We start from the raw sequence: 55,705 nt of genomic DNA on the forward strand, positions 1-55,705 counted from the left end.
GCGGGCCGGAGCGGGCCGGAGCGGGCCGGGCGGGCGGGCCGGAGCGGGCCGGGCGGGCCGGGGCGGGGCGCCCGTTAGCCCAGGACCAGGCCGGGGTCGGGTTCCGGGTCGGGGGTCGGGCCGGGGATCTTGTACTCCTCGGTGAGGGTGGTCATCGGGCCCGGCCAGGTCGCCTGGGACACCTCGATCGGCTTGCGGTGCGCGTCGTACGCGACGTGCAGCAGGTGCAGCACCGGGGTGTCCGGCCGGATCTGGAGCGTCTCGGCCTCCTCCCGGCTGGGCTGGCGGGCGCTGATCGTGTCGGTGGCCGAGACGTACCGCCGCCCGGTGGCTTCCTCGGCCTCCTGGTAGAGGGGGCGGCCGAAGGCCTCGGTGCGCTCCAGCGAGGTGCCGTCCGTGTCGCGGGGCAGGAACCAGGACGCGCCCACCTCGACGGGGGAGTCGTCGGTGCGGACGAGGTGCCGGCGGCAGAGCAGGTGGGTGCCGTCGGCCACGCCGAAGGCGTCGGCCACCTCGGCGGGGGCGGGGGCGTGCCCCACGGAGACGAGCTGTTGACGGTATCGGGCGGCCAGGTCGGTGTGGTAGCCGCGAAAGCCGCCGTACCGGCCTCGGGAGAGGCGGTTGAGTCGGCGGCGGGTGCCCCGGACGTACGTACCGGAGCCGGGCTTGGTGATCAGGATGCCCTCGACCCGCAGCTGGTCGACGGCGCGTTGCACTGTCTGCTTGGCGACGCCGAACATCTCGGCGATGGCCGGGATGGACGGTAGCCGTTCGCCCGGCCCCCAGTCGCCGCGACGGACCTGGGCCTTGAGCTGCGCGGCGATCTGTCGATGCGGGAACTCGGCGGCCCCGGGATTGATCTGCACACCCGCCTCCTTGATCACATCTAGGTTCCTAGGATGCCCCAGCGGGTGTGGCGGCGCTACCCCGGACACGCGAAAACGGGCCCCCGGACCACAAAAGGTCCGAAGGCCCGCAGCGAGACAGTGCTACCAGGAACCGGCGGTGGGGCCGGCCGAACCGCCCCGGCGGCGCAGGTACTTCTCGAACTCCTGGGCGATCTCGTCACCGGTCAACGGGGTGATCCCCTCGTCGCCGACCCGTTCTTCCAGCTCGCGGACGTACTCGCCCAGCTCGGCGTCCTGCTCGGCGGCGCTGCGCACCCGCTGCTCCCACTCGGCGGACTCCTCGGCCAGGTCGGCCATCGGCACCGGCAGGTCGACGACCTCTTCCACCCGGTGCAGCAGGGCGAGGGTCGCCTTCGGGCAGGGCGGGTTGTTGGCGTAGTGCGGCACGTGCACCCAGAACGAGACGGCGTCCACCTCGGCGCGGGTGCAGGCGTCGTGCAGCACGCCGACGATGCCGGTCGGACCGTCGTACCGGGTGGGGGTGAGCTGGTAGCGCTCTGCGGCCTGCGCGTCGGAGGCGCTGCCGCTGATCGGCAGCGGCCGGGTGTACGGCACGTCGGCCAGCAACGCGCCGAGCAGCACCACCCGTTCCACCTCCAGGCTGTGGCAGATCTCCAGCACCTGCTCGCAGAACGTCCGCCAGCGCATGCTCGGCTCGATGCCGCGGATCAGCACCACGTCACGGTCGGTGCCCTCCGGGCTGGCCACCATGAACCGGGTCGTCGGCCACTCCACCCGCCGGGTCTCCCCGTCGGCCATCGTGATGGTGGGCCGGCTGACCTGGAAGTCGTAGAAGTCCTCCGGATCCAGCTCGGCGATCTGCCGGGCGTTCCAGACCTGCTCCAGGTGCTCGACCGCGGCGGTGGACGCGTCGGCGGCGTCATTCCAGCCCTCGAACGCGGCGATCGCCACCGGGGACCGCAGCACCGGCAGTCCGTCGAACTCGGTCACGCCGTCACCTCACCCTGCTCGTCGCGGCTGGCGCCGGGACCGCGCCCGGTCGTCATACCGTGGGGCACGGCGGCGTCCCTGTTGTCCTTCACGTCCGTCAGCCTACGTGCAGGGCGAGGGTGCGGCCCGTCGGCCGCGCCGGTCGGCCGCTCCGGCAGCAGGTCATACCCGAACGAACCAGACAGGGTGATCCCCGTGACACAATAGGGGATCGCTCGAGGATGGTCGTGGAGTCCGGCCGAATCGCACTAACCTGAACGGGTGCGGACTTCATTGATGGATGTGCTGGCTGATCGCATTCTCATCGCCGACGGCGCGATGGGCACGATGCTTCAGGCCGCGGACCTCACGCTCGACGACTTCGACGGGCTTGAGGGGTGCAACGAGATCCTCAACGTCACCCGCCCGGACGTGGTGCGTGGCGTGCACGATGCCTACCTGGCCGTCGGTGCCGACTGCGTGGAAACCAACACCTTCGGCGCCAACCTAGCCAACCTCGCCGAGTACGACATCCCGCACCGCATCCGCGAGTTGTCCGAGGCGGGCGCCCGGATCGCCAGGGAGGCCGCCGACGCGGCCAGCACCCCGCAGCGGCCCCGGTTCGTGCTCGGCTCGATCGGGCCGGGCACCAAGCTGCCCACCCTCGGGCACGCCGCCTACGCGACCCTGCGCGACGCCTACCAGGAGAACGCCGCGGGTCTGATCGTCGGCGGCGCGGACGCGCTGATCATCGAGACCTGCCAGGACCTGCTCCAGGTCAAGGCGGCAGTGGTCGGGTCGAAGCGGGCGATGGCCGAGCTGGGCCAGTCGGTGCCGATCATCTGTCACGTGGCGGTGGAGACCACCGGCACCATGCTGGTCGGCAGCGAGATCGGTGCGGCCCTCGCCGCGATCGAGCCGCTCGGCGTGGACCTGATCGGGCTCAACTGCTCGACCGGCCCGGCCGAGATGAGCGAGCACCTGCGATACCTGTCGCAGCACTCCCGCATCCCGCTGTCGGTGATGCCGAACGCCGGCCTGCCGGTGCTGACCGCCGACGGGGCGTACTTCCCGCTGACTCCCGTGGAGCTGGGCGAGGCCCTGGACCGGTTCATCACCGAGTACGGCGTGGGTCTGATCGGCGGGTGCTGCGGCACCACCCCGGAGCACATCCGGGTGCTGTCCGAGCGGCTGCACGGCGTCACCGCCCCGGCCCGCGAGCCCCAGCACGAGGCGGGCGTCTCCTCGGTCTACCACCCGGTGCCCTTCGCCCAGGACGCGTCGGTGCTGATGGTGGGGGAGCGGACCAACGCCAACGGCTCGAAGGCGTTCCGGGACGCGATGCTCGCCGGCGACTGGCGGGCCTGTGTGGAGATCGCCCGCAGTCAGGCGCGCGACGGCTCGCACCTGCTCGACCTGTGCGTGGACTACGTCGGCCGCGACGGCACGCAGGACATGCGGGAGCTGGCCGGCCGGTTCGCCACAGCGTCCACCCTGCCGATCATGTTGGACTCCACCGAGCCGAACGTGGTGGAGGCCGGCTTGGAGATGCTGGGCGGCCGCTGTGTGGTCAACTCGGTCAACTTCGAGGACGGCGACGGCCCCGAATCCCGGTACGCGCGGGTGATGCCGATCGTTCGTGAGCACGGCGCGGCCGTGGTGGCGCTGCTCATCGACGAGGAGGGCCAGGCCCGTACCCAGGAGTGGAAGGTCCGGGTCGCGGCACGGCTGATCGACGACCTGACCAGCCGGTGGGGCGTGGACCGCTCCGACATCCTGATCGACGCGCTGACCTTCCCGATCGCCACCGGCCAGGAGGAGACCCGCCGCGACGGCATCGAGACGATCGAGGCGATTCGGGAGATCTCCCGCCGCTACCCGGGTGTCAACTTCACACTGGGCATCTCGAACATCTCTTTCGGGCTCAACCCGGCGGCCCGGCAGGTGCTCAACTCGGTGTTCCTGCACGAGTGTGTGGAGGCCGGCCTGACGTCGGCGATCGTGCACGCCAGCAAGATCCTGCCGATGTCGAAGATCCCCGCCGAGCAGCGCGAAGTCGCCCTGGACCTGGTCTACGACCGGCGTCGCGAGGGGTACGACCCGGTGCAGCGTTTCCTGGAGCTCTTCGAGGGCGTCGACGTGACCAGCGCCCGGGCCAGCCGTGCCCAGGAGTTGGCGGCGCTGCCGCTGGACGAACGGCTCAAGCGGCGGATCATCGACGGTGAGCGCAACGGCCTGGAGGCCGACCTGGACGAGGCGATGGCCGGCGGTCGATCCCCGCTGTCGATCATCAACGACATCCTGCTGGACGGCATGAAGGTGGTCGGTGAGCTGTTCGGCTCCGGCCAGATGCAGCTGCCGTTCGTGCTTCAGTCCGCTGAGGTGATGAAGACCGCGGTGGCCTACCTGGAACCGCACATGGAGACCATCGAGGACGGCGGCAAGGGCCGCATCGTGCTCGCCACCGTGCGCGGCGACGTGCACGACATCGGCAAGAACCTGGTCGACATCATCCTGTCCAACAACGGCTACGAGGTGGTGAACATCGGCATCAAGCAGCCGATCAGCGCCATCCTGGACGCCGCCGAGCAGCACCGCGCCGACGCGATCGGCATGTCCGGGCTGCTGGTCAAGAGCACTGTCATCATGAAGGAGAACCTGGCCGAGATGGCCACGCGCGGGGTCGCGGAGCGCTGGCCGGTCCTGCTGGGTGGGGCGGCGCTGACCCGCGCGTACGTCGAGGACGACCTGCGGTCGACGTTCCCCGGGCAGGTGCACTACGCCCGGGACGCGTTCGAGGGTCTGTCCCTGATGGACAAGGTGATGACCGCCAAGCGTGGCGGCGCCCCGGTGATCGACCCAGAGCGGGAGGCGGCTCTCGCGGCCCGGCGGGCGCGCCGGGAACGGCAGCGCTCGATGGTCACCACGTCGCTGCCGGAGCTGCACGACTCCTCGGTCCGCTCCGACGTGGCCGCCGACGTGGCGGTGCCCACCCCGCCGTTCTTCGGCACCCGCGTCATCAAGGGCGTGCCGATGGCCGACTACGCGGCGCTGCTCGACGAGCGGGCCACCTTCTCCGGGCAGTGGGGGCTGCGCGGCGCCCGGGGCGGCAGCGGACCCTCCTACGAGGAACTGGTCGAGACCGAGGGCCGACCGCGGCTGCGGTACTGGCTGGACCGGCTGATCGCCGACCAGGTCCTTGAGGCAGCCGTGGTGTACGGCTACTTCCCCGCGTACTCCGAAGGCAATGACCTTGTGGTGCTCGACGAGAACGGGCACGCGGAGCGCGCCCGGTTCTCCTTCCCCCGGCAGCGGCAGGAGCGGCGGCTCTGCCTGGCGGACTTCTTCAGGCCCCAGGGCGACCAGCTCGATGTGGTCGCGTTGCAACTGGTCACCGTCGGCCAGCCGGTCAGTGAGTACGCGGCGAAGCTGTTCGCCCGCAACGAGTACCGCGACTACCTGGAGGTGCACGGCCTCTCCGTGCAGCTCACCGAGGCCCTGGCCGAATACTGGCACCAGCGCATCCGCTCCGAGATGACCCTGCCCGACGGGCGTCCGCTGGGGCACGACGACCCGGCGGACCTGGCCGGCATCCTGCACAACGACTACCGGGGCTGCCGGTACGCGTTCGGCTACCCGGCCTGCCCCGACCTGGAGGACCGAGCGAAGATCATGGATCTGCTCGGCGCGGACCGGATCGGGGTCGAGCTGTCCGAGGAGTTCCAGCTGATGCCGGAGCAGGCCACCGACGCGATTGTGGTCCACCACCCGGAGGCCAACTACTTCAACGCCAAGTAACTGGCGCAGGTGCCCTGACCTGCGTCTTAGGTCACCTGGAAGACCGCTGAGCCATGATCATGCCGCCTGCAGGCCGTCAGTGGGTTCCGGGCCGTCGTTGGCGGCCTGGTCCTCACCGAACGCGGTGTCGATGGCTCGGCGCGTCCGGTCCTCGCTGGTCGGCAGGAGATGCGTGTAGGTCCGCAGGGTGAATCCCGGGTCGGCGTGGCCGAGGTACGTCGACAGAGCCTTGATGCTCTACCCGGTGTCCAGGAGGGCCGAGGCGTAGGTGTGCCGCAGGACGTGCATGCCGTTGTGGCGGTCGTCGGGGATGCCGGTGGCCCGGAGCGGGCTTCCAAACTCCGGGGTTGAACTTCGAGCTCGTAGGGTCGCCGGTCAGGGTTCCCCAGGGCAGGGCGACCTCTATGGACGGGTACTGCTCGACGTGGTTGCTCAGGCGGTGAGCTACCGAGGCGGGAAGGGGAACCTCCCGGGTCTTGCCGCCTTTGGGTGGGGCGAAGATGAGCGCGCCGCGCACGAGTTTGACCTGACGGACGACTCGGAGGGTCGGCCGGATCGAGTCGAGAGATGATCTGGGGCCTAGCGGCAGGTCGGCGGAGCGTGAGCGCCGGATCTGCCGATTCGAGTGCGCGTCACCGTCGATCGCTCTCGGCCGGCCTTGTGGCGGCGGGACGGCCAGACGCGCCGGCGCCCAGGCTCATGCCATCAATCGAGGCAGTGAACGTGGACGGCAATGTGCTGTGCCTTAGCGCCGGTGTCTCGGTGTAGGACCTCAAGCTCGACACGGTGCCGGTCCACTGAGACGGGCTTGTTCTCCTCGCCGACCAGGCAGGTTGGATACGTGCCGTCGTGGTGCAGTGTCCCGCCCGCGTCCTGCCAGCTTTCGGCGATCACCGAGTAGATCGTGTCGCCATCGGAAGGGCCCCGCAGTGCCCCGTCTTCCTCAAACGCGATGGACCTGGTCTCGTCGTTCGACCAGGTGACCGTCCCAACGAGCAGCTCCGGCTTGGCAGTGTGCGGATCGTCGGCAAGCTTGACCGCCCCGAAGCCGCCGATCAGCCCTACGGCGACCAGCGCTAGAGAGAACGCAACCGTGGGGAGGCGGCGATTTGGTGGGGTAGGGGCCGCACCTTGCATCGTGTCGGGGGATGGCACTGGCATGGGTGCAAGGTACGCGATCGGCGCTTAGAGGGCTGGCCCAGAAGTCCCTCTCCTGCCGCCATCCGCGCTGACGTCGCGGATCAGTTGGCGGACGACTGTCGCACGTCAGCCGACGGAGGACACCGGGCTGCCGGCGATGTGGTTCAAGTTTCTGTACGTCTCCAAGGCGGCCCTGAACGGGCCGCACGCGCCGCCGCCAGGGCGCGCGCCCGTTGCTCCGCTGGCGCTCCGACTCCGGCCACGCAACACGCCTGGCGGCTGGCGCCGAGGGCTGGTAGCCCGGTGGGCCGCCGGATGACGACAGGCCGTTTCCCGGTGGTGTGGTGGGCACCGCGCAGCGTCACGGAGCGGACGCCGGATTACTGCCAACGTGGGGCATCGAATCTGGCAGGTAGACGAATCCTGTTGGTTGCCTGGGGGTCAAGGGGTCGGCGTCGGCCGACGACGTTGGGGCACGGTTGCCGGGCCACGATCGAGCACACTGAGATGCATGAGGACCATGGCGACGTTCCGCCTTCGTGGTGGCGGGGAGCGTACCGCTGCGCATGTGACGGAGCTCCTGGGCATTCAACCGAGCGACGTGTTCGAGGCGGGCACACCGGTCGGCTCCCGAAGTGCGACTCGGCATGAGGAGTGCGGATGGTTGCTCAGCAGTGCCGGGAGTCCCGAGAGCGACGCCGAGCTTGCCGAGCAGTTGGGGAGCTTGCTCGACATTCTGGAGCCGGTGGCCGACCGGCTATGGCAGCTCGTCGATGGGGGCTACTGGGCGAATTGGTTCTGTCTCCTCGGCTCCCACGCCGCAGAACATGCCGTGGAGCTTGACCGTGACCTTCTCCATCGGTTGCTCAAGTTGCCGGGTGGTCTATGGCTGGACGTCTATGGGGACGACGAGGGTGCTGAGGGCGACGGCTGACCATGCACGCCTGCGACGCGAACACCTCACCCGGTGGTGAATGACGAAATGAGTGACGACCAAGGCATGCAGCCACGGACGTCGGTGGACTGTTGGCGCCGGCCACGGCGGTTATTCAGGCAGGTCGGAACACCATGATGGTTCCTTCGGGACGAAGGAGTCACCTCCGCCAGCCCGTTCCACGAAGTATGGGTCGACGGTAGACGAGGCCGACGGAACAAGATCCGGAACATGCGTGGAATGATCAGGCGCTTTGCTGAGCAGTCGTCGGGCGTACGCCCTGTTAGGACGAGGGGGTGCCCAACAGCCGCTACACCCTTCCTGAACCGTGTGCGTCTGATGCCGCCTGGGCAAGTCTGAGGTCCGGCATCGGCAGGACCAAGATCATGTCGCTCCCAGGCCGTCTTAGGTGGACCACCAATGACTGTCGATGACCGGCTATGACCCCTTCAAGCCCAGGTCACGGGGTGTCTCGTCCGGTTTGATCGACTGTGCCCGTCGACGAGATCAATACAACGCCAGGTAACTGGCGCAGGTGCCCTGACATGGTCGGCAGGAGATGCGTGTACGTCCCCAGGGTGAGCCCGGGGTCGTCTTTCGCGCACTGATAACTGTGGAGGACGGGGTCTGCGTCGATCAGTAGAGCCACCGGTCGAGCACCCCGGGCCAGAAGTGGGTTCTGTGGTCGCCGTCCCCGAACGCGGGTGGGTCAAGCTCCCTGATGCGTTCCAACAGATCGGCGAGTTCCGCGAGCGCTTGCTCTTCGGCCTGTCCGTCCTCGTCCCAGCGGTCGATGACGGTTGAGCTGGTCAGCCAGGTACCAACCAGGTGCAGCGAACACAGCCAGTGGACGATCGTGGAGTTGACGAACCCGGCGCTGCCGTCCGGCGACCATATTTGCACCTCACCGGTCCCCGGCGCGGCACCGTACACCGAGCGCGGGTCGTCGGAGTTCGCCAGCCGGTACATCGTTGGCTCTGCGTCGAATGACACCGCACCGACGAGGTCTTCGATCAGCGGTACACCACAGGAGACCAGCGCGGCCTTCTGCTGCTCGGGAAGCCACCACCTCGCCACATCCGGCTCGGTAGCCCGCACCACCCGCCCGGTACCGGCCCAGGCCGTGACCGCTTCGAAGGCGGGAGGCAGCGGAAGGTCGTCAACCGGCACGCCGATGACGGTAGTCCGGGCAGGAGGCTTTGTCGTGGGTAACCTGCCGCCCCTGTACGTCTTCAAGGCGGCCCTGAACGGGCCGCACGCGCCGCCGCCTGGGCGCGCGTCCGTCGCTCCGCTGTCGCTACACGCCGGCCACGCGAAACGCCCGGCGACTGGCGCGAGAAGCGGGAAGCCCGAGGGGCCGCCGCGGACGATAGCGGCGAGAGTGGTGAAGGTTCGGGGGCCGGCAGCCGGCCGGGCCGCGCCCGAGCGGCGCGGGGTAGGGAGGCCCGCGCCGGTCCGCGCGGCAGGTCGCGGCCGTTGGGGTCGGGGTTGGCGGCGCGAGTGTGCCGGGCCGGCCATGCCTACTATTGACCATCAATGCTAGGCGCAACAGCAGGTCACGCAGCAACTCGTCCGATTCGATCGACTACGCCCTAGCTGTTGATCAATACAACGCCACGTAACGGGCGCAGATGCCCTGACCTGCGCCCGAGGTCGGGGCATGACCATGGATCAGCGGCCTTCCGGACTCCGGCGACCAAGCCGAGCGCACGAACGGCGGCATGAGGATGCATCAGGCCAGGATCGTGGGGTTGACTCGAAAACCGATTGCGTCTCCGGCCCCTGCTAATGCAACGTACGGACATGATCAAGTCGGCTCGACTGCTTGCGGCCTACGACGAACAGCTCAGGACTGACGCCGAGACGCCGAGCGCGGTCTCGGTCACCCGACTCGGGCCACTGCGTCTCGTGACCTTCGCGGATGGTAGTGGGTTTGTCACCTACCGCGATCTCGGCGGGGCGGACGCCGACACAATTCGCTGGCTCGTCCCAGAGGCGCTCGCTCACTACCAGACAGACCCCGGGATCGGCCGGGTCAAGTGGAAGGCGCGGGGGCACGACCATGCGCCGGGGTTGCACGAGGCGTTGCTGGACAATGGGTTCACCACGGATGAGCCTGAGTCGATCATGATTGGCGAGGCACGGCTACTAGCCGTTGACGTTCCGCTGCCCGAAGGCGTGACACTGCGTCGGGTCAGCGAGGAGGCGGACGTCCGCGCGATGAGTGCGATGCAGGACGAAGCCTTCGAAAATCCGGTGAGCGATGACATGGCGAACGCCCTCCTCCGCCGCCTGGCCCGCGATGACGGAATGGAGTTGTGGGTTGCGGAGGCGGAGGGACGGATTGTCAGTGCTGGCCGGCTGGAACCGGTGCGTGGAACCGACTTCGCCGGGATCTGGGGCGGCGCGACCCGTGCGGAGTGGCGCGGCCGCGGGATCTACCGCGCGTTGACCGCGGCGCGGGCCCGCTCAGCACTCCGAATGGGCAAGACGCTCATCAACAGCGACTCGACCGAGTACTCGCGCCCGATCCTTGAACGCTACGGTCTGATCAAGGTGTCGACGACGACGCCCTACAACTGGCGGCGGTGAGCGCCCCTTTTCGCGGCCCCGTCCGGATTTAAGGCGAGAGAAGACTGCGTAATGGGTGTCGATCCTGTACTAAGGGCCGCCCTGCGCCAGCTCCGCAGCGTGCGGTCCCAGCGCCCGGCTGATTCTGCTGATCCCTGCGAATTTGCTGTGTGGCGCGAAGCGATGGCTGCGGTCCTGGATGAACTGGCCCAAGTCATGCCCTTCCCGGAAGACCGAGCCCTTGCTTGCATGGAAGCAGAGGCTGCCCATGCTGAGGCGGCAGTGCTGCGTGCGGCGGCCAGAACGTGGCATCACAGTTGATCTAGAAATTGGACGAGGCCTTGCGAGCGCGGTATCGGGATCCGAGGTTAAGACATGGCGGACTGGGCGGACTGGAGCGAGGACGAGTATGTGCAGTACCTGCACGACGAGCGCCGACGCTTTGCGTGGGTGATGCAGCGTTACGGGGGTCTCAACGCAACCCAAGCCAAGGCGGCGGCCGTGCAGCACTACCCCTTCGAGGCCAGCAATGCGCCGTACCGAGGGCTCGTCTTCCATGACGATGCATGGCACTGGGCGATGCTGAAGATCTACGGGGAGAGGTACTGGATCCAGCACCCGGAACTTGCCGAACCGCGGGCTGAGTACGGAGCGCTTGACTGAACCTTCACCGCACAAACCCCCGTCGGCTCCTGGGTGGGCGGCACTTCGGTTGAGCTGCCATCGGAGCAGCCAAGCCGCCGAACAGCAGCGGGCACCGGCAACCTGAGGCGCAGGTGATTGACCGACCGGGAGATCGGCCCGGACCTGGACGGCTTCGTGTGGGCAGTGCGCTGGCAGCCGCTCTACCCAGGTGCCAAGGTGGTGGCGGACTCCGAGTGTGCGCGGTCGTGGGCTGACAAGATCGGCATTCCCTTTCACGAGGTGCACTTGGAGATGAACGCTCACGCCATCGCTCTCGTCTTCAGCGACCTTGAGGTGACGGAGGCGGGGGAGGGCTACGCGCCCTTCACGGTCACCGAAGACGTCGACGGTCAGCCCGGTGCGCTCGCCCTGATGGAGACACGCTTCTGCCTGGCAGCGAGCTCCCACCTGTTGGCGTTCACCTCGATGCGGTTGTCATCGACCACGTTGCTCACAACTGGCAGGTGAGGCTTCGGCCGGCCGGATCTCGAACCCAGGGCCTGAGTGACTAGCGAGGTTGCACGAGGCCGGAGACGCCTGCCACGCCATTCGGCTCAGCCCGGCCAGGTGAGACGCTGTATCGATGCGACAGGTCACAGTGCTCGGCAGCTCCGGTGCCTACCCCGAGCCAGGCCGTGCCTGTAGCGGCTTCGCTGTGGACTGGGACGGCTACCGCCTGGTACTTGATCTGGGCTACGCCACGCTGCCGCGGTTGCTCGGGCACTGGCCTGATGGTGCTGTGGACGCCGTCGTCATCACCCATGAGCACCCGGATCACTGCGTCGACCTGCACGGTCTGTTCAGGATGCGCTTCTACGGTCGGCCGGGCGGACCACGGCTGCCGTTGTACTGTCCGCCCGGCGTGCTCGACCGCCTCGGCGGCTTGGAGCCCGATGTCGACCTGCACGCGGTATTCGACCTGCACCCATTACCCGGCAGCTACCGGGTCGGGCCGTTCGACCTCACCGGGTTGTCTCTGCCGCACTTCGTGCCCAACGCCGGCATCCGGATTGAGGCGGACGGAATTGCCGTGGCCTACTCCGGGGACACGGGGCCGGCTCCCGCGCTGGCCGAGTTGGGCCGTGGCGCCGACCTGTTCATCGTCGAGGCGACGGACCACGACGGCGAGACAAGCCGTCCCACCCGAAACCTCATGACCTCCACCGAAGCCGGTCTGTGGGCTCGCCGGGCGGGTGCCCGCCGCCTGATGCTCACCCACTTCTGGCCGGGCAATGACCGGGCAGCTGCGGTGGCGGCAGCGCAGGTGGAGTTCGAGGGCACCGTGCTGGCGGCTCAGGAAGGGCTCACCCTGATGCTTGGGACCTGACCGCCTCAGACCTTTGTGTTCGCCACGACCCGATCAAGGACGAGGCGGCCCATGTCGTACATGACGGGGTTGGTCTCGACGTAGTACCAGATGGCACCGAGAGCTTGTTCGAAGCTCCATGCCTTACTGCGCTCCCATTCCAGGTCGTCGCAACCCAGCTCGTCACGGAACACCGCTCGGGAGGCATCGTCGAAGAAATACCAGCCACACATGGCATCGAGGGCGGGATCGGCCGGCGCGAAGTCGCCGGTGTCGAGCACACCCACCAGCCGGCCGTCGGCCACCAACACGTTCAGCGGCTGCAGGTCGCCGTGGGACATGACGTCGGCCGACGTGTGCGGAAGCTCTCGGAAATGACTCCACAGACGCCGAAGCATCGGGACGTCGAGCAGACCCACGCTCTTCTCGAAACACTCCTCGACCCACTCGTCGTGGTCGGGTAGCTCGCCGCCACGATTGTCGCCCTGAAACCGGCGACCCTCGGTATCGGTGGCCCGAAGCGCGCTGATCAGGGAGGCCAGGTCATGGGCGAGTCCCACGGACCCGTCGATGTCAACGGGGGCGATGCTCCCCGGAACCCACGACTGCACCGGCCACGGCAGCGGGTAGTCCTTTCCCGGGGCTCCGATCGCAATCGGCAGGGGAGCCGGGAAGGGGCTGTGTTCGGCGAAGCGCCGGGAGGCCTCGGCCTCGCGCGCGAGGAGTTCGGCGGCCACACTGACATTGCGCGACCGCAGCAGGAATCGGGCCGCCACACCGTCGCCGATGCGGAAGATGGCGTTCACGGTGCCGTTCGACTCGACGCGCCGGACCGGCGCCGTCTCCCATTGGGGAAACTGGCTGGCGATCAGCTCTCGGACGACGTCGTCGCTGATGGCGATCTCATCGTCATGCATGGCCATGCGGAAGATCTCCGATCCTGGTCGGCGAGACGGCACACGGTAGTCGATCACACTATCGGGCAGGCCTGGCCAGCCCTCAACGACGGAGCAGAATGACGGTGCCACGCCTAGCCTCCAGTCGTCCTGGCGAGCTGCCGCGCGGCAGACAGCCCGCCGTGGATGTCGAGAACGGCCGGGTGGCTCCGTCCTCGGGGAGGATGCGGTCACTGTGACCGCACCAGAGCAGGGAGATCCAGCATGGCGATCCAGCGGATGGACAACGTTCTCATCGTTGTCGAGGACCTCGACGCGGTCATCGCGTTCTTTGTCGAACTCGGCATGGAGTTGGAGGGGCGAGGGCCGGTGGAGGGGCGGTGGGTGGAGCGTGTCATCGGGATCGACGACGTCCGGCAGGAGGTCGCGATGCTGCGGACCCCGGACGGCCACGGCAAGGTCGAGTTGGCGATGTTCCACCGTCCGACGGCGATCAGCGCGGAACCGAAGGACGCGCCGGCGAACACGCTGGGCATTCGGCGGATCATGTTCGCCGTCGACGACATCGAGGACGTGATCACCCGGCTGCGTGGCCACGGCGCCGACCTCGTGGGGGAGTTGGAGCGGTACGAGGACGTCTACCGGCTCTGCTACGTCCGCGGCCCCGAGGGCATCATCGTCGGCCTGGCCGAACAGCTCCGCTGACGGCCGCCGCAGCTCGAGCCCACCCGCAACGTCAGGGATGTAGGGCCTCGCGGGCGGCGGAGACCACTACATCCCTGACGTGATGCGGGACTTGAAGGAGCAGCAGCGGGCAGGCGGCGGGCTCAGGAGATCAGGGTGCCGCCGTCCACGGTCACCACCGTGCCGGTGGCGTAGGTCGCCCGCAGGAGGTAGACGAACGCCTCGGCAACCTCCTCGGGCTCGCCCACCCGACCGAGCGGAAGCGACCCACTGAGCTGCGCGTACATCTGCTCTCGGGTGTCGTTCGGTAGTGAGTTCCAGAGCGGTGAGCGGATCACGCCGGCCGAGACGGCGTTGACCCGGATCGGGGCGAGTTCGACGGCGAGCGCGCGGACCAGCGCGTCGATCGCCCCGGTGATGCTGGCCGCGACGGACCAGCCGGCGCTGGGCCGGTGGTTGGCGGTGCCGGTGGTGAGGGTGATCGACCCACCGGGGCGCAGGTACGGCAGCGCCGCGTTGACCGCCGACAGCGAGCCGAAGTAGCGCAGGTCGAAGGCGGCCCGGGCGGCGGCGAGGTCGAGGGCGTCGACGGACATCAGCGCAAGGGGTTCACCGGCGGTGAAGACGAGATGGTCGAACGTCCCGAGATCGTGGAACAGCCGGGACACGGCGTCGGGGTCGGTGAGGTTGGCGACGTACCCCTGGGTGGTGGTCGGCAGGGTCGTGAGGGCGCGGTCCACGCTGCGCTGGTTGCTGGAGGCGACCACGACCTGGGCGCCCTCGCGGGCGGCGCGGGCGGCGGTGGCGAGGCCGATCCCCGAGGTTCCGCCGAGTACGACGACGCGCTGGTCGATGAGGGTCATGATCGTGTCCTTCCGGATCGGGTGGTGGGAACGGTTACCACCGTGCTCCGCCGGGAACGCCGGCGTCCAAGACCTCTTTCACCGCCTGTGATGCCAGTTGAGCATCACTCCCGTCATACCTTGCGGGTATCGTGGAACCGCCCGGAGCGGAAACCGGACGGGGGCAGGGTGGACGTTGATCTGCGCAAGCTCCGCTACTTCGTGGCGGTCGCGGAGGAGCTGCACTTCGGCCGGGCCGCCGCGCGGCTGCACATCGCCCAGCCGGTCCTGTCGCGCCAGATCCGGGCCTTCGAGCACGAACTGCGCGCCGAGCTCTTCGTCCGGGACCGCCGCTCCACCGTGCTGACCGACGCCGGCCGCCAGCTGTTGACCGATGCCGGTCCGCTGCTCGCCTCGGCCGAGGCCCTGCGGCGGCGGGTGCAACGGGTCGCACACGGTAGGCCGACGTTCACCATCGCGTTCATGCCGGGGGTTCTCGTCACCGCCGAGGCCCGTGCCATCGGTCAGCGGCACCCGGACCTGGCCGTCAACGTTGTCCGTACGTCCTGGGACGACCAGGCCGAGATCGTCCGCGAGGGGCGCGCGGACGTCAGCTACGTGCGACTCCCGGTGGACCAGCGTGGCCTGCGCCTGCGCCCACTGTTCACCGAACCCCGCGTCGTCGTCCTACCCACCGATCACCGCCTGGCCGGCAAGGAGTCGGTCGACCTCGCCGAGTTGGTCGAGGAACGGCTCTTGCAGGACCCGGACGCGGTGCCGGAGTGGCGGGACCTACCGAACCGCCCGACGGAGCCCGACCCCCGCCCCCGGCCCGAGCTGAACTCCGTGGAGGAGAAGCTGGAGCATGTCGCCGCGTACGCGGGGATGGTGATCCTGCCGTTGTCGACGGCGACGTTCTACACGAGACCCGACGTCAGCCACGTGCCCGTCGCCGACCTCGGCCACAACCAGGTGTGCCTGGCCTGGGCCGAGGACAACCGGTCACCTCTGGTGCACGAGTTCGTCGAGATCGCCGCCCGGCAGGCCCCACAACCCGACGATCGACGCCACGGGGAGTCAGGCGGTGCCGATCGGGAAGGTCTCGCGTAGGGCCGGGTCCAGCGGTCGACCGCTCGTCGGTTCGATGAACAGGTCGGCGAGCAGGAGGTCGGCGAGGTAGCTGGGGTTCACACCCGACTCCTTGCGGCCGAGGGTCTGTAGCGCGCCGCCCAGTCGTAGGGCGGCCTTCGCTGCGCCGGACGGCATCCGCGCGACCCGGCGGGGTCGGCCGACAGCCTCGGCGATGCGCCCGATCATGTCGGTCCAGGTGAGGTTCTCGTCGGCGACCGGGATGTCCGCTCCGCTGGCCTGCTCCAGGGCGTCGACCGCGACCTCGGCCACGCTGCGGGCGGAGGCCGCGGCGCTGCCGCCGGTCGGGGCGACCAGCGGGGTACGCGAGCGGGCCCACCGGTCCAGCGGACCGGCCCAGTTGGGCAGTCGGTCGCCGGCCCGACCGAAGACGAAGGGCAGTTCGAGTACGGCGACCGGCAGGCCCTCGCCGGCAGCCGCCCGCCCCTCCCGGGCCTGCTCCAGGCGGCACCGGATGTACGTGTGCCGTTCGGCGAGGCGCCACTGCGGGTGGAGCCGGTCGAAGTAGGTGTAGTAGGAGCCCATCACGACGCCCCGGGCGAGACCTTCGAGGCGGGCGGCGGTGAACAGGCGTACCACCGGGTCGACGTTGTCTCGGCGGAACTCGGGATAGATCGGTTTGGGCAGCGGCCGTTGCTCCTCGGTGCGGGTGGCGTACACGACGCCATCGTGACCGGCGAGCAACGGGCGCAGTTCCTCGATCGAGGCCGCCCCGACATCGAGCAGATGGTCGATGCCCGGCTGGGCGGTACGCGCCACAGTGGTCGCGGCATGGCCACGCTCCCGAAGCACGTTCACGACGTGAGCGCCGATCAGGCCACTGCCACCCACCACAAGAATTCGCACGGTGCATCGTCCACTCTGGAACCGGCCCTTTGTCAAGCGCCGCGGCTGCGGCAACGGGTCGGCTCCACCAGAATGGCACCCGGAGGTGATCGAGCATGGTCGACCAGGAGAGCGTGCCCAAGCTGTGTTCGGTGGTGCTCGACTGCACCGATGCGAGGGCGCTGGCGGAGTTCTATCGGCAGCTTCTGGGCTTCGTCTACCGGCCGGGTGACGAACCGCCAGCGGCCGGCGAGGCCGACGAACGCGGCAGTGACTGGCTGGTGCTGCGGTCGCCCGGTGGCGGACCCCAGATCGCGTTTCAGCAGGTGGAGGATCTGCCGGAGGCGACGTGGCCGACGAACACCGTGCCCCAGCAGCTGCACCTGGACCTGACGGTGGAGTCCGTCGAGGAGTTGCTGGTCCAGCATGAGCGCGTGCTGCGCCTCGGCGGCCGGCTGTTGTACGACCGCATCGACGACCCGGACGAGCCTCTGCGCGTGTACGCCGACCTGGCCGGGCATCCCTTCTGCGTCTTCGTCGGCTGAGCGGGTCGCGGCCACCTCGCCGCGGCGCAGGTTGACAACGGGCGAGGATGGCGTTCGCAACCCCGACGTTGGCCTAGGTTCGAGGTACGGAACACCTTCGCTGTGAAACGGGGTTGAGGATGCCGGAACCGCGCGCCTTCTGGCTGGACGAGCAGTTCGACCGCGAGCACGGCACCGACGGGCGCGGCCGGTACGAGGCCGAGGTGTTTCGTCGGATCGACGAGTTCGCCGACACCTGGGGTGACTTCGCGCCCGTGGCGTTCGCGGTGACCTCCTGGCGGCTGGCCACCGAGCTGTCGCCGGGCTTCGTCCGGTGGCATCGGCGGATCATCTCGGCGACGTGCGCGCGCAGCCCGTGGGACGGCAGCCTGGTCTGCGCGGTGACAGTGGCCTCCCGCTGGCCGGCCGAGCTGACCTGGACCAAGCAGTGGCAGCGCGACCGTGGTTGGCAGAACTGGCCCCAGATGTTCGGCCAGTTCACCACGCCCACCGAGCAGGACCAGACGCGCCGGCCGCATCTGCGCGCGTTGCTCCAGGTGGAGGCGCCGGTCCCGCTCGACGACCTGCCGCCGACGCCGGACGGTCCGGACGACGAGGTCGCCGTGGCGGCGCGCCGGGCCGCGGCGGTGCTGGCCCGGGAGCTCAACGATCTTCTCGCGCCGATGATCGGGCAGCTCGACGCCGGGGTGCCGGCGGACTCCTGAGAAGCCCGCCGGCCGGTAGGGTCGTCGGCGTGGATCTGGACGACATCGCCGCCCGGCTCGGGGTGCCCGTCGAGGAGGTCGACCGGGTGCACCGGCTCGCCGGTGACGCGCCGTCAGCCCCGTTGCCAGCCAAGGCCGACGCGCCCGCGCTCCTCGACCGGCTCGCCGTGCCGCCGGACGACGCCGCCGAGATCATGGCGGGCTGGCCCGACCCGGACTCTCCGCTCTGGACCCCGGAGCTGCGCTGGCTGCTCGACCGCTCGATCGCCCTGGTCCGCGCCGATCTCGCGGGCCACGAGTGGCTCTCGCCCGGCCCGGAGTTGCCGCGAGAGCGCGGGCCCGCGTGGCGGCACCTCTACGTGTACGCGTACCTGGCCCTGGTCGACGTGGTGCGCGGTTATCACCGCGACCACGGCGTCCCCGATGACCTGACCTGGGTGACCCTGGGCGACCTGGGCCGCAACCTCGCCATCGACCGACGGATGCGCGGCGAGGGCTGGCCGATCATGCAGAGCTGGCTGACGCTGCACTCGCGCGGCAGCGTCTACGAGCTGGGCCGGTTACAGCACCAGCGTGGCGACGGCGCCATCGGCCTGCACGTCCCCGATTCGGGGCCGTTGACCCCGGAGGTGGTCGCGGCGTCCCTCGACGAGGCCCGCGCGTTCTTCCCCCGGCATTTCCCCGACGAGCGCTACACCGCGTTTTCCTGCGCCTCGTGGCTGCTCGACCCGCAGCTGCGGGAATACCTTCCCGAGGATTCCAACATCGTGCGGTTCCAGCGCCGGTTCGAGCTGGAGCCCTACGACGAGTCGGCGGGGCCGGACGCCGACATCGAGGTGCTGCGGTTCGGCTTCCGGACCCTGACCACGCCGCTCGACGAGCTGCCGCGCCACACGGCGCTCCAGCGCGCGATCATCGACCACCTGCGGGCCGGCGGCCACTGGCACTGGCGCCACGGCCGCTTCCCGATCTAGGGATGCGCGTCCCACCACGCGCCGTTGACGGGCGCCTGGGCTGCCGGCTCGATGACCTCCCACACCTCCGCGATGAATCCGTGGGCGATCCGCAGGACGTCGACGACCACAATCTCCGGCCCCGCGTCGGGGAGGCGGCGTCGCGAGTGCACCACGACGTGGTCACCGTCGGCCAGCAGGTGCAGGATGTCGACCCGCATGCCGGCGGTCGGGCCCAGCGCGGCGCGGACCGCGGCGAGCCACTGCGCCTTGGTCGAGGTCGTCGAGTCCGACCGGTGATGGGTGAAGTCCTCGCTCAGGTATGAGGCGAGCGTGTCGACGTCGCCGGTGTCGACCAGCCCCGCCAACGCACGTCCGACGATGCTCTTGTTCTCGGTGGTCATGGCCGCAAGTGTTTCCCCGGCCCGGGTGCCTGTCGATGACATCGCACTTCATGGCGTTCCGGGCGACGATGAGTAGGCTCATGATCGTGTATGCGGTCGGGGAACTCCTGCGGCAGTGGCGCAAGCGCCGGGGGCTCAGCCAACTCGACCTGGCGATCGCCGCGGACGTGTCGGCCCGGCACGTCAGCCTGGTGGAGACCGGCAAGTCCACGCCGAGCGCCGACATGATCCTCCGCCTCGCCGACCAACTCCACGTGCCGCTGCGTGATCGCAACCAGCTGTTGCTCGCCGCCGGCTTCGCGCCCCGGTACGCGCAGCGCCCGCTCGACGACGCCGCCCTGTCGGGTGCGCTCGACGCGGTCCGCAGGGTGCTCCAGGCGCACGAGCCGTATCCGGCGCTGGTCTTCGACCGCCGGTGGAACATCGTGCTGACCAACCGCGCGGTCGACCCTTTCTTCGCGTACGCGGCGCCCGAGCTGTTGCGGCCGCCGGTGAACCTGGTCCGGCTGGGCCTGCACCCGCGCGGGCTCGCCCCTCTGGTCGTCAACCTGGCGGACGTGCGGGCGGTGTTCCGCAGTCGGATCTCGCGCCAGCTCGCCGCCGCTCCCGACGCGGAACTCGCGGCGCTCTACGAGGAACTGCTGAACCCGCTGCCCGAGGAGCCGCCGGCCCAACCTGTCGACGCCGACGTGGTGATCCCGATGATCCTGCGGATCGGTGGACGCGAGCTGCGGCTGTTCTCGACCATCACCACGTTCGGCACCCCGATGGACATCAGCATCGAGGAGATCGCTGTGGAGTCCTACTACCCGGCGGACCAGCAGAGCGCCGCCTACTTCACACGGTAGGGCCCGGCCTGGTCACCGCCCAGGCCGGGCCCTACCGTGTGCGCGTCAGCCGGTGGTCAGGACGAACCTCTCCCAGGACCCGACCGACGTCCGGTTGGCGATCAGTGTTCCGGCCCCGGCGTTCTCGGCGGCCACGATCTGGTTGTTGGCCAGAGCCCGCAGACCGACGGTCCCGTCGGAGTTGTTGATGATCTGGAACGTCTCCCACGGTCCGATCGTCGTGCGGTTCGCGATCAACGGATTGGCGCCGGCGTTGTCGGCGCAGACGTACAGCCCGTTGGCGCGGGACCGCAGGGCGATGTTGCCGTTGCCGGCGTCCACCCGGTCGAACTGCTCAGTCGTCGAGACGCTGGCCTTGTTGGCGATCAGCGGGCTGGTGCCGATGGCCGACACATACTGGTTGTTGACCTGTGCCCGCAGCGTGATCCCTCCGCTGGGGGTGGTGGTGCCGGTGGTGAAGGTGAACGCGTCGACGTCGAACAGGTTGCCCGAGCCGCCCTTGAAGACCAGGTACAGCGTGGTCGTCGAGGCGGGCGGGTTGCTGATGGCGGTGGAGACGTCGACGAAGGTCTCCCAGTTACCGGTCACCGGCACTGTGGCGGTGCCCAGCAGGGTGCCGGTGGCGGACCCGGCGCGTACCTCGATGGTGCCGCCGGCGCCGGCCGAGGAGACCCGCGCGGTGAACCGGTTCGCGTTGGAAAGGTTGTACGGCTGGTAGGAGATCCAGTCGTTGTTCTCGATGAACCCGGCCGTGCGGCCGCCCTCGGCGTTGGTGTGGTCGGTGGCCTGGACACCGGACTGGGCGCTGAAGTGCTCACCCTGGCGGTGTTTCGGTTGCAGCGTCTTGATGCTGTGCGTGGTGAGCCCACCGTTGTCGGTGTAGGCGGCGTCGAAGACCCCGTAGATGTTGGCTGCCGCGTCGTGCTCACCGTCCGTCGGGACGGTGATCGTGCCGCTGCACCCGGTCTTCGAGGTGATCTGGTGGGCGTGACTGTCGTGGCCCAGCGCGTACGTCAGGCTCACCTTGGAGCAGTCGATCGTGCCGTCCTGCGGGTCGCTCACCGAGATCTGGTACGGCACCGTGTCACCGAAGGTGAACAGCTGTCCGTCGGTGGGCGAGGTGAGCGACACCGTCGGTGCGGTGTTGCCCACTGTGACGATCAGGCTCGCCGTGCCGGACAGGCCGGTCGGGTCGGTGACCTTCAGGGTGGGGCTGTAGCTGCCGTTCGTGGTGTACGTCTTGGTGGGGTTGGCCGCCGTCGACGTGGTGCCGTCGCCGAAGGTCCACAGGTAGCTGAGCGCGCCGCCCTCGGGGTCGGAGCTGCCGGCCGACGAGAAGTTGACAGTCAACGGGTTGGCCCCCGACGTGGGGTTGGCCGAGGCGACAGCGATCGGGCTGCGGTTGCCACCGCCGATGTACTCGATCCGGAAGAGCGCCTGGTTGTTCGAGCCGGTGCCGTAGTCCAGCACGTACAGGGCGCCGTCCGGGCCGAAGGCCATGTCCATGACCTGGGTGCCGGTCCACGGGAAGTTGGAGATCTCCCCGCGCGAGCCGTCCGAGTTGACAGCGATGGCCTTGATCCAGCGGCGGCCGTACTCACCGGCGAAGAACTGACCGTTCAGCGAGGACGGGAACTTGATGCTGGAGTTGAGCGAGGCGTCGTACCGGTAGACCGGCCCGCCCATCGGCGACTCCGAGCCGCTGCCGAACTCCGACGGCGAACCGGAGTCGCCCGCGTACTTGATCCAGGCCGGCTTTGCCGCGGGCAACGTGCCGAGCCCGGTGTTGCGGAACGAGTTGTTGGTCGGCCCGCCCGTGCAGTTGTACTTGGACTGCGACGGCCCGGACGGGAAGGTGTATTCATTGTATGTTTCCGTGCTGGTGTTGCTGCCGGTGCAGTACGGCCAGCCGTAGTTGCCGGGCGCTGCGATGCGGTTGAACTCGACCTGACCGGAGGGGCCACGGCTGGAGTTCGTGGACCCGGAGTCGGGGCCGTAGTCGCCGAGGTAGACGACACCGGTCGCCTTGTCGACGCTCATCCGGAACGGGTTGCGCAGACCCATGGCGTAGATCTCCGGACGGGTGCCCGACGTGCCGGGCGAGAACAGGTTGCCCGACGGGATCGTGTACGTGCCGTCCGCCTGCGGCTTGATCCGCAGCACCTTGCCCCGCAGGTCGTTCGTGTTGCCCGCCGAGCGCTGGGCGTCGAACTGCGGGTTGCGGTTGGTCCGTTCGTCAAGTGGCGCGTAGCCGGACGACTCGAACGGGTTGGTGTCGTCGCCGGTGGTCAGGTACAGGTTGCCGGCGGCGTCGAAGTCCAGGTCACCGCCGACGTGGCAGCACTGCCCACGGTCGTTGGCGACCTGGAGCACGATCTTCTCGCTGCCCAGGTTGAGCGTGTCGTCGCTGTTGAGGGTGAATCGCGACAACCGCAGGTGCCCCTTCCACCGGTCCCAGTCAGACTGCGAGCCGGTGGTCGGGGCGTCCCCGGACGGGGTGCTCAGCGTGGGGGAGTAGTACAGGTAGATCCACCGGTTGCTGGCGAAGTTGGGGTCGACGGCGACGCCCTGCAACCCCTCCTCGTCGTGGGTGTAGACCGACAGGGTGCCGGAAACCTTGGTGTTGCCGGCCACGTCGGTCACCCGCAGGACGCCGTTGCGGGCGGTGTGCAGCACCGAGCGGTTGGGCAGGACGGCCAGGGACATGGCCTCACCGAGCTCGCCCGAGCCGGTGGCGAGCTTGACCTGCTGATAGTCCGAGGCGGGGATGACCGCCGCCTGCGCGGTGGACGGTGCGGCCACAGCCAGGGCCACGCTCGCGACGGTGGTGACCGCCGCAAGGAGAGCCCGGGGCAAGCGCCGGGGGTACGAGAGCATGATCGTCCTTTCTCGACGACCTGTGGACGGGCGCGCGGGGGCGCGCCACGACCAGGTGGGGGTGGTGGAGAACGAGCGGGGGGCCAGGTCAGTTGGTGGTGACCAGGTCGAACTTCTCCCACTGGCCGATGGAGGTCCGGTTGGCGATCAGCGGTGACGCGCCCCCGTTGTCGGCGGCGACGTAGCGGTTGTTCACAGTGGCCCGCAGGCTCACAGTGCCGTCGGAGTTACGGACCAGCTGGAACGTCTCCCAGGCGCCGGCGGTGGCCCGGTTGGCGATCAGCGCGGCGGCCCCGGCGTTCTCGGCCGCGACGAACTGCCCGTTGCTCTTGGCGCGCACCGCCACGTTGCCGTTGGCGAGGTTGACCAGGTCAAACCGCTCGCTGGTGCCGACGGAGGTCTTGTTGGCGATCAGCGCGGTGGTGGCGTTGGGCGCGCTGACGTACTGGTTGTTGGCGCGGGCCCGCAGGGTGGAGCCGCTGGCGGTGGGCGGCGGGGTGGTCGTGCGCGGCGAGCAGTCGGCAGTCACGGAGCCCGCAGCGACCTGGAGGCCGCCGAGCAGCATCCGGGTGAAGTTCGGGTCGGTGTACGACGCCTCGGTGTGCCCGAGGCCCGTGTACCAGGCACGCCCGCCGCCGTACGACTTGCACCAGGTGATCGGGTGGTCGCCGCTCATGTTGCCGCCGCTGTAGGACGACTCGTCGAGGCTGGCCAGCACCCGCGCGCTGGACCGGGGGTTGGTGCGGTAGTTGTACCACTCGTCGGAGCGGACCCAGGTGGTGCCGAGGTGGGCGGTCGAGGGGTTGGTCTGGTCCTCGATCTTCACGGTCGCCGTCTGGATCGCCGGGTGCGAGTCGAACCATGCTCCGACCAGCGAGCCGTACCACGGCCAGCTGTACTCGGTGTCGGCGGCGGCGTGCACGCCGACGTAGCCACCACCCGCGGCGATGTACGACTCGAACGCGGTCTGCTGACTGGCGTTGAGGACGTCGCCGGTCGTCGACATGAAGACCACCGCCTGGTACTGGGCCAGGTTGGAGGTGGTGAACTGTGCGGCGTCCTCGGTCGAGGTCACTGTGAAGCCGTTGGCCGAGCCGAGCTGCTGGATCGCGGCGATCCCGTTGGGGATGGACGAGTGCCGGAAGCCGGCGGTCTTACTGAACACCAGGACCTTGGTCAGGGGTGCCGCCGAGGCGGGGGTCGGCAGGGCGACCAGGCCGGCCAACATGACGGCCAGGCCGGTGACGAGTGCCAACAGGCGGGGACGGGAACGCATGGTCTTGCTCCTCTGCTGAGCGTCGACCTCAGGCTGTGCACACGGGCAGGCCGGAGGCCGCGATGGCGGTGGTGCGGAAGCCGGGCCGCCGATGCTCGGCTGAGGTGGTGCGGAGTGGTGGGGGTGCGGGGGTGGGTCGGTGAAACCAGCCGAAGATGCAGACCACCCACAATGGACGATCAAAATTCATCGACTGGCATCGTTGACGCAGTAAACCTCCGATGTCTACGCCCCGTCAAGCCCACGTGCTCCGGCCCGAGTGCGCCCGTGCACGGCCGGCGGTGATGTGGAGGTGAGACGTATGACGTATGGTCGATGGTATGCCACCGACGAAGATCGACTACTACGACAGGGGCCTTGGGATGAACCAGGGCCGGTGGAGGAACGGCCCCTACGCGGGGCTGCGGGTGCCCCGGGTCGCCATCAGAATGAGGTCGGCGATCGCGTCCGGGTGAGTGACCATGGCGAGGTGCGATGATTCGACCTCGATGGTCGTCGCCTTCATCCGATCGGCCAGAAACCGCTCCAACTCCGGGGCGGTCGTGCGGTCCTGGGTGGAGATCGAGTAATAGCACTGCCGGTCCCGCCAGGCAGCCGTCGTCGTGCGGCCCTGGAAGAGGTCCTTGGCTATCGGGCCCTGCACCGCGTACAGGGCGCGGGCGCGGGTCTCCTCGATTCCCCCGGCGAAGTCGGCCAGGAAAGCGCTCTCGCTGAGCTGCGCGTACCCGTCGTGATGCACGAGCCCGGCGTTCGCCGGCGGCGTGGGGTATTTCGCCGCGAGCGCGTTGTAGTCCTCACCGGCGTCCGGCGCGCGGGCCGCCACGTACACCAGGGCGGTGACCCTCGGGTGGTTGCCGGCCTCGCTGATGATCGTGCCGGCCCAGGAATGGCCCACCAGCACCGTCGGGCCGTCCTGGCGGTCGAGAGCGCGGTTGGTGGCCGCGACGTCGTCGGCCAGGGAGGTCAGCGGGTTCTGGACCGCGGTGACCGTCAGCCCGGCCCGCTGTAGCAGCGGGATGACGTCGGACCAGGACGAGCCGTCGGCGTACGCGCCGTGGACCAGGACCACGTTGCGGGCCGGCTTGGCCGAAGACGTGTCGCTCATCCGAAAACCTCCGCACGACGCCGTGCCGTCGCTCGCTCGTCGACGACAGCTCTCGCCCGCCACTCTTCCCCACACCGGTCGGGCCGGTGGGCCAAACGCCCAGGCTCAGCCGGTCCGGCGCACCGGGTCCGGTGCCGGAGCGCGCCAGTTCAGACGGTCCCGGTAGCGGTGTCGCAGGACGAGCCAGCTGACCGAGAACGGAATGGCCCCCATGGCCACCACGCCCAGGACGTCCGCGCCGACCACGTCGAAGACCGCCCCGACGTCGCCGAACAACTGAGCGACCGTCTGGAAGGCGACGTGCAGGCCGATGCCGGCCCAGATGTCGCCGGTGGCGGCACGGAAGGCGCCCAGCAGCAGCGCGAAGACGAGGAAGAGCGCCAGTCGGTCGACGGATCTGGCCGCCCCGATGAGGAACCCGAACCCTGTGAACAGCACTGCCTGCCCCATGACCGCCTGCCAGGCGGGCAGCCGGGTGGCGAGGTTGTGTTGCAGGTACCCGCGGAAGAGCAACTCCTCCGGCAGCGCCTCCTTCAGGAAGACCAGTACGACCAGCAGCGCCGCCACCCGCAGCACGTCCCCGACGGACGTCCGGACGCTGATCTCGACCCAGCCGAGACCGAGACAGAGCGCGAACCCCGCCGCGGCGGGGACGAGCCAGCAGGCCGCGCCGAACAGCAGACGCCGCCAGCCGTCGCGCAGCGACGGCAACCCGAGGCCGGCCCAGGGCCGCCGGTCCAGGACGCGACGGGCGACGACCACCAGGGGTACGACGACAGCTGTGGTGAGGACCGCCCCGACCGCATGGGTGGGCCTGTCGTAGTCGGTGTCGAGCAGGGCGCCCAGGAACAGCCAGACCAGCACGGCGGCGGTGGTCACGACGAGGATCCGCCAGGGCAGGGCGAGACGAGGTCCGGCGCTCACCACGCGCAGCGTAGCCAGCGGCGTCAACCGCGGACGGTCAGCGGCCGAGGACGAGGTAGCCGAGGCCGAGGACACCCCGGTAACCGCCGACGTACTCGCGCAACCGGTCGTCGAGTTCCGCGCGGACCTCGGCCGCACGGGGGTCCTCCGGGTACGCCAGCAGCCACTCCTGCCGGCCGGCGAGCCAGGTGGACTCGAAGTCGTCCCATTCGCGCTGGTCGGCGGTGCTCAGGTGCAGCAACCGCCAGCCCCGCTCGCGGGCGGCCTCGATCAGCCCGGGAAGGGTCGGGACGTCCGGGCCGAAGACTTCGGCGATCTCCGCGGTGGGGGGCCGTTCCCAGTACGCGTCGCCGAACAGCAACCGCCCACCGGGCCGGACCACTGCGGCGAGGGCGTCGAGGGCGCCCTCGGTGCCGCCGAAGGCGTGCGCCGAGCCGATGCAGAGGACCCGGTCGGCGGGCTCCTGCCAGGCCGCCGCTTCCCCCGTCACGAAAGCGACGTGCCGGTTCAGCGACCGCCCCGCGGCCAGCCGCCGCCCTCGGGCGAGCGCGGCCTCGTCGGTGTCGACGCCGACGCCCCGCGTCGCGACCGGGCCGGACACGCCGCCGGCGGCTACCGCCCGCAGCAACAGCTCGCCCCAGCCACAGCCGAGGTCGAGCACCCGTGCGCCGGGGCGGACGTCGAGCCGTTGCAGCAGCAACGCGGCGTGCTCCGGCGAGAGCGGCGTGTTCCAGCGCATCCGCGCGTAACGGCTGGCGGCGAGGTGGTCGGTTGACTGCATCCGTTGAGGATGTCAAGCCGTGCGCCAAGTCCGGCACCGGGGCGTACGGCAGGATCGGTGGGATGGACGCGGAGCGTGCGGGGCCGCCGCGGCGGCCGACCCCGCAGGAGGTGGCGGCGGCGGCCGGCCGGGGTCTGCCGGACATCATCGGCCCCGGGCTGCGCGTGCTGTTCTGCGGCTACAACCCGGGCCTCTACTCGGCCGCGGTGGGGGAGCCGTTCGCCCGCCGGGGCAGCCGCTTCTGGCCGGCCCTGCACGGGGCCGGCTTCACCGACCGCCAGTTGCACTCGTGGGAAGCCGACGAGTTGCTGCGGCAGGGTCTGGGCATCACCAGTCTGAGCAACAGGGCCACCGCCCGCGCCGCAGAGCTGACCCCGGAGGAGTTGGTGGCCGGGGTGACCGGGTTGGCGGTGAAGGCCGAGCGTTACCGGCCGCGCTGGGTGGCGATCCTCGGGGTGAGCGCGTACCGGGTCGCCTTCGCCCGGCCGAAGGCCGGGCTGGGCCCACACCCGGACCGGCTGGGCCCGGCCCGGGTCTGGGTGCTGCCCAACCCCAGCGGCCTGAACGCGCACTTTCCGCTGCCGGCGTTGACCGCCGAGTTCGCCAAGCTGCGGCGGGAACTCGACGCCTAGCCGGCCGAGGCGACCAGCCCCTGGTAGTAGGGCTGCATCGCCGGGTGGTAGTCGTCGAACTCCGGGCGGGGCGAACCGTCCCGGGAGGCGACGAGCATGTCCAGGTAGTACTCCCAACCGGCGCCCACTTCGGCGATGCCCTCGATGCTGCTCAGGTGCTGCACGAACCGCAGTTGGGTGGTGCCGTCGCTCTCGGACAGCGACAGCTCCAGCAGCCAGGTGCCGTAGTCGTCGACCATCGACACGGCGAGGCGCTGCTGCGGTTCGCACGCGTCGATGCGTACCTCGCACCAGGGCTGCTGCTCCTCGTACGCCATCTGGACCCGGATGGTCCGTCCGGGCCCGGCGTCGCCCTCCCACGGGCCGAACCAGCGGGCCGTACGCTCCGACTCGGTCAGGCTGGCCCAGACGTCCGCCGCCGGGGCGCGGAAGGTCCGGGTGAGGACGAGATCGTGGCCGGTGTCGGTGCGAAACAGGCGTCCGGCGGGTGTGCGGGTCATGCCGTGTGCTCCCTTCGGTGCTCCGCCGGGCCGCGGCTGCGGCGCTCTCGGCGGGTGCGATAGACCTCGGTCTCCAACGCGTCGAGGTGCCGGCCCCACCGGTCGACAGTGGTGAGCGCGGTGAGCCAGTCGAGCAGCGGGGCGAGCGGGCCCGGGTCGAGCCGGTAGATCCTCCGCCGACCGACCAGTTCGTCACGGACCAGCCCGCTGTCGCGCAGCACCCGCAGGTGGCGGCTGATGGCGGGCCGGCTGATCGTGAACCGCTGGGCGATCTCGCCGGCGGACAGAGATTCGGCGCGCAACATGGTCAGGATGTGCCGCCGTACCGGGTCGGCGATCGCGACGGCCACGTCATCCACCCCAGAAGCGTAACCTATGGGTTACGGGTTTGCCTGTTGTGGACCGCCGACGTCGTAGATCGGTGCGTCGATGGTGGGCACATGATCAGCTGGCCTGGCACTCTGTACGGCATGGCCGCCCTGCTTCGCTCCCGCCTGACCGACTGGACCTTCGCCGTACCCGTGCTCGCCGTCCTGGTATTGATCGTCACCTGGGGACGGAGCCTGCCCGGCCCGATCATCGTGGTGGTCGCGGTGCTGCTCGGAGGTGCCGTGCTCGCGGCCGTGCACCACGCGGAGGTGGTCGCCCACCGGGTGGGGGAGCCGTACGGGTCGCTGGTGCTCGCCGTCGCGGTCACCGTGATCGAGGTCGCTCTCATCGTCACGTTGATGATCAGCGGCCCCGAGAAGACCCAGTCGCTCGCCCGGGACACCGTCTTCGCCGCCGTCATGATCACCTGCAACGGGATACTCGGCCTGTCCCTGTTGCTCGGGGCGCTGCGCCGTCGCGTCGCGGTGTTCAACCCGGAGGGCACCGGCGGGGCCCTGGCCACCGTGATCACCCTGGCCACCCTGAGTCTGGTCATTCCGACCTTCACCACCGCCCGGCCCGGCCCGGAGTTCAGCCCGGCTCAGCTCGCCTTCGCCGCCGTCGCCTCGCTGGCGCTCTACGGGCTGTTCGTGCTCGTGCAGACCGGCCGGCACCGTGACTACTTCCTGCCGGTCGACAGCCGGGGCCAGGTGATCGACGCGGAGGAGCACGCCAAGCCGCCGACCACCCGCGCGGCGCTGATGAGCCTGGGGCTGCTGCTGGTGGCACTGGTCGCGGTGGTCGGCGACGCCAAGACCGTCTCACCGACCATCGAGGCCGGCGTCGCCGCGGCGAACCTGCCGCACGCGTTCGTCGGCGTGATCATCGCCCTGCTGGTGCTGCTGCCGGAGACCCTGGCCGCCGCCCGCGCCGCCCGTCGCGACCGGGTGCAGATCAGCCTGAACCTCGCGCTCGGCTCGGCGATGGCCAGCATCGGCCTGACCATCCCGGCCATCGCGATCGCCTCGATCTGGCTGGACGGCCCGCTGCTGCTCGGCCTCGGCGGCACCCAGCTCGCCCTGCTCGCGCTCACCGCCGTGACCGCGGTCCTCACCGTGGTGCCCGGCCGGGCCAACGTGTTGCAGGGCGGCGTACACCTGGTGCTGATGGCCGCCTTCGTCTTCCTGGCCGCCAGCCCGTGACCCGCACCGCCCGCCGGTTCAGCCCCTGACCCCGCACCGCCCGCCGGTTCAGCCGGCGGGCGGCGGGTCGCCCGCGAGACGCTCCGCGCGGGCGTTCAGGTAGCGCTGCTGCGCCAGGTTCGTCGAGCGCGCCGCCGCCATCCGGTACGCCTCCCGCGCGGCGACCCGCTCACCCTCCCGCTCCCACAGGTGGGCGCGGGCGGCCGGCAGTCGAGGGTCGTCGGCGAGGCGGGGGTCGTCGGCCAGGTCGGCGAGCAGCGCCAACCCGGCCGGCGCGCCACGGCTCATCGCCACCGCCACCGCGTGGTTGAGCGCCACCACCGGGTTGTCGGACATCCCGAGGAGCACCTCGTACAGGGCGGTGATCTGTGCCCAGTCGGTGGCCGCCGCGCTGGGCGCCTCGTCGTGCACGGCCGCGATGGCCGCCTGGAGCTGGTACGCGCCGACCACCCCGCGCGGCAGCGCCCCGGTGATCAGCTCGACCCCCTCGGCGATCTGGTCGGCCCGCCACCGGGAGCGGTCCTGCTCGGCCATCGGCACCAGCTCACCGTGCGGGCCGATCCGCGCCGGCGCGCGGGCGTCGGCGAGCAGCATCAACGCGAGCAGCCCGGTGACCTCGGGATCCTCAGGCACCAGACGGCGCACCAGACGGGTCAGCCGGATCGCCTCGGCGGTCAGATCGGCGCGCAGCAGCCCCGGCCCGGCGGTGCGGGCGTACCCCTCCGTGAAGATCAGGTAGAGCACGTGCAGCACGGCGGCGAGCCGGCCGGCGCGCTCCGGGCCGGTGGGCGGCGCGAACCGTAGCCCACTGTCGCGGATCCGCTGCTTGCCCCTACTGATCCGCCGGGTCATCGTCGCCTCCGGCACCAGGAACGCGCGCGCCACCTCGGCGGTGCTCAGCCCGCCCACCGCCCGCAGGGTGAGCGCGATCTGCGACGCCGCCGACAGCGACGGGTGGCAGCACAGGAACAGCAGGATGAGCGTGTCGTCGGCGTCCGTCGGCGGACGGTCGGCGGCCGGGGCGCGCCACTGCTCCGGCAGCACCCACCGGGCCACCGTGTCCTCCCGCCGCATCCGGGCCTGCTCGCGACGCAGCAGGTCGGTCAGCCGGCGGGATGCCACGGTGATCAGCCAGCCCCGCGGATTGTCCGGTACGCCGTCGCGCGGCCAACCCTCCGCCGCCGCGATCAGCGCCTCCTGCACGGCGTCCTCGGCCGTGTCGAAGTGCCCGTAACGGCGGACCAGCGCGCCGAGGACCTGCGGCGCCAGCTCGCGCAGCAGGTCCTCGGCGGGAGTCTCCGGCACGGTGTCAGCCGGCCAGGTCCTCGACACCGTCGAGCACCGGCCGCACGTCCACGTACCCACCGGGGGCGTCCGGGTCGACCAGGCCGGCGGCGATCTCGGTGGCCCGGTCGAAGCTGGCGCACTCCACGATGGTGTAACCGGCGAGGACCTCCTGCGTCTCCGGGTATGGGCCGTCGGTGACCACTGGTGCTCCCTCGCGCACCTGCACCCGCCGGGCGTGCACCGGCTCGCTCAGTCCCCGGGCGTCGACCAACTCGCCGGACTCGGCCAGCGCCTGGTGGAAGGTCTCCATGTGCTGGTGCATCGCCGCGATCTGCTCGGCCGACATCGCCGGCCGGTCGGAAGCCCGCCCCGACAGCACGTCATAGTCCTGCTGCGACCCATAGAGCAAAATCATGTACTTCACGGTCTACCCCTCCTCCTGCGGAACACCACGACGGCGCCCCACAGAAAACGTCGAACCCAATCCCCCCACCCGGACACCCCGCCCCCCACCCGAACCGGTGATCATGAAGTTCGCGTCACGACACGCCGAGTGGGATGACGCTAACTTCATGATCAACGAGGTTCCGGGGTGGTGGGTGGGGCCTACGGTGGCGGGATGACTGTGGTGTGGGTGGTGGTCGGGGTCCTTGTTGTGGTGGCGGGTTTGGCGTTTGGCGTTGTGGTGCGGCGGGGGCGGATCCGGGAGGTTGAGGGCGACGATCCTCGGGCTGGGCGGGACGCTCGGGCGCGGCAGCAGCGGTACGAGGCCGAGCGGCACGGTGACCAGGGCGACACGTGGCAGCGCGGTCGGGAGTCGGGCGGGTGAGCGACTGATCAGGTTGTGACGGCCCCCGAAGCGGCGCCCCACGCCACCGGGCGTGAACCGTCCAGCCACCTCGTGCGTGGAACCGGTGACGGTCGTTTCGGTCCTATCGTCGGGGTACTAGCAGCTTGAGCACCGATGTCTGGGGAGGCACGATGGGCGCACGGTTCGGACGCGACGCGCGGGGCCCGCTGGCGGGTCTGCTGATCGCCGCCCTGGTCTCCCTCGCCTGCGCCGGCGGTGGGCTGGCCGAGCCGGAGGCCGAGCGCCCCGGGGCGAACCCGTCAGCCGCGTCACCGGGGCCGAGCACCACCCGGGCCGACAGCACCACCAGCGTCGCCGAGTTCGAGCAGGACGTCGCCGACGCGCAGGCGGTCGCCGAGCGGTACTGGGCGGCCCAGTTCAAGGAATCCGGGCAGCGGTTCCGACCGATCCGGCGGATCACCCCGTACCAGCGCGAAGGCGAGGTGTCCTGCGGCGGCCAGCCGTTGCCCCGCAACAACGCCGTCTACTGCTCGCAGGGCGACTTCATCGCGTACGACGTCGCCTGGTCGGTGGCGGCGTTCCGCCAGGTCGGCGACGCGTTCGTGTTCTACCTGCTCGGGCACGAGTACGCGCACGCCATCCAGGTGCGGCTCGGCATCAACTACAGCTTCACCATCCAGCAGGAGTTGCAGGCCGACTGCATGGCCGGGGCGTACCTCGGCGACTCGGTGCGCTCGGGCGCCCTGACCCTCGCCGAGGGCGACCTGGACGAGTTCCGGGAGGGGGTGGCGGCGGTCGGCGACGACCCGGACCAGCCGTGGTTCGCCGAAGGGGCGCACGGCACCGCCGAGCAGCGCACCGACATGTTCTTCAAGGGTTACGAGGGTTCGCTGAAGGAGTGCGACCTGGGCTGAACGGGTTGCCCGGATCACCCTGGCGCCCGTTGCCGTCACCGGCCACGGGAGGTGCTGGCAGGATCGCCGGTGTCGGTCACGACCCTGGAGGTTCCGCTGAGCAGCCATCACCCCGCCGCTGTGCTCTTCGACATGGACGGCACGCTGGTCGACAGCGAGAAGCTGTGGGACGTCGCGTTGCAGGAACTCGCCAAGGAGTACGGCGGGGAACTCTCCGTCGACGCCCGCCAGTCGATCATCGGCACCGCCATGGCCGAGTCGATGCGCATCCTGCACGACGACCTGGGGCAGCCCGAGCGGGATCCGGAGATCAGCGCGGCGTGGATCAACGCTCGGATCCTGGAGCTGTTCCGCACCGGTCTGCGCTGGCGGCCGGGAGCGTTCGACCTGTTGCGCGCGGTCCGCGCGGCGCGAATCCCCACCGCGCTGGTCACCTCCAGCCCTCGGGCGCTGGTCGAGATCGCCCTGGACACCCTCGGTCGGGACAACTTCGACACTGTGGTCGCCGGCGACGAGGTGGTGGCGGCCAAGCCCCACCCGGAGCCCTACCTGACCGCCGCCCGGCTGCTGGGTGTGCCGATCGAGCGGTGCGTGGCGATCGAGGACTCACCGACCGGGGTGGCCAGCGCGTTGGCCTCGGGCGCGGCGGTGCTCGCCGTACCGGCGGAGGTGGCGCTGCCGAGCACTGTCGGCGTACACCAGGTGGAGAGCCTGACCGGCGTGGACCTGGCGCTGCTCGCGGCGCTGCTGACCGATCGGGCCGCGGCGACCGGCTGACCCGCCCGGCGTTGGTCGGGGGCGTCGGCTGCGTCGACCGGCCGGTTCACTGGCGTTCGGCGAAGACCGCGGCGACCACCTGGTAGCTGTCGAACGCCCGCGCGGCCCCCGCGTACGCGGCCAGGTGGATGAACAGCTCGACGATCTCCTCCCGGGTCACGCCCGAGGTCAGCGCGATGCGTAGCTGCCCGCGCAGCGGCTCGTGGGTGCCGAGGGCGGCGGCGATCGCCACCGAGACCAGGCACCGGCTGCGCAGGTCCAGGCCCTCCCGGGGCCAGGCCGCGCCGAAGGTCTGCACTGTGGCGAGACGACGGAAGTCGTGCCCCACCGGGGGCTCGCCCTCGCCGAGCGGCAGGACCAACGGCTGGCCGAGCAGCCGCTCGGCGTTGTCGAGTGCCCCCTGGTACGCGTCCTGATCGGTCATGTCACCGGCCCCGGCTCTCCGGCCGCCCGGGTCGCGGGCGGGCCGACGCCTTGCCGGCAGCACCAGCCTGGCAGTCGCGTACGGGTGGCCGAGGGGGAATGGAACAGGCCGAGGCCCCCGGTCGCGGTTGGCGACCGGGGGCCTCGGCAGTGCCGGTCAGTCGTGGGCGATGGCGCCCAGGACGTTGATGCGGGCCGCCCGGATGGCCGGGAGCACCGCGGCCACCACGCCGATGATGGCGGCGAGACCGAGGAAGACACCCATCTGCCCCCAGGGCAGGATCAGGTCGGTGATGCCCTCGTCCTTGAGGGCCTCGACCACCGCGGCGCCGAGGCCGGTGCCCACCACCACGCCGAGCAGCGCGCCGAACACCGAGATCACCACCGCCTCCACGGTGATCATGCCCATGGTCTGGGATCGGCGCAGGCCGATCGCCCGCAGCAGACCCAACTCGCGGGTCCGCTCCAGCACCGACAGGGCCAGGGTGTTGATGATGCCCAGAACGGCGATCACGATGGCCAGCGCGAGCAGGATCTGGATCATCGTGAGCAGCCCGTCGAGCGAACTGGTCTGCTGCTTGATGAACGCGTCCCGGTCAGCAACCGACACCTCGGGGCTGTCCGCGAGCAACGCCTCCACCTGCGGCTGGACGTCGGACACCCGGGTGCCCGGGTCCAGCTGGATGAAGCCCTGGATGGGCTGCGGGATGGCGAAGTCCTTCGCCGCGGTCGCCGGCAGCGTCACCGGGTTGGTCAGCTGCGACGACTCGTAGATGCCGCTGATCGTGTAGGTGCGTGCCTCGCCCCGGGTCAGCTGCACGTTGACGGTGGAGCCCACCGACCAGCCACGGGACGTGGCAGTGTCCGAGCTGGCCAGCATCTGGGTCGGCCCGAGCCGGTCGATGTCACCGGCGGTCGGCTTCGCGCCGAAGATCTGCCGCAGTGACGCGATGTCGCTGCTCGCCGCGACCCAGGTGCCCTCGCCGTCGATCCGCCCCATGTCGCCGTACTCGCCGTCGACCATCCGCACACCGGGCAGGGCCTTGGCCTTGTCCAGCACCCCCGGGTCGAAGGTCGGCGGACGCGGGCCGCCCTGCTGGCCGGCGATCACCAGCTCGGCCTTGATGGTGTCCTGGGCGAGGGCGCTGATGCTGCCCTTGGCCGAGTCGAGGATGACCGTGACGCCGGTGACCAGCGCGATGCCGACCATCAGGGCGGCGGCGGTGATCGCCGTACGACGGGGGTTGCGCCCGGAGTTGAGCCGGCCCAGCTTGCCCGGCACCGACCAGGAGAAGATCGCGCCGAGCAGGCTCACCACCGGCCGGCTGATCAGCGGGGTCAGCAGCGCCACCCCGATGAAGGCGAACAGCACCCCACCGAGGATTGTCGACAACGTCTGACCGCCGGCGTTGCCGCTGAGCCCGAGGAACAGCAGCACCGCGCCGATGCCGGTGACCAGCGACCCGGCCACGGTGACCTTGGTCAACGGCCGGTCCGGAGTGGCAACGTCCTGCATGGCCGCGATCGGCGGGATCCGGGACGCCCGCAGCGCCGGCAGCAGCGCCGCCACCACGGTGATCACCAGGCCGACGGCGAACGAACCGATCACCGCAGCCGCCGGCACGCCGATCCCGGCCAGGGTGAGCCCACCGGCGAGCTTGCCGAACAGGAACGCCAGCAGCGCGCCCACCCCGATGCCGGCGGCGAGGCCGAGCACCGACGCGATCAAGCCCACCGCGATGGCCTCCAGGACCACCGAGCCGATGATCTGCCGGCCGCTGGCCCCGATGGCGCGCATCAGCGCCAACTCCCGGGTCCGCTGCGCCACGATGATCGAGAAGGTGTTGAGGATCAGGAAGGTGCCCACCAGCAGCGCCACCGCGGCGAAGCCGAGCAGGATCTTGTTGAAGAAGGACAGGCCCTCCTTCAGGCTGGCCGAGGCGTCCGCGGCCACCTGCTCGCCGGTCTTCACCTCGAAGTCCGCGCCCAGGGTGCGGGCCACGTCGTCGCGCAGCTTCTCGTCGGAGACCCCGCCGGCGGCCTGCACGGTGATGCTGCTGAACACGTCCGGCTCGCCCAGCATCAGCCGCTGCGCCACCGGCGTGGTGAAGAAGACCTCGTTGACCCCGCCGATCGAATCCCGGTCACCGCTGTAACCGAAGACGCCGACCAGTGTGAAGTCCCGCTTCTTCGACTCGAACGCGGTCAGCACGCCGACCTTCTGGCCGACCTGCACCTTCGCGGCCGTGGCCAACGCCTTGTTGATGACGATCTCGTCCTCGGCCTGCGGCGCGCGCCCCTCACGCAGCTTCAGCAGCTCGCTCTCGCCGGTCCAGTTCTCGCCCAACTGCGGCGGACCGAACGAGGTGACGACCTTGCCGTTGCTGCCGATCACCCGGGCGCCGTCGGCGTTGACCACGCCGGTCGCCGAGGCCGCCCCCGGCACCTGCTTCACCCGGTCCACCAGGGCGGCCGGCAGCGGGGCGACGGTCTGCTCGCCCTCCATCTCGTTGACCTGCACCTTCGGCTTCGCCGCGACGTTCACGTCGATCTCGGAGAAACCGTCGGCGAAGACCGAGTCGAAGGAGCGACCCAGCGTGTCGGTGAGCACGAACGCGCCGGAGACGAACATCACCCCGAGCACCACCGCCAGGCCGGACAGGATCAGCCGGACCTTACGGGCCAGCAGACTCTTCAGTGTCGCGCGGAACATCAGTTGCCCACCTCGGCCGCAGTGTCCAGCTTCTTCATGGTGTCCAGCACCGTCTCGGCGGTCGGCTCGATCAGCTCCGAGACGATCTCGCCGTCGGCGAGGAAGACCACCCGGTCGGCGTACGCGGCGGCAGTCGGGTCGTGGGTGACCATCACGATGGTCTGGCCGTGCTCCCGCACCGAGTTACGCAGGAAGTTGAGCACCTCCGCGCCGGAGCGCGAGTCCAGGTTGCCGGTCGGCTCGTCCGCGAAGATCACCTCGGGGCGGGAGACCAGCGCCCGGGCGCACGCCACCCGCTGCTGCTGCCCACCGGAGAGCTGCGCCGGCCGGTGGTCCAACCGGTCCTTCAGACCCACCGTCTCGATCACCGTGTCGTACCAGGCCGGGTCCGGCTTGCGCCCCGCGATCGACAGCGGCAGCAGGATGTTCTCCTTGGCGGTCAGCGTCGGCAGCAGGTTGAACTGCTGGAAGATGAAGCCCACCTTGTCGCGCCGCAGCTTCGTCAGCCCCGCGTCGCCCAGCCCGGTGACAGTCGTCTCACCGATCGACACCGTTCCCCGGGTCACCGAGTCCAGGCCGGCCAGGCAGTGCATCAGCGTCGACTTACCGGAACCCGACGGGCCCATGATCGCGGTGAAGCGGCCACGTTCGAACTCCGCGCTGACCCCCCGCAGCGCGATGACCTGAGCCTCGCCGCTGCCGTACACCTTCCACACGTCGTTCGCCCGGGCCGCGGCCTGCGCCTGCTGGCCTACCGTCGCGGTCACGTCATCTACCTCTTCCGTCTGTCCGAAAATGCACGCCGCCCCCCGATGGTCCGGCGCGACTGTTCAATCATCGGTGCCGCATCCGCCCACCCCGTCCGACCCTGGGGGGACACGGTGCGGATTTCCCGCTGCGGGTGCACCCCCATGCCGCGTCAGGGTTGCCCCTGAGTCGACGGCCGGCCGACCGTTTTTCCCCACGGCGGCGGGCGGCAGCACCGACACTTGCACCTGACGCCACAGGAGGGTCAACCGAACTGAGCCATCTCCGGTCACGGTAGGTGACGACGGCAACGGCAGCCGTCCCCCCATGGAGGGATCTTCGAGTACGCCGGGTGAGGTACTCGGGCCGGCGGAACTACGCCCGGGGGCGGACCAGCCCCGACTCGTACGCCAGCACCACCGCCTGCACCCGGTCGCGTAGCCGCAGCTTGGTCAGCACATGCCCGACGTGTGTCTTGATTGTGGTTTCGCTCACCGACAGCACCGTCGCGATCTCGGCGTTGGACAGCCCCCGGGCGACCTGCACGAGCACCTCGCGCTCCCGGTCGGTGAGCGCTTTGAGTGTCGCCGACGGCGTCGCCGCCGGGTCGGGCAGCAGGTCGGCGAAGCGGTCCAGCAGCCGCCGCAGGATCCGGGGTGACACCACCGCGTCCCCGCCGGCGACAGTGCGGATCGCCGCGATCAGGTCCTCGGCCGGCACGTCCTTGGCCAGGAACCCGCTGGCGCCGGCCCGCAACGCGCCCACCACGTACTCGTCCAGGTCGAAGGTGGTGAGCACCAGCACCCGTACCGGCAGCCGGGCGTCGACGATCGCCCGGGTCGCCGCCACCCCGTCCATCCGGGGCATCCGGATGTCCATCAGCACGACGTCGGGCAGCAGCCGGCGGGACAGCTCCACCGCCTCCACGCCGTCACCGGCCTCCGCCACCACGTCCAGGTCGCTCTCGGCGCCCAGCACCATCCGGAACCCGGTGCGCAGCAGCGGCTGGTCGTCGGCGAGCAGGATCCGCACCGGCCGCGCCGAGGGCGCCTGATCGCTCATCTCGTCCTCCCGTCCCGCCGACGCCGTGGCGCGCACCGGTCATCCTCGCGCACCGGAGCCGGTGCGTCGCGGATCACCGTAGAGGCCGGCCGGTCGCCCTGTCCCGACCGCGGCGGCACCGCTGCGATCGGGTCTTCAGCGGCGGCGACGTGCGGCAGGCGGCCCCGGCGGTGTGAATCGCCGCGCCGGGCGCACGCGACGGTCAGGAGGCCGTCACTCGTCGGCGCCCGGCACCACCGGCGCGGACCGGGAGTCGCGCAGCGGGTCGGCGCTCGCCGCGGCGACCGGGAACGGCGGCGGGGTGCCGCCGAAGCTGGGACAGAGCGCCTGGTGGCTGCACCAGTCGCAGAGCCGGCTCGGCCGGGGCCGGAAATCCTGCCGGGCGGTGGCCTGCTCGATCGCCCGCCACAGCGCCACCACCGTGCGCTCGAAGCGGACCAGCTCGTCGGCGTCCGGGGTGTAGTCCAACACCTCGGCGTCGCGCAGGTAGAGCAGCCGCAACACCCGGGGGACCACCCCCCGGGTGCGCCACAGCACCAGGGCGTAGAACTTCAGCTGGAACAGCGCCCGTGCCTCGAACGCCTCCCGCGGAGCACCGCCGGTCTTGTAGTCGACCACCCGCAGCGCGCCGTCCGGAGCGACGTCGAGCCGGTCGAGGTAGCCCCGGATCAGCAACTCCTCGTCGACGACCGCGGAGATCAGGCTCTCGCGTTCGGCCGGCTCCAGTCGGGTCGGGTCCTCCACCGCGAAGTAACCCTGCAACAGCCCGGCGGCGGAGCGGAGGAACTCCACCGGGCCGGCCGGCTCCGCGCCGTCGAAGATCCCGGCCAGCTCCGGCTGCTCGGCGACCAGCCGGTCCCACTGGGGGGCCACCAGGTCGCCGGCCGCCTCAGGCGTGCGGCCGGTGGCCGGCAGGTCGAACAGGCGCTCCAGCACCGCGTGCACCAACGTGCCCCGGGCCTGCTCGATGGTGGTGCGCTCGGGCAGCCGGTCGATGCTGCGGAACCGGTAGAGCAGCGGGCAGGTCTTGAAATCCGCCGCCCGCGACGGGGACAGCGAGGCCCGCACCGTCGGCGGCGCCTGCGCCGCGGGGGAGGGCTGGGAGGTGGTGACCGATTCCGCCGTCATGTCGGCAAAGGTTAGGGCACCGGTGTGACACCGACCGCCGCCCGCCCCACACAGCGACGGTCCGTAGCATCGTGGCGATGGAGCAGACAACCAGGCCGCCGCGCCGACCGGACCGACGCCTCGGCCTGAACGTCGGCCGGGTGTTCGGGGTGCCGCTGCACCTCAACGGCTCCATGGTCCTGCTCGCGGTGCTCATCGCGGTGCTGTACGGCGAGTTCGCCCGCCGGCAACTGGACCTGCCGCAGCTCAGCGGCTACCTGATCGGCTTCGGGTTCGTCGTGTCGCTGCTCGGCTCGGTGCTGCTGCACGAGCTGGGCCACGCCCTCACCGCCCGGCGGTACGGCATCGGTGTGCGCGGGATCACCCTGGAACTGCTCGGTGGTTACACCGAGATGGACCGGGACGCCCCGTCGCCCCGCGTCGACCTGCTGGTCTCGCTGGCCGGCCCGGCGGTCTCCGCGGTGCTCGGCGTCCTGGCGGTAGCCGCCACGCTCGCCCTGCCCGAGGGGACCGTGGTGCACCAGCTCGCCTTCCAACTCGCGGTCAGCAACGTCATCGTGGCGCTGTTCAACAGCCTGCCCGGGCTGCCCCTCGACGGCGGCCGGGCGCTGCGCGCCGCCGTGTGGGGGCTGACCCGCGACCGGCACCTCGGCACCGAGGTCGCCGGGTGGGCCGGCCGGGTCGTCGCCGTCGGCACCGCGGCCCTGGTCCTGCTGCTCACCGTCGAGCGGCGGCTGGCGCCGCTGGCGCTGCCGCTGATGCTGCTGGTCGCCGTCACCCTCTGGCGTGGCGCCGGGCAGTCGATCCGGGCCGCCCGGGTCAGCCGCCGGTTCCCGCTGATCGACCTCGCCCGGCTGGCCCGTCCGGTGTGGCCGGCGGCCACCGGTACGCCGCTGGCCGAGGCCCAGCGCCGACGCGCCGAGAGCGGGCAGCCCGGCGCCGCGCTGCTGGTCACCGACTCCACTGGTCGACCGGTGGCGCTGGTCGACCCGGTCGCCGCCGACGCGGTGCCGGTCGAGCGCCGACCGTGGTTGGCGGTGGACGCCGTCGCCCGGTCGCTGGGCACCCTTCCCACGTTGTCGGTCGGGTGGGACGGCGAGCGGGTGATGGAGGCCGTACAGACCCACCCGGGCGCACAGTACGTGGTGACGTCAGGCGAAGATGTCGTCGGCATTCTGCACATCGCGGACCTGGCCCAGCTCCTCGAACCCAACCGGAAGATGACACCGTGACCGCAACTCCCTCCACCGTCACCGCCGACCCGGCGCTGACACCCGTGCACCGCGGGCCGTTCCGGCCCGGCGACCGGGTCCAGCTGACCGACCCCAAGGGGCGGATGCACACAGTGACGCTGGAGCCCGGCAAGGAGTTCCACACCCACCGCGGCATCCTGGCGCACGACGCGCTGATCGGGCTGCCCGACGGCAGCGTGGTGACCACCTCCGGCGGCGGCACCGCGTTCCTGGCCCTGCGGCCACTCCTGTCGGACTACGTGCTGTCCATGCCGCGCGGCGCCCAGGTGATCTACCCGAAGGACTCCGCGCAGATCGTCGCGATGGGCGACATCTTCCCCGGCGCGAAGGTCCTCGAGGCCGGCGCCGGCTCCGGCGCGCTGAGCTGCTCCCTGCTGCGCGCCGTCGGCACCGAGGGCGAGCTGCACTCGTTCGAACTGCGCGACGACTTCGCCCAGATCGCCAAGCGCAACGTCGAGGCGTTCTTCAACGGGCCGCACCCCTCGTGGAACCTGCACGTCGGCGACGTCGCGCAGTGCCAGGAGACCGGCTTCGACCGGATCATCCTGGACATGCTGACCCCCTGGGAGACCCTCGACATGGTCGAGCGGGCCCTGGTGCCCGGTGGGGTGTTCATCGGCTACGTCGCCACCACACCGCAGCTCTCCGAGCTGGTGGAGGCGCTGCGCGAGCGCGGCGGCTGGACCGAGCCGCGGGCCTGGGAGTCGCTGGTGCGTGACTGGCACGCCGAGGGCCTCGCCGTCCGCCCGGACCACCGGATGATCGCGCACACCGCCTTCCTGGTGTCCGCTCGCAAGCTGGCCCCGGGGGTCACCGCGCCGCCGCGCCGGCGCAAGCCCAGCAAGGGCACCGAGGCGTACGCGCAGCGCCGCCAGGACCTGCGCGAGGCGGAGGCGGCCCGACAGGCCGCTGCCGCGCAGGCGGCCGGCGCACAACCCAACGGTGCGGGGGAGATGGACAGGCCGTGACCAACGAGCTGGGTGTCGGCAGCGCCGAGCAGGGGGAGACGCTGGCATGAGCCGACCGGGCTACGGCGGTGGAGACCTCCCCGCGGTCTTTCCCGACTGGTCGCCCTACCAGGATCTGGAGTCGGCGGCGCGGGCCTACCTGCGCGACCCGGACGTCGCCCTGGAGGCGCTCGGCGGCGTGCTGCGCGGCGCGTCGGTGCTCGGCTTCACACTGGAACGCTTCGTCAACGAGGTCAACGGGGTGTGGCAGGAGGTGGTGGTCTGCGACGGCAGCCGGCTCATCCTCTGGCACGGCGAGGACGTACCGCCGGAGGAGGGCCCGCCGGGCTCGATGACCTCGTCGCTGCGGGTGGTGCCGGTCTCCACCGTCACCGAGGTGGGCTGCCGGCGGCGGCTCAACCGGGCCGAGAGCGGCGAGATCCGGGTCGACAGCATCGACGTCTACCTGCTGCTCACCTCGTTGGACGAGGCGCCGCCGAGCGAGGAGTTGGCCGGCACACCCCGGCACGACGCGCTGCGCTTCGGCAAGACCCTCGACGACGGCGGGGCCGGGCAGATCGCCCGGTTGGAGGAGTTCGCGCGGATGGTCGCCTCGGTGGTCGGCCGTCCGATGCTCTGAGGCGTACCCCCGTTTGGACCCGGCCGGGCCGTGCGGCCCGGCCGGTGGGTCAGTCGTCCTCGGCCTCCGGGCCGGCGACCTCGACGCCGTCGCCGCGCACCACGTGGATGCAGTCGCCCGGGCACTCCTTCGCGGAGTCGATCACCTCGAGTCGCAGGTGCGCGGGGACGTCGACCCGGCTGCCCGGCGCCATCCGCAGCTCACCGTCGACGCCCTTGACGTAGGCCAGGCCGTCGATGTCGAACTCGAACACCTCCGGCGCGTACTGCACGCAGAGCCCGTCGCCCGTGCAGAGGTCCTGGTCGACCCAGACCTGCAATTCGTCGGTCGCGACCTCGGCCACCTGTGCACCCCCCATGTTCTCCCGTGCCACGCTCCGACGGTACCCGAACGCCGGTAACGGCCCGTCAGGCCACCCTTGGCGATCAAGGTTCGGTGACGAGGGTGTTGCATGGGACCGAATCGGCCTCATAGCGGCTAGTGTTAGGGCAGAACGTTCAAGCCCCCCGGGGAGGTGGGACGTGGCAGCACGTAGCGACGACGCGGACTCGCGCGCCGCACGGTGGGAGAAGGAAGCCCACGATCTCTCCACGCAGGTCGCGTTCCTGCAAGAGGAACTCGCTCTGGTGCGGCGCAAGTTGACCGAAAGCCCCCGACACGTCCGGCAGCTCGAAGAGCGGCTGGCGGCCACCCAGGCACAGTTGGCGCGGCTGACCGAGAACAACGACCGGCTGGTGAGCACCCTCAAGGAAGCTCGCACGCAGATCGTGACGCTCAAGGAGGAGATCGACCGGCTCGCGCAACCGCCGAGCGGTTACGGAGTCTTCCTGGCCAAGCACGAGGACGGCTCGGTGGACGTCTTCACCGGTGGCCGCAAACTGCGGGTCGCGGTCTCGCCCTCGCTCGACGTGGGTGACCTGCGACGCGGCCAGGAGGTCCTGCTCAACGACGCGCTCAACATCGTCGACGCGTTCGGTTACGAGCGGGTTGGCGAAGTGGTGATGCTCAAGGAGATCCTGGAGGGACCGAACGGCGGGCCGGGCGACCGGGCGCTGGTGGTCTCCCACTCCGACGAGGAGCGCATCGTGCACCTCGCCGAGACGCTCATCGGCTCGGCGATCCGGGCCGGCGACTCGCTCATGATCGAGCCCCGCTCGGCGTACGCGTACGAGCGGATCCCGAAGAGCGAGGTCGAGGAGCTGGTCCTGGAGGAGGTGCCCGACGTCGACTACGGCGACATCGGTGGCCTCCAGTCGCAGATCGAGCAGATCCGCGACGCGGTGGAGCTTCCCTTCCTGCACGCGGACCTGTTCCGTGAGCACCAGCTCCGCCCACCCAAGGGCATCCTGCTCTACGGCCCGCCCGGCTGCGGCAAGACGCTCATCGCCAAGGCGGTGGCCAACTCGCTGGCCAAGAAGATCGCCGAGCGGCAGGGCAAGGAGAAGCACACCAGCTTCTTCCTCAACATCAAGGGCCCGGAGCTGCTCAACAAGTACGTCGGTGAGACCGAGCGGCACATTCGGCTGATCTTCCAGCGGGCACGGGAGAAGGCCGGCGAGGGCACGCCGGTGATCGTGTTCTTCGACGAGATGGACTCGATCTTCCGGACCCGCGGCTCCGGTGTCTCCTCCGACGTGGAGAACACCATCGTTCCGCAGCTGCTCAGCGAGATCGACGGCGTGGAGGGGCTGGAGAACGTCATCGTCATCGGCGCCTCCAACCGGGAAGACATGATCGACCCGGCGATCCTGCGCCCCGGTCGCCTCGATGTGAAGATCAAGATCGAGCGTCCGGACGCCGAGGCGGCCAAGGACATCTTCTCCAAGTACATCCTCTCCGGGCTGCCCCTGCACCCGGACGACCTGGCCGAACACGGCACCGACCCCCAGGCCACCGTCGCGGCGATGATCGACGCCGTGGTGCTGCGGATGTACTCGGAAACCGAGGAGAACCGATTCCTCGAGGTCACCTACGCCAACGGTGACAAGGAAGTCCTCTACTTCAAGGACTTCAACTCCGGCGCGATGATCCAGAACATCGTCGACCGGAGCAAGAAGATGGCCATCAAGGAGTTCCTCACCTCGGGTCGCAAGGGGCTGCGCCTTCAGCACCTGCTCGACGCCTGCGTCGACGAGTTCCGCGAGAACGAAGATCTCCCCAACACCACCAACCCCGACGACTGGGCGCGCATCTCCGGCAAGAAGGGTGAGCGGATCGTCTACATCCGCACGCTCGTCTCCGGCGGTAAGGGCGCCGAGGCCGGCCGGTCCATCGAGACCGCCAGCAACACCGGCCAGTACCTGTAGGACCAGCGTTCAACCGGGGCGACGCGTTTCGACGCGCCGCCCCGGTTGTCGTTCCGCCAGCGTCCGGCGGGCTGTCCCGTGGGTCAGCTCTGACCGTCGGTGAAGATCCACTTGCGGGAGACGAAGAGATTCAGCACCGCCAGGCCCCCGGTGGTGAGCACCTTCGCGACCAGGTACGGAAGGCCGGCCCAGGTCAACCCCTGCACGAGGGCGACGGTGAGAGCCAGGTTGACGATCACCAGCAGCAGATACCGCCAGGCCTGACCGCCGACGTCGCCGGTCGAGCCGAACGACCATGCGCGGTTCAGCCCGAAGTTGACCACGAACGCCACGGCGAAGGCGAGCACCGTGGCGAACGGCAGCCACACCCCCAGCACACCGTGGAACAGATAGAGCGCGCTGGTGTCGGTGATCGCGCTGAGACCACCGACGATCAGAAACCGCACCTCGCTGCGGCGTGTCAGGCCGGCGAGCGTCGCCGAGGCCGCCGCCTTCATTGCTGACCCTTGGATGCGGACCCGCCATGTGTCGTCACGGTGGAGCACGCTATCGTCTCCCCGTCCCGCGATCGCCCCGAGACCCCCCGAAGGTGTTCAGTGACCGACATGCCGAGCGTCTCCGTCCACCCGACAGCCGAGGTGGAAGCCGGGGCCGAGGTCGGAGCCGGGACTCGGATCTGGCATCTGACGCATGTCCGGTCGACCGCCCGCATCGGCGCCGACTGCACGCTCGGGCGCAACGTGTTCGTCGACGCCGGGGTCACCATCGGTGACCGCGTCAAGGTGCAGAACAACGTCTCGGTCTACCACGGTGTCACTCTCGAGGACGAGGTGTTCGTCGGCCCGAGCGCGGTCTTCACAAACGATCTCAACCCGCGCGCCCAGAACCCGGACTGGAAGGTCACGCCGACCCTGGTCCGCACGGGCGCCTCGATCGGCGCCAACGCCACGATCGTCTGCGGCACCGAGATCGGGGAGTTCGCCCTCGTGGCCGCGGGTGCCGTCGTCACGCGGGATGTGCAGCCGTACCAACTCGTGGCCGGCAACCCGGCCCGGCATCTCGGCTGGGTCAACCGCGACGGCGAGGTGGTCGCCCGCGGCGACGAGCAGTTGCCCGCCGGCGTACTCGAAGGCCGCTGAACCTCTCAGGAGATAACCCCCATGTCTATTCCCATCACCTCGGTGGTCATCGGCCCCGAGGAAGAGGCCGCGGTCCTGTCCGTTCTGCGGTCCGGCAGGCTGGCCCAGGGACCGATGGTCGCCGAGCTGGAGCGGTCCTTCGCGGAACTCTGCGGCGTCCCCCACGCCGTGGCCGTCAGCAACGGCACCGTGGCCCTGGTGGCCGCTCTCGAAGCGCTCGGTCTGCAGCCCGGCGACGAGGTGATCACCACTCCCTTCAGCTTCGCGGCGACCCTGAACGCGATCCTCGAATCCGGAGCGACGGTCCGCTTCGCCGACATCCGTGACGATTTCACCATCGACCCGGACTCGGTCCAGGCGCTGGTCAACGCACGGACCAAGGCCATCCTCCCGGTGCACCTCTACGGCCTGCCCGCCGACATGACGGCCCTCACCGCGATCGCCGACGCCGCCGGGCTCGCAATCGTCGAGGACGCCGCCCAGGCGCACGGCGCCCGCGTCGGCGACCGCGCGGTCGGCTCGTTCGGCGTCGGCTGCTTCTCCATGTACGCCACGAAGAACCTGCAGTGCGGCGAAGGCGGCCTGATCACCACCTCCGACGACGCCATCGCCGACCGGCTCCGGCTGCTGCGCAACCAGGGCATGCGGGTGCGCTACCAGTACGAGGCGCCGGGCCACAACTGGCGACTGACCGACCTGCAGGCGGCCATCGCCGTACCGCAGGTCGGCCGGCTGGCCGAGACCACGGCCCGCCGGGCCGCGAACGCCGCGAGGCTGACCGCCGGCCTCGCCGACCTGCCCGGGCTGACCACCCCGTCGGTGCCGGCTGGGCGAAGCCACGTCTGGCACCAGTACACAGTGCGTATCGGCGCCGACGCGCCACTGAGCCGCGACGACCTCGGCAAGCGGCTTGACGAGCGGGAGATCGGCTACGGTCTGTACTACCCCCGCCTCATGCACCACTACGACTGCTACGTGGGTCACCCCCAGATCGGCACGGACGAGACCCCTCGTGCCCTTCGCACCGCCGAAGAGGCGCTCTCCCTTCCTGTTCACCAGCACCTGGCCGACGACGACGTCGACCAGGTGATCGAGGCCGTACGAGGTGCGTTCAATGCCTAATTTGGCGATCATCGGCGCGGGCATCATGGGCGCGAACCACGGTCGCGTGGCCCGCTCCACGCCGGACGTCACCGTCACCACCGTCTGCGACCCCGACCCCCAGCGGGCCGCCACCCTGGCCAAGGCCATCGGCGCGCAGTACACGACGGACCTCGACGAGGCGCTGGCCGGCGTGGACGCGGCCATCCTGGCGACCCCGAGCGAGACGCACGGCGAACTGGGCGCGCGCATCCTGCGCAGCGGCCGCGACCTGCTCGTCGAGAAGCCCATCGCGACCTCCGTCGCCGACGCGCGGCACCTCATCGACCTCGCGGACAAGCACGATCGGGTGCTGATGGTCGGCCACGTCGAGCGCTTCAACCCGGCGGTCACGGAACTCCTCCAACTGGTGGACGACCCGCTGTCGTTGGAGATCACCCGGGTCGGCCCGTTCTCCAACCGCGCCCTCGCCGACGTCCTGCTGGACCTGATGATCCACGACGTCGACCTGGCACGCACGGTGGCCGGCTCGGAGATCGTCGCGCACCGCGCGGCGACCCGGATCGTCCGCTCCGCCGAGCAGGACCTCGCCTTCGCCCTGCTCATGTTCGAGAACGGCATGATCGCCAACATCACGGCGAGCCGAGTCAGCCAGCAGAAGATCCGCCGCGTCACCCTCACCCAGCGCAATGACTGCGTCATCGCCGACCTGCTGCGCCAGCAGGTCGAGGTGCACCGGATCGAGCACTCCGAGTTCCTCTCCGAGGGCGGCGTGCGCTACCGGCAGAGCGGGCGGGTCGAGATCCCCTTCCTCTCGCAGCACGGCGAGCCGCTGATGCACGAGCTGCGGCACTTCGCCGACTGCGTCGTCAACCGTCGCCGACCCGTGGTCAGCGGCGAAGACGGCCTGGCCGCGCTCGAGGTGTGCCTCCAGATCCGCGACACCGCCCTGGTCGGCTGAGCATGTACAAGGGTCAGAAGGTCGCCGCCGTCGTCCCGGCCTACAACGAGAGCCGGCTGATCGGCAAGACGATCACCACGATGCCCGACTTCGTGGACCTCATCGTGGTGATCAACGACTGCTCCACCGACGACACCTCCGAGCGTGCCCGCGCGGTGGGCGACCCGCGGGTCGTCGTCATCGACCACGTGAAGAACACCGGCGTCGGTGGTTCGATCATGGACGGGCACGAGCGGGCCCTCGCCCTGGGCGCCGACATCAACGTCGTGATGGCCGGTGACGCCCAGATGGACCCGGCCTACCTGCCGGCGCTGCTCGACCCGATCTGCGACGACGGCTACGAGTTCACCAAGGCGAACCGCTTCTTCTCCCGCACGTCGTTCGCCGACATGCCGGCCGTACGGATGCTGGGGAGCGTCGCCCTGTCGTTCGCGACCAAGGTCGCCAGCGGCTACTGGAACCTCTTCGACCCGCAGAACGGCTACACAGCGGTGTCCCGCTCGGCCCTGCTGCGGCTCAACGTCGCCGCCGTGGCCCGCGGCTACGAATTCGAGAACGACCTCCTGATCTGGCTCAACATCGCCAACGCCCGAGCCAAGGACGTGCCGATCCCCGCCAGCTACGGCGAGGAGGTGTCGACGATGCGCATCCACCGGGTGGCCCCCCGCATCGCCAGCCTCCTGTTCCGCGGCTTCTGGCGGCGGATGCTGCTCAAGCACGTGCTCGCCTCGTTCTCCGCCGTCGCGCTGCTCTTCTTCACCGGCCTGTTCCTCATCCTGTTCGGCGGCGGCTGGGGAATCTGGGTACTGGCCGAGACGCTCGGCCCACCGGTCGCCACCACCGGCAGCGTCCTGCTCTGCGTCGGGCCGCTGCTGACCGGCATCCACATGCTGATCTCCGCGCTCACCCTGGACATCCAGTCGACGCCGGACTGACCGGTACCGCGCCCTGATCCGATCCACGCTCCCTGAAAGGCAGCGCAGAGAACCGCGATGACCGAACAACCTGCGGCCGGCGACGGCGACGGCGATCGCGCCGTCGCCGGCGCCCGCCGGGTCTGGATCCTGGCGTTCGTCGGTTTCCTGCTGACCATCGGGGCCTGGTCGGTCGCCGCCCCCTACGACGGCACACCGGACGAGCGCGAACACATCATCCGCGCCGCCGGTGTGGCGGCGGGGGAGATCGCCCCGCCGCCGGCAGCCGCCAAGAAGGGCTCCGGAGCCTTCCAGGACGTGCCCGCCGGCCTGGTCAGGGAGCAGTGCTGGCAGTTCAAGCCGGCCGTCTCCGCTGCCTGCGCGGTCCCACCGGGCAGCGACGACACCCCCGTGCGCGCCGGCACCGGCGCCGGTCGCTACCACCCCGTCTACTACGCCCTGGTGGGCTGGCCGCTCGACCTCTGGCCGGGCTGGCCCGGGGTGCTGCTCGCCCGCTTCATCAGCGCCGGCATCGCCGCGGCGCTGCTGGCCAGCGCGTTCGTCGTGGCGGTGAACTGGTCCCGGCGTCGTCTGATGGTCGCCGGCCTCCTGGTCGCCGTCACCCCGATGGCCGCCCAGATGGCCAGCGCCGTCAACCCCAACGGAGTGGAGATCGCCGCCGGGGTGGCGTTCTTCGCGGCGACCATCCCGCTGTTCCTGGACCGCCGGCCGAAGCCGCACCACGGGCTGCTCATCCTGGCCGGCATCAGCGGCCTGCTGCTCGCGATGCTGCGGCAGACCGGGCCGCTCTGGCTGGCCGCAGCGTTCGTCGCCTTCGCCTTCCCCTGGCGGCAGAGCAACGTCGGCCGACTGGTGCGCGAGAAGGCCGTCTGGTGGTGGGTGGGCGGCATCGCCGTCGCGGCCCTCACCGCGGTCGGCTGGGGCGTCGTGATGAAATCCTCCGACCTCGGCAAGTACGGCGGCCACGTGTACACCTACGGCCAGGCCGCCCTCGCCGAGGCCGACCGGTGGCGCAGCTACCTCGACCAGATGGTCGGAGTGACGTCATGGCTGGACACCCGGATGCCCGCGCCGATCTACCTGACCTGGCAGTTCGTCGCCGCGACGCTGCTGATCGGGGCGTTCGTCTTCGGCCGGTTGGTCGACCGTTGGCGCCTGCTCGTCCTGGTCGTCGCCGGCACCGTCGTGCCGTCCGTGATGCAGGTGGCCCTGGTCAAGCAGACCGGGTTCGTCACCCAGGGCCGCTACATGCTGCCGATGCTCGGCGGGGCGATGCTGTTCGCCGCGTACGTCTGGGAGGAACGAGGGCTCGACGCCACCCGCAGCCGCACCCTGGTCCGCCTCAGCGTCATCCTGCTCCTGCCGATCCAACTCTTCACGCTGGTCCTGACGATGGTGCGGTGGCAGGACGGGCTGCCCAGATACCTGACGTTCCGCACCTTCAACCCCTTCGCCGGCGACTGGCACCCGCCACTGGGCTCGATCACGCCCCTGCTGGCGAGCGTGCTCGGCCTGACCCTGCTCGGCGTCCTCGCCTGGCGGGTCTCGATGCGCCCACTGAACGAGCCCGACGAGCCGACGCCCGCGATCGCCGAGCAGACACCGGCGACGGATCTGCGCTGATCGGCCGACCGACCGACCACGCCCGGTGCGGGCGTTGCTGTCGGATTCGGACTAGGCTGGAGTGCAGGGCCGATCGAGCGGTAACGCGCCGGCCGGCGGTGGGCGTCGACCGGTACGTCAGCGAGCTGAAGCGGGGCGCGGCATGAGCGTACGGCGAATCATGGGCACCGAGGTCGAGTACGGCATCTCCGTGCCCGGGCAGGCCGGAGCCAACCCGATGGTCACCTCATCGCAGGTGGTGAACGCCTACGGGGCACGTCCGGAGCTCAACAGGGGCGGCCGGGCCCGGTGGGACTACGAAGAAGAGTCGCCGCTGCGCGACGCCCGCGGCTTCACCTACTCCGGCGCCGCGTACGACCCCGCCGAGGCCCTCGCGGACGAAGACCTCGGCCTGGCCAACGTGATACTCACCAACGGCGCACGCCTCTACGTCGACCACGCCCACCCCGAATACTCCACCCCGGAGGTCACCACCCCCCGGGACATCGTGCGCTGGGACAAGGCCGGCGAGCGGGTGATGGCCGAGGCGTCCCGCCGGGCCGCCACCATCCCGGGCACCCAGCCGATCCACCTCTACAAGAACAACACCGACAACAAGGGCGCCAGCTACGGCGCACACGAAAACTATCTGATGCGCCGGCAGACGCCGTTCGCCGACATCGTGTCGTACCTGACGCCGTTCTTCGTCACCCGGCAGATCGTCTGCGGCGCCGGCCGGGTCGGCATCGGCCAGGACGGCGGCCAGAGCGGCTTCCAGATCTCCCAACGCGCCGACTTCTTCGAGGTCGAGGTTGGCCTGGAGACCACGCTCAAGCGCCCGATCATCAACACCCGCGACGAGCCGCACGCCGACGCCGACAAGTACCGCCGGCTGCACGTCATCATCGGCGACGCCAACCTCTCCGAGATCTCCACCTACCTCAAGGTCGGCACCACCGCCCTGATCCTCACCATGATCGAGGAGAAGGCGCTCGGGGCCGACCTCGGCATCGCCGACCCGGTCAGCGAGCTGCGTGCCGTCAGCCACGACCCGTCCCTGACGCACCGGATGCGGCTGCGCGACGGCCGCCGGCTCACCGCGCTGGACCTGCAATGGGCCTACCTGGAGCGGGTCCGGTCCTTTGTCGACGACCGGTACGGCACCGACGCCGACGAGCAGACCGTCGACGTTCTCGACCGCTGGGAGAGCGTCCTGGACCGGCTGGGCCGCGATCCGATGCTCTGCGCCGACGAGTTGGACTGGGTCGCCAAGCTGCGGCTGCTGGAGGGCTACCGGGAGCGGGAGAAGCTCGGTTGGGGCTCGCACAAGCTCCAGCTCGTCGACCTCCAGTATTCCGACGTCCGGCCGGAGAAGGGCCTCTACCACCGCCTGGTCAGCCGGGGGGCGATGAAGACGCTGCTCACCGACGACGAGACGCGCAGCGCGATGACCGAGCCGCCGGAGGACACCCGGGCCTACTTCCGCGGTCGATGCCTCGCCCAGTACGCCTCCGAGGTGGTCGCCGCGAGCTGGGATTCGGTGATCTTCGACGTGGGCCGGGAGTCGCTGGTCCGGGTCCCGATGATGGAGCCGGAGCGGGGCACCCGCGCGCACGTCGGTGCCCTGTTCGACCGCTGCGCCAGTGCCAAGGATCTGCTGGAGACGTTGACCGGGGGCTGATTCCGGGTTCGTCAGCCCGTCGTGTGCCGCAAGCCGGCGCGCGGCGGGCTTTTCGTCGCCCGCGCGAGGTAAGTTCATCGCAGACGATCGTGGAGGAGGCAGCAATGGCCACTCATGACAGCGGCGGCCAGTCGCAGTCCGGCAAGTCCCGTCAGGGCGAGGAAATCGAGGACGTCACCACCGAGGCCAACCCCGAGGTGGCCGAGCGGCACGCCGAGATCACCGAGGACGTCGACGACCTCCTCGACGAGATCGACTCCGTCCTCGAGGAGAACGCAGAGGAATTTGTGAGAGGCTATGTGCAAAAAGGGGGCGAATAGGGCATAGCCGGACGAAACGGACATGCCTCGTCCTCTGGATGACCGGGATGGCCACCGCCGCTGCCGAGACTGCGGCGAGTGGCTGCCCCTTGATCAATTTTGCGCCAACAGCAGACGCCCCGACGGTCGCGGCAGCTACTGCAAGCCCTGCTTCAACCTTCGGTCGAAGGCGAGCTACGCGAAGCGCCTGAAGGAGCGGCAGGGCAGGGACGTGCGCCAGCTGCCGTTGGTGCAAGCGGGCCACCGGCGATGCCCCGACTGCGGCGCCACCAAGCCCCTCGATGACTTTCCACGGAATCGCTCCGGCCGTGGAGGTTACGGCCGATACTGCAAACCTTGCCACAATGCGAAGGGCAAGGAGAGCAAGCTTCGCCTGCACGGCGGGACTCGCGAGTACCACCTGCGGCGGCGGTACGGCATCGGTGAGAAAGAGTTTCAGGAGCTCCTGGCCGAGCAGGGCGGGCTCTGCGCGATCTGTGGCCGCGCCGACCCGCAACATCTGGACCACGATCATCGCACCGGATGGGTGCGCGGGATACTCTGCTTCAACTGCAACGGTGGTCTTGGCCAGTTCCGTGACAGTCCCATGAGGCTGGCCAGGGCGATCACGTACCTGAGAGGAACCACGTGGCAGCGGGCTTTGATCCATCCGGGCGTCTACCAGATGTGTTCACCAACGCGGGGACGTCCTCCTTCACGACGTTCCTGAGTCGGGTGGCCCCCGAGATGTTGCCCGGTCGGCGACCGCTGCCGCCGGGCATGGCAGCCGACCTGGCGCCGCACGCGACCACCATCGTGGCCATCGCGGCCGCCGACGGTGTGGTGATGGCGGGCGACCGACGGGCCACCATGGGCAACCTGATCGCCCAGCGCGACATCGAGAAGGTGCATCCGGCCGACGCGTACTCGCTGGTCGGCATCGCGGGCACCGCCGGTATCGGCATCGAGCTGATGCGACTGTTCCAGGTGGAGCTGGAGCACTACGAGAAGATCGAGGGCGCGATGCTCTCGTTGGACGGTAAGGCCAACCGGTTGGCCTCGATGATCCGGGGCAATCTGGGGGCGGCCATGCAGGGGTTGGCAGTGGTGCCGCTCTTCGCCGGGTTCGACCTGGCTGCCGCCGACCCGGCGCGGGCCGGTCGGATCTTCAGCTTCGATGTGACCGGTGGTCCGTACGAGGAGACCGGCTACGACGCGATCGGGTCCGGGTCGTTGTTCGCCAAGTCCGCGTTGAAGAAGCGGTACCGGGTCGGGCTGTCCGTCGAGGACGCGACGCGGCTGGCGGTCGAGGCGCTCTACGACGCGGCCGATGACGACACAGCGACCGGCGGGCCCGACCTGACCCGGCGGATCTACCCCGTGGTGATGACCGCGACTGCCGAGGGCACCTACCGGCTCACCGACGCCGAGACGGCGACGATCGCCGAGGGCGTGGTCGCCGGCCGGATGGAAAACCCGGGAGGCTAGTTCCGCCCGACCACCCCCACCAGCCAGCAGTCGTCAGCACAGCGCCGTTAGGAGAACCGCCGCCGTGGCCATGCAGTTCTACGCCTCGCCCGAACAGATCATGCGTGACCGCTCCGAGTTGGCCCGTAAGGGCATTGCTCGCGGGCGTAGCGCAGTGGTCCTGAGCTACTCCGGCGGGGTGCTCTTCGTCGCGGAGAACCTCTCCAGCGCCCTGCACAAGGTCAGTGAGATCTACGACCGGATCGGCTTCGCCGCGGTCGGCCGTTACAACGAGTTCGAGAACCTCCGGCGGGCCGGCGTGCGGATGGCCGACCTGAACGGGCTCAGCTACGACCGGCGGGACGTCACCGGTCGGGCCCTGGCCAACGCGTTCGCGCAGACCCTTGGCGCGATCTTCACCGAGCAGTCGAAGCCGTTCGAGGTGGAGATCTGTGTGGCGGAGGTCGGGGCCACTGCCGCTGACGACGAGCTGTACCGGCTCACCTACGACGGTTCGGTCAACGACGAGCCTGGGCGGATGGCGATGGGTGGTCAGGCTGAGGCCATCACCGGCGTGCTGAAGTCCAACCACCGGCCGGACATGTCGCTCGGGGAGGCGGTCCAGGTCGCGGTGCAGGCACTGAGCACTGTCGGTGGTGAGGGTGGCGCCGCCCGGACGATCGCCGCGAACCAGCTCGAGGTGGCGGTGCTGGACCGGCAGCGGGTCGGCCGGACGTTCCGGCGGATCACCGGGGCTGCGCTGACCGCGCTGTTGGACGGGGAGTCGGCGCCGCCGAGCAGCGACCGGCCGGACACGCCGAGCGTGCCGACCGGAGAGGCCGGTAAGCCGACCAGCTCTGCGGGGTCCGCTGACCTGGAGGACCGGCCGGGTCAACCGGACAGCTGATCAGGTGACGAGACAGCGCCGGGGCCCGCACACGCGGGCCCCGGCGCTGTTGTCTGTCGAGGGTCAGCGGCGCTGGAGCAGGGGCCGCGCGAGGGCCCAGTAGCCGGCGGCGACGGCGTTGAACACGCCCATGCCGGGCGGCGAGTCGACGTTCGAGGGGGCGACCCGGGCGGTCATCAGCTCGGCGATCACCCCGTCGGGCACTGTGCGTTCGGCCTGGAGTTGACGGCGCCGGGCGCCGACCCAGGACCGGTTGCGCCACAGCCAACCCCAGCCGCGGGTCTTCTGCCGGGTCCAACCGCCGGCGAGCGCGGCGGCGAGCATGGCGGCTTCGGTGAGCAGCAGCATCGGGGCGAGCACCACCAGCGTCCGGGTCTGGTACGCGGTGAGCAGGGTGACCAGCCGGTTGCGTTCCACCAGGTAGAGCTTGAGGTCGTTGCGGGAGAACTCGTAGTGGTGGCGCACGACGGCGTCGGGTACGTACTCCAGGCGCAGGCCGCGTTGCCAGAGCCGCAGGCTCAGCTCGGTGTCCTCGTGGTAGGCGAAGTACTCGGCGGCGAAGCCGTCGAGTTCCTGCCAACGTTGGCGGCTGATCACGAAGCAGCAGCCGCTGAGCGACGGCACCTTGCTGCGGACGGCGTGGGCGGTGGCCGGCTCGCCATTGCCGCCGGCCCAGGACAGCCCGGTGAAGTGCAGTGGGTTGCCGGAGGTGTTGATCAGCTCGGGAGTGTCGGCGAGCCGGATGGAGGCCATGGCGGCGCCGACGCCCGGTTCGGCGGCGACCGCGACCGTCTTGGCGAGGGCGTCGGGGGCGACGA

The 55,705-nt window shown here is 70.1% G+C and carries 55 protein-coding genes and 1 pseudogene (1 of these 56 cut by a window edge); 31 read left to right on the forward strand and 25 right to left on the reverse strand.

Going from position 1 to position 55,705, the window contains the following annotated elements; genetic code table 11:
* Positions 1–74: 74 nt before the first annotated feature.
* Together NIE79_RS21895 and NIE79_RS21900 are read right to left on the reverse strand one after the other, a co-directional pair.
* On the reverse strand, positions 75–866 hold the full coding sequence (locus tag NIE79_RS21895) for a GntR family transcriptional regulator (protein WP_238680339.1): 792 nt from the start codon (positions 864–866) through the stop codon (positions 75–77).
* Positions 867–989: 123 nt separating this feature from the next.
* Positions 990–1,859, reverse strand: coding sequence for a PAC2 family protein (locus NIE79_RS21900; RefSeq protein ID WP_030332815.1), 870 nt, complete (start codon positions 1,857–1,859; stop codon positions 990–992).
* Between the two features lie 276 nt (positions 1,860–2,135).
* Here NIE79_RS21900 and metH point away from each other — a divergent pair, with 276 nt between their 5' ends.
* The gene (gene metH, locus NIE79_RS21905) at positions 2,136–5,636 is read left to right on the forward strand and encodes a methionine synthase (protein WP_274524476.1); all 3,501 of its coding nucleotides are present in this window, start codon (positions 2,136–2,138) and stop codon (positions 5,634–5,636) included.
* A gap of 705 nt (positions 5,637–6,341) precedes the next feature.
* Here metH and NIE79_RS21910 read toward each other — a convergent pair.
* Positions 6,342–6,797, reverse strand: coding sequence for a hypothetical protein (locus NIE79_RS21910; RefSeq protein ID WP_238680341.1), 456 nt, complete (start codon positions 6,795–6,797; stop codon positions 6,342–6,344).
* Between the two features lie 490 nt (positions 6,798–7,287).
* On the opposite strand from NIE79_RS21910, the gene NIE79_RS21915 reads away from it, so the two are divergent.
* Positions 7,288–7,710 (forward strand): DUF4279 domain-containing protein, encoded by a 423-nt coding sequence (locus tag NIE79_RS21915; RefSeq protein ID WP_238680342.1) that lies wholly within the window; start codon positions 7,288–7,290, stop codon positions 7,708–7,710.
* 636 nt (positions 7,711–8,346) lie between these two features.
* Here the strand turns inward: NIE79_RS21915 and NIE79_RS34055 are convergent.
* Positions 8,347–8,880: an SUKH-4 family immunity protein gene (locus NIE79_RS34055; protein ID WP_238680343.1), complete on the reverse strand. Its 534-nt coding sequence runs from the start codon at positions 8,878–8,880 to the stop codon at positions 8,347–8,349.
* Positions 8,881–9,513: 633 nt separating this feature from the next.
* On the opposite strand from NIE79_RS34055, the gene NIE79_RS21925 reads away from it, so the two are divergent.
* The 4 genes and pseudogenes from NIE79_RS21925 (at position 9,514) to NIE79_RS21940 (ending at position 12,292) form a co-directional block, all read left to right on the forward strand.
* Positions 9,514–10,302 (forward strand): GNAT family N-acetyltransferase, encoded by a 789-nt coding sequence (locus tag NIE79_RS21925; RefSeq protein ID WP_238680344.1) that lies wholly within the window; start codon positions 9,514–9,516, stop codon positions 10,300–10,302.
* A 354-nt stretch (positions 10,303–10,656) separates the two neighbouring features.
* The gene (locus tag NIE79_RS21930; protein ID WP_238680345.1) at positions 10,657–10,944 is read left to right on the forward strand and encodes a hypothetical protein; all 288 of its coding nucleotides are present in this window, start codon (positions 10,657–10,659) and stop codon (positions 10,942–10,944) included.
* A gap of 117 nt (positions 10,945–11,061) precedes the next feature.
* Positions 11,062–11,307 (forward strand): annotated as a pseudogene (locus NIE79_RS21935) (YxiG-like protein); the annotation flags it as partial.
* Positions 11,308–11,548: 241 nt separating this feature from the next.
* Entirely contained in the window at positions 11,549–12,292 is a 744-nt protein-coding gene (locus NIE79_RS21940; RefSeq protein ID WP_274524472.1) for an MBL fold metallo-hydrolase, read from the forward strand.
* 5 nt (positions 12,293–12,297) lie between these two features.
* Here NIE79_RS21940 and NIE79_RS21945 read toward each other — a convergent pair whose 3' ends face one another.
* Complete coding sequence (locus NIE79_RS21945; protein WP_238680348.1) at positions 12,298–13,194, reverse strand: aminoglycoside phosphotransferase family protein; 897 nt, start codon at positions 13,192–13,194, stop codon at positions 12,298–12,300.
* Between the two features lie 237 nt (positions 13,195–13,431).
* Here NIE79_RS21945 and NIE79_RS21950 point away from each other — a divergent pair, with 237 nt between their 5' ends.
* Positions 13,432–13,872 carry a VOC family protein gene (locus tag NIE79_RS21950; protein WP_238680349.1) on the forward strand — a complete coding sequence of 147 codons (441 nt, stop codon included), beginning with the start codon at positions 13,432–13,434 and terminating at the stop codon, positions 13,870–13,872.
* 122 nt (positions 13,873–13,994) lie between these two features.
* On the opposite strand, the gene NIE79_RS21955 is transcribed toward NIE79_RS21950, so the two are convergent.
* A complete protein-coding gene (locus NIE79_RS21955) occupies positions 13,995–14,714 on the reverse strand; it encodes an SDR family oxidoreductase (RefSeq protein ID WP_238680350.1) in 720 nt (239 codons plus the stop codon).
* 168 nt (positions 14,715–14,882) lie between these two features.
* Between NIE79_RS21955 and NIE79_RS21960 the strand changes: the two genes are divergently transcribed.
* Positions 14,883–15,803, forward strand: coding sequence for a LysR family transcriptional regulator (locus NIE79_RS21960; protein ID WP_238680351.1), 921 nt, complete (start codon positions 14,883–14,885; stop codon positions 15,801–15,803).
* Here NIE79_RS21960 and NIE79_RS21965 read toward each other — a convergent pair.
* Positions 15,771–16,688, reverse strand: a complete 918-nt coding sequence (locus tag NIE79_RS21965) for an NAD-dependent epimerase/dehydratase family protein (RefSeq protein ID WP_238680352.1) — start codon at positions 16,686–16,688, stop codon at positions 15,771–15,773. The two genes, NIE79_RS21960 and NIE79_RS21965, sit on opposite strands and share 33 nt — an antisense overlap.
* A gap of 95 nt (positions 16,689–16,783) precedes the next feature.
* Between NIE79_RS21965 and NIE79_RS21970 the strand changes: the two genes are divergently transcribed.
* The 3 genes from NIE79_RS21970 (at position 16,784) to NIE79_RS21980 (ending at position 18,890) form a co-directional block, all read left to right on the forward strand.
* Positions 16,784–17,212 carry a VOC family protein gene (locus tag NIE79_RS21970; protein ID WP_238680353.1) on the forward strand — a complete coding sequence of 143 codons (429 nt, stop codon included), beginning with the start codon at positions 16,784–16,786 and terminating at the stop codon, positions 17,210–17,212.
* A gap of 119 nt (positions 17,213–17,331) precedes the next feature.
* Complete coding sequence (locus NIE79_RS21975; protein WP_238680354.1) at positions 17,332–17,916, forward strand: hypothetical protein; 585 nt, start codon at positions 17,332–17,334, stop codon at positions 17,914–17,916.
* Positions 17,917–17,945: 29 nt separating this feature from the next.
* Positions 17,946–18,890 carry an acyltransferase domain-containing protein gene (locus NIE79_RS21980; RefSeq protein ID WP_238680355.1) on the forward strand — a complete coding sequence of 315 codons (945 nt, stop codon included), beginning with the start codon at positions 17,946–17,948 and terminating at the stop codon, positions 18,888–18,890.
* Here the strand turns inward: NIE79_RS21980 and NIE79_RS21985 are convergent.
* Entirely contained in the window at positions 18,887–19,273 is a 387-nt protein-coding gene (locus tag NIE79_RS21985; protein WP_238680356.1) for a nuclear transport factor 2 family protein, read from the reverse strand. The two genes, NIE79_RS21980 and NIE79_RS21985, sit on opposite strands and share 4 nt — an antisense overlap.
* Before the next feature lie 80 nt (positions 19,274–19,353).
* On the opposite strand from NIE79_RS21985, the gene NIE79_RS21990 reads away from it, so the two are divergent.
* Complete coding sequence (locus NIE79_RS21990) at positions 19,354–20,121, forward strand: helix-turn-helix domain-containing protein (protein ID WP_238680357.1); 768 nt, start codon at positions 19,354–19,356, stop codon at positions 20,119–20,121.
* A 45-nt stretch (positions 20,122–20,166) separates the two neighbouring features.
* On the opposite strand, the gene NIE79_RS21995 is transcribed toward NIE79_RS21990, so the two are convergent.
* The 5 genes from NIE79_RS21995 to NIE79_RS22015 form a co-directional block, all read right to left on the reverse strand.
* Positions 20,167–22,998, reverse strand: coding sequence for a PQQ-dependent sugar dehydrogenase (locus NIE79_RS21995; protein WP_238680358.1), 2,832 nt, complete (start codon positions 22,996–22,998; stop codon positions 20,167–20,169).
* Between the two features lie 88 nt (positions 22,999–23,086).
* Positions 23,087–24,274: a ThuA domain-containing protein gene (locus tag NIE79_RS22000; RefSeq protein WP_372471731.1), complete on the reverse strand. Its 1,188-nt coding sequence runs from the start codon at positions 24,272–24,274 to the stop codon at positions 23,087–23,089.
* Between the two features lie 391 nt (positions 24,275–24,665).
* The gene (locus NIE79_RS22005; RefSeq protein ID WP_238680359.1) at positions 24,666–25,379 is read right to left on the reverse strand and encodes an alpha/beta fold hydrolase; all 714 of its coding nucleotides are present in this window, start codon (positions 25,377–25,379) and stop codon (positions 24,666–24,668) included.
* Positions 25,380–25,484: 105 nt separating this feature from the next.
* Positions 25,485–26,303 (reverse strand): CPBP family intramembrane glutamic endopeptidase, encoded by an 819-nt coding sequence (locus NIE79_RS22010; RefSeq protein ID WP_238680360.1) that lies wholly within the window; start codon positions 26,301–26,303, stop codon positions 25,485–25,487.
* A 37-nt stretch (positions 26,304–26,340) separates the two neighbouring features.
* The gene (locus NIE79_RS22015) at positions 26,341–27,084 is read right to left on the reverse strand and encodes an SAM-dependent methyltransferase (RefSeq protein ID WP_238680361.1); all 744 of its coding nucleotides are present in this window, start codon (positions 27,082–27,084) and stop codon (positions 26,341–26,343) included.
* A gap of 62 nt (positions 27,085–27,146) precedes the next feature.
* On the opposite strand from NIE79_RS22015, the gene mug reads away from it, so the two are divergent.
* Complete coding sequence (gene mug / locus NIE79_RS22020; protein ID WP_238680393.1) at positions 27,147–27,716, forward strand: G/U mismatch-specific DNA glycosylase; 570 nt, start codon at positions 27,147–27,149, stop codon at positions 27,714–27,716.
* Here the strand turns inward: mug and NIE79_RS22025 are convergent.
* A complete protein-coding gene (locus tag NIE79_RS22025) occupies positions 27,713–28,216 on the reverse strand; it encodes an SRPBCC family protein (protein ID WP_238680362.1) in 504 nt (167 codons plus the stop codon). The genes mug and NIE79_RS22025 overlap by 4 nt on opposite strands.
* Complete coding sequence (locus NIE79_RS22030) at positions 28,213–28,575, reverse strand: metalloregulator ArsR/SmtB family transcription factor (RefSeq protein WP_238680363.1); 363 nt, start codon at positions 28,573–28,575, stop codon at positions 28,213–28,215. The genes NIE79_RS22025 and NIE79_RS22030 overlap by 4 nt, the downstream gene beginning before the upstream one ends.
* Positions 28,576–28,686: 111 nt before the next feature.
* On the opposite strand from NIE79_RS22030, the gene NIE79_RS22035 reads away from it, so the two are divergent.
* Positions 28,687–29,787 (forward strand): calcium:cation antiporter, encoded by a 1,101-nt coding sequence (locus NIE79_RS22035; RefSeq protein WP_145788094.1) that lies wholly within the window; start codon positions 28,687–28,689, stop codon positions 29,785–29,787.
* A 48-nt stretch (positions 29,788–29,835) separates the two neighbouring features.
* Here NIE79_RS22035 and NIE79_RS22040 read toward each other — a convergent pair whose 3' ends face one another.
* Positions 29,836–31,092, reverse strand: a complete 1,257-nt coding sequence (locus tag NIE79_RS22040; protein WP_372471736.1) for an RNA polymerase sigma factor — start codon at positions 31,090–31,092, stop codon at positions 29,836–29,838.
* A 4-nt stretch (positions 31,093–31,096) separates the two neighbouring features.
* The gene (locus NIE79_RS22045; protein WP_238680394.1) at positions 31,097–31,489 is read right to left on the reverse strand and encodes a YciI family protein; all 393 of its coding nucleotides are present in this window, start codon (positions 31,487–31,489) and stop codon (positions 31,097–31,099) included.
* Between the two features lie 204 nt (positions 31,490–31,693).
* On the opposite strand from NIE79_RS22045, the gene NIE79_RS22050 reads away from it, so the two are divergent.
* The 3 genes from NIE79_RS22050 to NIE79_RS22060 all read left to right on the forward strand — a co-directional run bounded on the left by NIE79_RS22050 (position 31,694) and on the right by NIE79_RS22060 (position 33,576).
* Complete coding sequence (locus NIE79_RS22050; protein WP_238680365.1) at positions 31,694–31,903, forward strand: hypothetical protein; 210 nt, start codon at positions 31,694–31,696, stop codon at positions 31,901–31,903.
* Positions 31,904–32,055: 152 nt separating this feature from the next.
* Positions 32,056–32,799: a neutral zinc metallopeptidase gene (locus tag NIE79_RS22055; protein ID WP_238680366.1), complete on the forward strand. Its 744-nt coding sequence runs from the start codon at positions 32,056–32,058 to the stop codon at positions 32,797–32,799.
* Between the two features lie 120 nt (positions 32,800–32,919).
* Positions 32,920–33,576, forward strand: coding sequence for an HAD family hydrolase (locus NIE79_RS22060; RefSeq protein WP_238680395.1), 657 nt, complete (start codon positions 32,920–32,922; stop codon positions 33,574–33,576).
* Positions 33,577–33,622: 46 nt separating this feature from the next.
* Here the strand turns inward: NIE79_RS22060 and NIE79_RS22065 are convergent, their stop codons facing one another.
* The 5 genes from NIE79_RS22065 to NIE79_RS22085 form a co-directional block, all read right to left on the reverse strand.
* Positions 33,623–34,000, reverse strand: a complete 378-nt coding sequence (locus tag NIE79_RS22065) for a carboxymuconolactone decarboxylase family protein (RefSeq protein WP_238680367.1) — start codon at positions 33,998–34,000, stop codon at positions 33,623–33,625.
* A 156-nt stretch (positions 34,001–34,156) separates the two neighbouring features.
* Positions 34,157–36,712, reverse strand: a complete 2,556-nt coding sequence (locus NIE79_RS22070) for an ABC transporter permease (protein WP_238680368.1) — start codon at positions 36,710–36,712, stop codon at positions 34,157–34,159.
* On the reverse strand, positions 36,712–37,479 hold the full coding sequence (locus NIE79_RS22075; protein ID WP_210781706.1) for an ABC transporter ATP-binding protein: 768 nt from the start codon (positions 37,477–37,479) through the stop codon (positions 36,712–36,714). Before NIE79_RS22075 ends, NIE79_RS22070 begins: the two co-directional genes overlap by 1 nt.
* Before the next feature lie 355 nt (positions 37,480–37,834).
* Positions 37,835–38,521, reverse strand: coding sequence for a response regulator (locus tag NIE79_RS22080; protein ID WP_238680369.1), 687 nt, complete (start codon positions 38,519–38,521; stop codon positions 37,835–37,837).
* A gap of 213 nt (positions 38,522–38,734) precedes the next feature.
* On the reverse strand, positions 38,735–39,649 hold the full coding sequence (locus NIE79_RS22085; RefSeq protein ID WP_238680370.1) for a RecB family exonuclease: 915 nt from the start codon (positions 39,647–39,649) through the stop codon (positions 38,735–38,737).
* Positions 39,650–39,789: 140 nt separating this feature from the next.
* Here NIE79_RS22085 and NIE79_RS22090 point away from each other — a divergent pair, with 140 nt between their 5' ends.
* The 3 genes from NIE79_RS22090 to NIE79_RS22100 are packed head-to-tail and all read left to right on the forward strand — an operon-like array spanning position 39,790 to position 42,489.
* Positions 39,790–40,881, forward strand: a complete 1,092-nt coding sequence (locus tag NIE79_RS22090) for a site-2 protease family protein (RefSeq protein WP_372471738.1) — start codon at positions 39,790–39,792, stop codon at positions 40,879–40,881.
* Positions 40,878–41,870 carry a tRNA (adenine-N1)-methyltransferase gene (locus NIE79_RS22095; protein ID WP_238680372.1) on the forward strand — a complete coding sequence of 331 codons (993 nt, stop codon included), beginning with the start codon at positions 40,878–40,880 and terminating at the stop codon, positions 41,868–41,870. The genes NIE79_RS22090 and NIE79_RS22095 overlap by 4 nt, the downstream gene beginning before the upstream one ends.
* Before the next feature lie 46 nt (positions 41,871–41,916).
* Positions 41,917–42,489 carry a hypothetical protein gene (locus NIE79_RS22100; RefSeq protein ID WP_238680373.1) on the forward strand — a complete coding sequence of 191 codons (573 nt, stop codon included), beginning with the start codon at positions 41,917–41,919 and terminating at the stop codon, positions 42,487–42,489.
* A 49-nt stretch (positions 42,490–42,538) separates the two neighbouring features.
* Here the strand turns inward: NIE79_RS22100 and NIE79_RS22105 are convergent, their stop codons facing one another.
* The gene (locus NIE79_RS22105; RefSeq protein WP_030332886.1) at positions 42,539–42,832 is read right to left on the reverse strand and encodes a ferredoxin; all 294 of its coding nucleotides are present in this window, start codon (positions 42,830–42,832) and stop codon (positions 42,539–42,541) included.
* Positions 42,833–43,010: 178 nt separating this feature from the next.
* Between NIE79_RS22105 and arc the strand changes: the two genes are divergently transcribed.
* The gene (gene arc / locus NIE79_RS22110; protein WP_238680374.1) at positions 43,011–44,795 is read left to right on the forward strand and encodes a proteasome ATPase; all 1,785 of its coding nucleotides are present in this window, start codon (positions 43,011–43,013) and stop codon (positions 44,793–44,795) included.
* An 83-nt stretch (positions 44,796–44,878) separates the two neighbouring features.
* Here the strand turns inward: arc and NIE79_RS22115 are convergent, their stop codons facing one another.
* Positions 44,879–45,292, reverse strand: a complete 414-nt coding sequence (locus NIE79_RS22115; protein WP_238680375.1) for a GtrA family protein — start codon at positions 45,290–45,292, stop codon at positions 44,879–44,881.
* A 108-nt stretch (positions 45,293–45,400) separates the two neighbouring features.
* Between NIE79_RS22115 and NIE79_RS22120 the strand changes: the two genes are divergently transcribed.
* The 10 genes from NIE79_RS22120 to prcA all read left to right on the forward strand — a co-directional run bounded on the left by NIE79_RS22120 (position 45,401) and on the right by prcA (position 54,887).
* On the forward strand, positions 45,401–45,934 hold the full coding sequence (locus NIE79_RS22120) for an acyltransferase (protein WP_238680396.1): 534 nt from the start codon (positions 45,401–45,403) through the stop codon (positions 45,932–45,934).
* A gap of 21 nt (positions 45,935–45,955) precedes the next feature.
* Positions 45,956–47,056, forward strand: a complete 1,101-nt coding sequence (locus NIE79_RS22125; RefSeq protein ID WP_238680376.1) for a DegT/DnrJ/EryC1/StrS family aminotransferase — start codon at positions 45,956–45,958, stop codon at positions 47,054–47,056.
* Positions 47,049–47,996 carry a Gfo/Idh/MocA family protein gene (locus NIE79_RS22130; protein ID WP_238680377.1) on the forward strand — a complete coding sequence of 316 codons (948 nt, stop codon included), beginning with the start codon at positions 47,049–47,051 and terminating at the stop codon, positions 47,994–47,996. Before NIE79_RS22125 ends, NIE79_RS22130 begins: the two co-directional genes overlap by 8 nt.
* 2 nt (positions 47,997–47,998) lie before the next feature.
* Complete coding sequence (locus NIE79_RS22135; RefSeq protein WP_238680378.1) at positions 47,999–48,931, forward strand: glycosyltransferase family 2 protein; 933 nt, start codon at positions 47,999–48,001, stop codon at positions 48,929–48,931.
* A 57-nt stretch (positions 48,932–48,988) separates the two neighbouring features.
* Positions 48,989–50,554 carry a DUF2142 domain-containing protein gene (locus NIE79_RS22140; protein WP_238680379.1) on the forward strand — a complete coding sequence of 522 codons (1,566 nt, stop codon included), beginning with the start codon at positions 48,989–48,991 and terminating at the stop codon, positions 50,552–50,554.
* A 142-nt stretch (positions 50,555–50,696) separates the two neighbouring features.
* Positions 50,697–52,214 (forward strand): depupylase/deamidase Dop, encoded by a 1,518-nt coding sequence (dop, locus tag NIE79_RS22145; RefSeq protein ID WP_372471734.1) that lies wholly within the window; start codon positions 50,697–50,699, stop codon positions 52,212–52,214.
* 104 nt (positions 52,215–52,318) lie between these two features.
* Entirely contained in the window at positions 52,319–52,534 is a 216-nt protein-coding gene (locus NIE79_RS22150) for a ubiquitin-like protein Pup (RefSeq protein ID WP_088948111.1), read from the forward strand.
* A 22-nt stretch (positions 52,535–52,556) separates the two neighbouring features.
* Positions 52,557–53,243, forward strand: a complete 687-nt coding sequence (locus tag NIE79_RS22155) for an endonuclease VII domain-containing protein (protein WP_238680380.1) — start codon at positions 52,557–52,559, stop codon at positions 53,241–53,243.
* Positions 53,162–54,001 (forward strand): proteasome subunit beta, encoded by an 840-nt coding sequence (gene prcB, locus NIE79_RS22160; RefSeq protein ID WP_238680381.1) that lies wholly within the window; start codon positions 53,162–53,164, stop codon positions 53,999–54,001. Before NIE79_RS22155 ends, prcB begins: the two co-directional genes overlap by 82 nt.
* A 64-nt stretch (positions 54,002–54,065) precedes the next feature.
* Entirely contained in the window at positions 54,066–54,887 is an 822-nt protein-coding gene (gene prcA / locus NIE79_RS22165; RefSeq protein ID WP_238680382.1) for a proteasome subunit alpha, read from the forward strand.
* Positions 54,888–54,950: 63 nt separating this feature from the next.
* Here the strand turns inward: prcA and NIE79_RS22170 are convergent, their stop codons facing one another.
* Positions 54,951–55,705 carry the 3' portion of a glycosyltransferase family 2 protein gene (locus tag NIE79_RS22170; RefSeq protein WP_238680383.1) on the reverse strand. It continues 274 nt past the right edge of the window, so the window shows 755 of its 1,029 coding nt (coding positions 275–1,029); the start codon falls outside the window, past its right edge — the gene reads right to left on this strand; it ends in the stop codon at positions 54,951–54,953.

This window comes from Micromonospora trifolii (genome assembly GCF_022229005.1).
Classification (GTDB): Bacteria; Actinomycetota; Actinomycetes; order Mycobacteriales; family Micromonosporaceae; genus Micromonospora; species Micromonospora trifolii.

Excerpts from the sequence above, each read along its gene's own strand:
- NIE79_RS21940 (WP_274524472.1), top strand. The coding sequence starts at position 11,549 with ATGCGACAGGTCACAGTGCTCGGCAGCTCCGGTGCCTACCCCGAGCCA.
- NIE79_RS22070 (WP_238680368.1), bottom strand. The coding sequence starts at position 36,712 with ATGTTCCGCGCGACACTGAAGAGTCTGCTGGCCCGTAAGGTCCGGCTG.
- NIE79_RS21955 (WP_238680350.1), bottom strand. The coding sequence starts at position 14,714 with ATGACCCTCATCGACCAGCGCGTCGTCGTACTCGGCGGAACCTCGGGG.
- mug (WP_238680393.1), top strand. The coding sequence starts at position 27,147 with ATGGACGCGGAGCGTGCGGGGCCGCCGCGGCGGCCGACCCCGCAGGAG.
- NIE79_RS22155 (WP_238680380.1), top strand. The coding sequence starts at position 52,557 with ATGCCTCGTCCTCTGGATGACCGGGATGGCCACCGCCGCTGCCGAGAC.
- NIE79_RS22055 (WP_238680366.1), top strand. The coding sequence starts at position 32,056 with ATGGGCGCACGGTTCGGACGCGACGCGCGGGGCCCGCTGGCGGGTCTG.
- NIE79_RS21985 (WP_238680356.1), bottom strand. The coding sequence starts at position 19,273 with ATGACCACCGAGAACAAGAGCATCGTCGGACGTGCGTTGGCGGGGCTG.
- NIE79_RS22025 (WP_238680362.1), bottom strand. The coding sequence starts at position 28,216 with ATGACCCGCACACCCGCCGGACGCCTGTTTCGCACCGACACCGGCCAC.
- NIE79_RS21930 (WP_238680345.1), top strand. The coding sequence starts at position 10,657 with ATGGCGGACTGGGCGGACTGGAGCGAGGACGAGTATGTGCAGTACCTG.
- NIE79_RS22065 (WP_238680367.1), bottom strand. The coding sequence starts at position 34,000 with ATGACCGATCAGGACGCGTACCAGGGGGCACTCGACAACGCCGAGCGG.
- NIE79_RS22045 (WP_238680394.1), bottom strand. The coding sequence starts at position 31,489 with ATGATTTTGCTCTATGGGTCGCAGCAGGACTATGACGTGCTGTCGGGG.
- NIE79_RS21990 (WP_238680357.1), top strand. The coding sequence starts at position 19,354 with ATGATCGTGTATGCGGTCGGGGAACTCCTGCGGCAGTGGCGCAAGCGC.
- NIE79_RS21950 (WP_238680349.1), top strand. The coding sequence starts at position 13,432 with ATGGCGATCCAGCGGATGGACAACGTTCTCATCGTTGTCGAGGACCTC.
- NIE79_RS21925 (WP_238680344.1), top strand. The coding sequence starts at position 9,514 with ATGATCAAGTCGGCTCGACTGCTTGCGGCCTACGACGAACAGCTCAGG.
- NIE79_RS21970 (WP_238680353.1), top strand. The coding sequence starts at position 16,784 with ATGGTCGACCAGGAGAGCGTGCCCAAGCTGTGTTCGGTGGTGCTCGAC.
- NIE79_RS22035 (WP_145788094.1), top strand. The coding sequence starts at position 28,687 with ATGGCCGCCCTGCTTCGCTCCCGCCTGACCGACTGGACCTTCGCCGTA.
- NIE79_RS21945 (WP_238680348.1), bottom strand. The coding sequence starts at position 13,194 with ATGGCCATGCATGACGATGAGATCGCCATCAGCGACGACGTCGTCCGA.
- NIE79_RS22125 (WP_238680376.1), top strand. The coding sequence starts at position 45,956 with ATGTCTATTCCCATCACCTCGGTGGTCATCGGCCCCGAGGAAGAGGCC.
- NIE79_RS22120 (WP_238680396.1), top strand. The coding sequence starts at position 45,401 with ATGCCGAGCGTCTCCGTCCACCCGACAGCCGAGGTGGAAGCCGGGGCC.
- NIE79_RS22130 (WP_238680377.1), top strand. The coding sequence starts at position 47,049 with ATGCCTAATTTGGCGATCATCGGCGCGGGCATCATGGGCGCGAACCAC.
- NIE79_RS22100 (WP_238680373.1), top strand. The coding sequence starts at position 41,917 with ATGAGCCGACCGGGCTACGGCGGTGGAGACCTCCCCGCGGTCTTTCCC.
- metH (WP_274524476.1), top strand. The coding sequence starts at position 2,136 with ATGGATGTGCTGGCTGATCGCATTCTCATCGCCGACGGCGCGATGGGC.
- NIE79_RS22085 (WP_238680370.1), bottom strand. The coding sequence starts at position 39,649 with ATGACGGCGGAATCGGTCACCACCTCCCAGCCCTCCCCCGCGGCGCAG.
- NIE79_RS21975 (WP_238680354.1), top strand. The coding sequence starts at position 17,332 with ATGCCGGAACCGCGCGCCTTCTGGCTGGACGAGCAGTTCGACCGCGAG.
- NIE79_RS22015 (WP_238680361.1), bottom strand. The coding sequence starts at position 27,084 with ATGCAGTCAACCGACCACCTCGCCGCCAGCCGTTACGCGCGGATGCGC.
- NIE79_RS21910 (WP_238680341.1), bottom strand. The coding sequence starts at position 6,797 with ATGCCAGTGCCATCCCCCGACACGATGCAAGGTGCGGCCCCTACCCCA.
- dop (WP_372471734.1), top strand. The coding sequence starts at position 50,697 with ATGAGCGTACGGCGAATCATGGGCACCGAGGTCGAGTACGGCATCTCC.
- NIE79_RS22150 (WP_088948111.1), top strand. The coding sequence starts at position 52,319 with ATGGCCACTCATGACAGCGGCGGCCAGTCGCAGTCCGGCAAGTCCCGT.
- NIE79_RS21995 (WP_238680358.1), bottom strand. The coding sequence starts at position 22,998 with ATGCTCTCGTACCCCCGGCGCTTGCCCCGGGCTCTCCTTGCGGCGGTC.
- NIE79_RS22140 (WP_238680379.1), top strand. The coding sequence starts at position 48,989 with ATGACCGAACAACCTGCGGCCGGCGACGGCGACGGCGATCGCGCCGTC.
- NIE79_RS22080 (WP_238680369.1), bottom strand. The coding sequence starts at position 38,521 with ATGAGCGATCAGGCGCCCTCGGCGCGGCCGGTGCGGATCCTGCTCGCC.
- NIE79_RS22135 (WP_238680378.1), top strand. The coding sequence starts at position 47,999 with ATGTACAAGGGTCAGAAGGTCGCCGCCGTCGTCCCGGCCTACAACGAG.
- NIE79_RS22050 (WP_238680365.1), top strand. The coding sequence starts at position 31,694 with ATGACTGTGGTGTGGGTGGTGGTCGGGGTCCTTGTTGTGGTGGCGGGT.
- NIE79_RS22005 (WP_238680359.1), bottom strand. The coding sequence starts at position 25,379 with ATGAGCGACACGTCTTCGGCCAAGCCGGCCCGCAACGTGGTCCTGGTC.
- NIE79_RS22115 (WP_238680375.1), bottom strand. The coding sequence starts at position 45,292 with ATGAAGGCGGCGGCCTCGGCGACGCTCGCCGGCCTGACACGCCGCAGC.
- NIE79_RS22000 (WP_372471731.1), bottom strand. The coding sequence starts at position 24,274 with ATGCGTTCCCGTCCCCGCCTGTTGGCACTCGTCACCGGCCTGGCCGTC.
- NIE79_RS21915 (WP_238680342.1), top strand. The coding sequence starts at position 7,288 with ATGAGGACCATGGCGACGTTCCGCCTTCGTGGTGGCGGGGAGCGTACC.